The 57,671-nt window shown below is 54.8% G+C and carries 44 protein-coding genes (2 of these 44 running past the window's edge); 32 read left to right on the forward strand and 12 right to left on the reverse strand.

Going from position 1 to position 57,671, the window contains the following annotated elements:
- The 3 genes from cydC to trxB form a co-directional block, all read right to left on the reverse strand.
- Positions 1-366, reverse strand: the beginning of a protein-coding gene (gene cydC / locus O1724_RS08125) for a heme ABC transporter ATP-binding protein/permease CydC (protein ID WP_463726350.1). Its footprint begins 1,356 nt before the window's first position; the window shows 366 of its 1,722 coding nt (coding positions 1-366); its start codon is at positions 364-366; its stop codon lies off the left edge, out of view.
- Positions 366-2,132 carry a heme ABC transporter permease/ATP-binding protein CydD gene (cydD, locus tag O1724_RS08130; protein WP_047654009.1) on the reverse strand — a complete coding sequence of 589 codons (1,767 nt, stop codon included), beginning with the start codon at positions 2,130-2,132 and terminating at the stop codon, positions 366-368. The genes cydC and cydD overlap by 1 nt, the downstream gene beginning before the upstream one ends.
- A 114-nt stretch (positions 2,133-2,246) precedes the next feature.
- Entirely contained in the window at positions 2,247-3,215 is a 969-nt protein-coding gene (gene trxB, locus O1724_RS08135) for a thioredoxin-disulfide reductase (protein ID WP_003858303.1), read from the reverse strand.
- 543 nt (positions 3,216-3,758) lie between these two features.
- Here trxB and lrp point away from each other — a divergent pair.
- The 11 genes from lrp to O1724_RS08190 all read left to right on the forward strand — a co-directional run bounded on the left by lrp (position 3,759) and on the right by O1724_RS08190 (position 18,477).
- Complete coding sequence (gene lrp / locus O1724_RS08140) at positions 3,759-4,253, forward strand: leucine-responsive transcriptional regulator Lrp (protein ID WP_000228469.1); 495 nt, start codon at positions 3,759-3,761, stop codon at positions 4,251-4,253.
- Positions 4,254-4,388: 135 nt separating this feature from the next.
- A complete protein-coding gene (locus O1724_RS08145; protein WP_463726351.1) occupies positions 4,389-8,057 on the forward strand; it encodes a DNA translocase FtsK 4TM domain-containing protein in 3,669 nt (1,222 codons plus the stop codon).
- Positions 8,058-8,184: 127 nt separating this feature from the next.
- Entirely contained in the window at positions 8,185-8,799 is a 615-nt protein-coding gene (gene lolA / locus O1724_RS08150; RefSeq protein ID WP_003858270.1) for an outer membrane lipoprotein periplasmic chaperone LolA, read from the forward strand.
- Positions 8,800-8,808: 9 nt separating this feature from the next.
- The gene (rarA, locus tag O1724_RS08155) at positions 8,809-10,152 is read left to right on the forward strand and encodes a replication-associated recombination protein RarA (RefSeq protein WP_126297322.1); all 1,344 of its coding nucleotides are present in this window, start codon (positions 8,809-8,811) and stop codon (positions 10,150-10,152) included.
- Between the two features lie 92 nt (positions 10,153-10,244).
- The gene (gene serS, locus O1724_RS08160; RefSeq protein WP_003858266.1) at positions 10,245-11,537 is read left to right on the forward strand and encodes a serine--tRNA ligase; all 1,293 of its coding nucleotides are present in this window, start codon (positions 10,245-10,247) and stop codon (positions 11,535-11,537) included.
- Positions 11,538-11,748: 211 nt separating this feature from the next.
- Entirely contained in the window at positions 11,749-14,193 is a 2,445-nt protein-coding gene (dmsA, locus tag O1724_RS08165) for a dimethylsulfoxide reductase subunit A (RefSeq protein ID WP_479983956.1), read from the forward strand.
- Positions 14,194-14,203: 10 nt separating this feature from the next.
- Complete coding sequence (locus O1724_RS08170; RefSeq protein WP_003858259.1) at positions 14,204-14,821, forward strand: DMSO/selenate family reductase complex B subunit; 618 nt, start codon at positions 14,204-14,206, stop codon at positions 14,819-14,821.
- Between the two features lies 1 nt (position 14,822).
- Positions 14,823-15,686: a dimethyl sulfoxide reductase anchor subunit family protein gene (locus O1724_RS08175; RefSeq protein ID WP_047654007.1), complete on the forward strand. Its 864-nt coding sequence runs from the start codon at positions 14,823-14,825 to the stop codon at positions 15,684-15,686.
- Positions 15,687-15,960: 274 nt separating this feature from the next.
- Complete coding sequence (locus O1724_RS08180; protein WP_003858254.1) at positions 15,961-17,109, forward strand: MFS transporter; 1,149 nt, start codon at positions 15,961-15,963, stop codon at positions 17,107-17,109.
- 123 nt (positions 17,110-17,232) lie between these two features.
- Positions 17,233-17,751 carry an anti-virulence regulator CigR family protein gene (locus tag O1724_RS08185; RefSeq protein WP_479983957.1) on the forward strand — a complete coding sequence of 173 codons (519 nt, stop codon included), beginning with the start codon at positions 17,233-17,235 and terminating at the stop codon, positions 17,749-17,751.
- A gap of 28 nt (positions 17,752-17,779) precedes the next feature.
- Positions 17,780-18,477, forward strand: a protein-coding gene (locus O1724_RS08190; RefSeq protein ID WP_223433957.1) for an IS1 family transposase whose coding sequence is annotated in 2 segments (ribosomal slippage) — positions 17,780-18,029 and positions 18,029-18,477 — 699 coding nt in all. Because the reading frame shifts where the segments join, the coding sequence is not laid out codon by codon here.
- 89 nt (positions 18,478-18,566) lie between these two features.
- Here the strand turns inward: O1724_RS08190 and pflA are convergent.
- The 4 genes from pflA to ycaO all read right to left on the reverse strand — a co-directional run bounded on the left by pflA (position 18,567) and on the right by ycaO (position 24,868).
- Complete coding sequence (gene pflA / locus O1724_RS08195; protein WP_003858250.1) at positions 18,567-19,307, reverse strand: pyruvate formate lyase 1-activating protein; 741 nt, start codon at positions 19,305-19,307, stop codon at positions 18,567-18,569.
- Between the two features lie 203 nt (positions 19,308-19,510).
- Positions 19,511-21,793 (reverse strand): formate C-acetyltransferase, encoded by a 2,283-nt coding sequence (pflB, locus tag O1724_RS08200; RefSeq protein WP_003858247.1) that lies wholly within the window; start codon positions 21,791-21,793, stop codon positions 19,511-19,513.
- Positions 21,794-21,844: 51 nt separating this feature from the next.
- A complete protein-coding gene (focA, locus tag O1724_RS08205) occupies positions 21,845-22,702 on the reverse strand; it encodes a formate transporter FocA (protein ID WP_017384832.1) in 858 nt (285 codons plus the stop codon).
- Between the two features lie 405 nt (positions 22,703-23,107).
- The gene (gene ycaO / locus O1724_RS08210) at positions 23,108-24,868 is read right to left on the reverse strand and encodes a 30S ribosomal protein S12 methylthiotransferase accessory factor YcaO (protein WP_414539061.1); all 1,761 of its coding nucleotides are present in this window, start codon (positions 24,866-24,868) and stop codon (positions 23,108-23,110) included.
- A gap of 127 nt (positions 24,869-24,995) precedes the next feature.
- On the opposite strand from ycaO, the gene O1724_RS08215 reads away from it, so the two are divergent.
- The 13 genes from O1724_RS08215 to O1724_RS08275 all read left to right on the forward strand — a co-directional run bounded on the left by O1724_RS08215 (position 24,996) and on the right by O1724_RS08275 (position 39,919).
- On the forward strand, positions 24,996-25,688 hold the full coding sequence (locus O1724_RS08215) for a DUF421 domain-containing protein (RefSeq protein WP_126296717.1): 693 nt from the start codon (positions 24,996-24,998) through the stop codon (positions 25,686-25,688).
- Positions 25,689-25,850: 162 nt separating this feature from the next.
- On the forward strand, positions 25,851-26,939 hold the full coding sequence (gene serC, locus O1724_RS08220; RefSeq protein ID WP_023324406.1) for a 3-phosphoserine/phosphohydroxythreonine transaminase: 1,089 nt from the start codon (positions 25,851-25,853) through the stop codon (positions 26,937-26,939).
- A 68-nt stretch (positions 26,940-27,007) separates the two neighbouring features.
- Positions 27,008-28,291 carry a 3-phosphoshikimate 1-carboxyvinyltransferase gene (gene aroA / locus O1724_RS08225; protein WP_126296716.1) on the forward strand — a complete coding sequence of 428 codons (1,284 nt, stop codon included), beginning with the start codon at positions 27,008-27,010 and terminating at the stop codon, positions 28,289-28,291.
- Positions 28,292-28,476: 185 nt separating this feature from the next.
- Complete coding sequence (cmk, locus tag O1724_RS08230; RefSeq protein WP_003858236.1) at positions 28,477-29,160, forward strand: (d)CMP kinase; 684 nt, start codon at positions 28,477-28,479, stop codon at positions 29,158-29,160.
- Positions 29,161-29,271: 111 nt separating this feature from the next.
- Complete coding sequence (gene rpsA / locus O1724_RS08235; protein ID WP_003858235.1) at positions 29,272-30,945, forward strand: 30S ribosomal protein S1; 1,674 nt, start codon at positions 29,272-29,274, stop codon at positions 30,943-30,945.
- A 170-nt stretch (positions 30,946-31,115) separates the two neighbouring features.
- Complete coding sequence (ihfB, locus tag O1724_RS08240; RefSeq protein WP_003858233.1) at positions 31,116-31,403, forward strand: integration host factor subunit beta; 288 nt, start codon at positions 31,116-31,118, stop codon at positions 31,401-31,403.
- A 212-nt stretch (positions 31,404-31,615) separates the two neighbouring features.
- Positions 31,616-33,880, forward strand: a complete 2,265-nt coding sequence (locus tag O1724_RS08245) for a ComEC family protein (protein WP_126296715.1) — start codon at positions 31,616-31,618, stop codon at positions 33,878-33,880.
- Between the two features lie 36 nt (positions 33,881-33,916).
- Positions 33,917-35,665, forward strand: a complete 1,749-nt coding sequence (gene msbA, locus O1724_RS08250; RefSeq protein ID WP_003858227.1) for a lipid A ABC transporter ATP-binding protein/permease MsbA — start codon at positions 33,917-33,919, stop codon at positions 35,663-35,665.
- Positions 35,662-36,639, forward strand: a complete 978-nt coding sequence (gene lpxK / locus O1724_RS08255; RefSeq protein ID WP_126296714.1) for a tetraacyldisaccharide 4'-kinase — start codon at positions 35,662-35,664, stop codon at positions 36,637-36,639. The genes msbA and lpxK overlap by 4 nt, the downstream gene beginning before the upstream one ends.
- A 43-nt stretch (positions 36,640-36,682) precedes the next feature.
- Positions 36,683-37,912, forward strand: a complete 1,230-nt coding sequence (locus O1724_RS08260) for a winged helix-turn-helix domain-containing protein (RefSeq protein WP_063401718.1) — start codon at positions 36,683-36,685, stop codon at positions 37,910-37,912.
- Positions 37,913-37,957: 45 nt separating this feature from the next.
- Complete coding sequence (gene ycaR, locus O1724_RS08265; protein ID WP_126296712.1) at positions 37,958-38,140, forward strand: protein YcaR; 183 nt, start codon at positions 37,958-37,960, stop codon at positions 38,138-38,140.
- Complete coding sequence (kdsB, locus tag O1724_RS08270) at positions 38,137-38,883, forward strand: 3-deoxy-manno-octulosonate cytidylyltransferase (RefSeq protein WP_003858218.1); 747 nt, start codon at positions 38,137-38,139, stop codon at positions 38,881-38,883. The genes ycaR and kdsB overlap by 4 nt, the downstream gene beginning before the upstream one ends.
- A gap of 142 nt (positions 38,884-39,025) precedes the next feature.
- Positions 39,026-39,919, forward strand: coding sequence for a YcbJ family phosphotransferase (locus O1724_RS08275; RefSeq protein ID WP_003858216.1), 894 nt, complete (start codon positions 39,026-39,028; stop codon positions 39,917-39,919).
- Here the strand turns inward: O1724_RS08275 and elyC are convergent.
- Positions 39,896-40,675: an envelope biogenesis factor ElyC gene (gene elyC / locus O1724_RS08280; RefSeq protein WP_003858214.1), complete on the reverse strand. Its 780-nt coding sequence runs from the start codon at positions 40,673-40,675 to the stop codon at positions 39,896-39,898. The genes O1724_RS08275 and elyC overlap by 24 nt on opposite strands.
- A gap of 120 nt (positions 40,676-40,795) precedes the next feature.
- Here elyC and cmoM point away from each other — a divergent pair, with 120 nt between their 5' ends.
- The 7 genes from cmoM to O1724_RS08315 all read left to right on the forward strand — a co-directional run bounded on the left by cmoM (position 40,796) and on the right by O1724_RS08315 (position 51,432).
- Complete coding sequence (cmoM, locus tag O1724_RS08285) at positions 40,796-41,575, forward strand: tRNA uridine 5-oxyacetic acid(34) methyltransferase CmoM (RefSeq protein WP_003858212.1); 780 nt, start codon at positions 40,796-40,798, stop codon at positions 41,573-41,575.
- A gap of 3 nt (positions 41,576-41,578) precedes the next feature.
- Positions 41,579-42,901 carry a chromosome partition protein MukF gene (mukF, locus tag O1724_RS08290; protein WP_015570962.1) on the forward strand — a complete coding sequence of 441 codons (1,323 nt, stop codon included), beginning with the start codon at positions 41,579-41,581 and terminating at the stop codon, positions 42,899-42,901.
- Entirely contained in the window at positions 42,882-43,586 is a 705-nt protein-coding gene (gene mukE / locus O1724_RS08295; RefSeq protein WP_003858208.1) for a chromosome partition protein MukE, read from the forward strand. Before mukF ends, mukE begins: the two co-directional genes overlap by 20 nt.
- A complete protein-coding gene (mukB, locus tag O1724_RS08300) occupies positions 43,586-48,034 on the forward strand; it encodes a chromosome partition protein MukB (RefSeq protein ID WP_214595491.1) in 4,449 nt (1,482 codons plus the stop codon). The genes mukE and mukB overlap by 1 nt, the downstream gene beginning before the upstream one ends.
- Before the next feature lie 179 nt (positions 48,035-48,213).
- Positions 48,214-50,037 (forward strand): L,D-transpeptidase, encoded by a 1,824-nt coding sequence (ldtD, locus tag O1724_RS08305; RefSeq protein ID WP_003858203.1) that lies wholly within the window; start codon positions 48,214-48,216, stop codon positions 50,035-50,037.
- 175 nt (positions 50,038-50,212) lie between these two features.
- The gene (gene mepK / locus O1724_RS08310; protein WP_003858202.1) at positions 50,213-50,764 is read left to right on the forward strand and encodes a peptidoglycan L,D-endopeptidase MepK; all 552 of its coding nucleotides are present in this window, start codon (positions 50,213-50,215) and stop codon (positions 50,762-50,764) included.
- 20 nt (positions 50,765-50,784) lie between these two features.
- Entirely contained in the window at positions 50,785-51,432 is a 648-nt protein-coding gene (locus O1724_RS08315) for an MBL fold metallo-hydrolase (protein WP_022650729.1), read from the forward strand.
- A gap of 54 nt (positions 51,433-51,486) precedes the next feature.
- Here O1724_RS08315 and O1724_RS08320 read toward each other — a convergent pair whose 3' ends face one another.
- From O1724_RS08320 to pncB, 4 genes are all read right to left on the reverse strand, one after another.
- A complete protein-coding gene (locus O1724_RS08320; RefSeq protein WP_003858198.1) occupies positions 51,487-52,677 on the reverse strand; it encodes an amino acid aminotransferase in 1,191 nt (396 codons plus the stop codon).
- 184 nt (positions 52,678-52,861) lie between these two features.
- Complete coding sequence (ompF, locus tag O1724_RS08325) at positions 52,862-53,920, reverse strand: porin OmpF (protein ID WP_022650730.1); 1,059 nt, start codon at positions 53,918-53,920, stop codon at positions 52,862-52,864.
- A 606-nt stretch (positions 53,921-54,526) separates the two neighbouring features.
- Positions 54,527-55,927 (reverse strand): asparagine--tRNA ligase, encoded by a 1,401-nt coding sequence (asnS, locus tag O1724_RS08330; protein ID WP_126296710.1) that lies wholly within the window; start codon positions 55,925-55,927, stop codon positions 54,527-54,529.
- 168 nt (positions 55,928-56,095) lie between these two features.
- A complete protein-coding gene (gene pncB / locus O1724_RS08335) occupies positions 56,096-57,298 on the reverse strand; it encodes a nicotinate phosphoribosyltransferase (RefSeq protein ID WP_126296709.1) in 1,203 nt (400 codons plus the stop codon).
- 254 nt (positions 57,299-57,552) lie between these two features.
- Between pncB and pepN the strand changes: the two genes are divergently transcribed.
- A protein-coding gene (gene pepN / locus O1724_RS08340) for an aminopeptidase N (protein ID WP_022650731.1) crosses the window boundary here: on the forward strand, positions 57,553-57,671 show its beginning. Its footprint extends 2,494 nt past the window's final position; 119 of the gene's 2,613 nt are visible here — the first part of the coding sequence; it begins with the start codon at positions 57,553-57,555; its stop codon lies off the right edge, out of view.

The following is a 57,671-nucleotide window of genomic DNA, read 5'->3' on the forward strand; positions in this document are numbered from 1 at the left end:
GCGGTTGAGTAATTCGCCCTGTCGAAAACGTGCCAGCCCGGCAGGGGAGAGGGGCAGCAGTTTGCTGAACGTATAAATACGCAGGTGTTGCAGCACGCGGAAGGTCGCGTCGTGGCTGACCAGACGCTCGAAGTAGCGCCCGGCAGTTCGCGTAATCGCCGTGCCGCGCACCCCGGCGGCAGGCAGCATGTAGTTAAAGCTGTACAGTCCGGCAAAGCCTGCGGCCGCAGACGCGGAGAGGAACCAGCCGGAAAGCGTAAGCAGGCCGATGCTGGCGAGCAGCGTGACGATCGCCAGCACGATCCCGAGCGTCAGCATCCATTTGTGGCGTTTATACAGTGCAAGATACGGAAGCAGGGCGCGCATCAGATATCCTCCTGACGGTTCGCCAGCAGGGTCGCAAACGGCCCCTGCGCGGCAACAAGCGCGGCGTAATCGCCTTGCTCAACAATGTGTCCGTTTTCCATCACCCAGATCTGATCCCAGTCGGCAATACCTTCCAGCTGGTGAGTCACCATCAGGGTGGTTTGCTGGCGTGAGGCTGCGTTAAGCGCATCCATCACGCGCTGCTCGCTATGAGCGTCCAGGCTGGCGGCGGGTTCGTCCAGCAGCATTAGCGAAGAGGGGTTCAGCAGCGCACGGGCAACCGCGACGCGCTGTGCCTGGCCTACTGACAGCCCGGCAGACTGATCGCCAATGACGGTATCGATACCCTGCGCAAGCAGCGGCAGAAACTCGCTGACCCAGGCGCGGTCGAGGACCGATTGCAGCTCATCGTCACGCGCATCCGGGCGTGCCAGCAGCACATTCTCGCGAAGCGTCGGAGCTGGCAGCTGCGGGTTTTGCCCCACCCAGCTTAGCTGTTTACGCCAGGCATCAGGATCGAGCTCGCGCAGCTCCGTTTTGTTGATACGCAGCGATCCGGTGTACGCCATAAAACCTGAAAGCGCATTCAACAATGAGCTTTTACCTGAGCCGCTGGTACCCACCAGCACCACACGTTGCCCGGCAGGCAGGGTAAAGTTCAGCGGACCGGCCAGTACTTTGCCTTCAGGCGACAGAACAGAAAAATCCTGTGCTTCAATGGTCACCGGATCGTTCGTATTCAGCGTTACCTCACCACGCTCCGGATGCGCCAGCGGCGTTTCCATGAAGGTTTTCAGGCTGTCGGCAGCACCCACCGCCTGCGCTTTGGCATGGTAAAAGGTGCCGAGATCGCGAAGCGGCTGGAAAAATTCCGGGGCCAGGATCAGCGCCAGGAACCCAGCGGAAAGCGTAACCGCCGTACCGTAGTGACCAAAGTCCAGCGCGCCGAGGTAGGAGAAACCAAAGTAAACCGCCACCAGCGCAATCGACAGGGAGGTGAAAAATTCAAGTACGCCAGAAGAGAGAAAGGCCATGCGCAACACTTCCATGGTGCGCTGACGAAAATCCTGCGACGCCAGGCGAATGTTTTCGGTTTCCGCTTCACCACGACCAAAGATCCGCAGGGTTTCCATGCCGCGCAGCCGGTCCAGGAAATGGCCGCTTAACCGACCCAGCGCCAGGAAGTTGCGGCGGTTAGCATCAGCCGCGCCCATGCCGACCATCGCCATAAACAGCGGGATCAGCGGGGCGGTCCCCAGCAGGATCAGCGCCGCCACCCAGTTAACCGGGAAGATGGCGATAACAATCATCAGAGGCACAAACACCGCCAGCGCCATCTGCGGAAGATAACGCGCGTAGTAATCGTGCATATCGTCGATTTGCTCAAGGATCAGCGTCGCCCAGCTACCGGCCGGCTTGCCCTGGATCCACGCAGGCCCGGCTTCTGAAAGCCGATCGAGCACCTTGCGGCGGATCTCATAGCGGATGTGCTGCCCCGCATGGAACCCAACCCGCTCGCGCAGCCAGACCACCCACGCACGCAGAACGAAAACCAGCACCAGAACGATAAACGGCAACAGCAGCGCTTCGCGCGGGATGTTCTCCATGATCATATGGTTGAGAATGCGGGCCAGCAGCCATGCCTGGGCAACAATCAACAGACCGCTGATAAATCCCAGAACGCGGGAAATCATAAGCCAGCGGCGGGACAGAACGCTTTGCTGTTTCAGCCAGCGGGTTAACTCTTGTTGACGGGTTTTTTCCATTGCGTACTTTGCAGGTGACGTTATAAGAAATTAGACATCTGCATGTTACACGTGAGCAAAAATAAAGGCGACCAGTGGCCGCCTTTATTTACGTTTGTTACTGACTTGTAAAGATTATTTACCTTGTTCAGCCAGCCCGTCCAGGTAGCGTTCTGCGTCCAGCGCGGCCATACAACCGGTGCCCGCAGAGGTGATCGCCTGACGATAAATATGGTCCATCACGTCACCAGCTGCGAAGACACCCGGAACGCTGGTCTGGGTGGCGTTGCCGTGAATGCCAGACTGCACTTTAATGTAGCCGTTCTCCAGCTCCAGCTGACCTTCAAAGATAGCCGTGTTCGGGCTGTGACCGATTGCCACAAACAGGCCTGCCACTTCCAGCGTTTCGACGTTATCGGTGTTCTGGGTATCACGGATACGCAGTCCCGCCACGCCCATCTGATCGCCAGTTACTTCTTCCAGCGTACGGTTGGTATGCAGCACAATGTTACCGCTCGCCACTTTGTCCATCAGGCGTTTGATCAGGATCTTCTCCGCGCGGAAGGTGTCGCGACGGTGGATCAGGTGTACTTCTGAGGCAATATTTGCCAGATACAGCGCTTCTTCGACCGCAGTATTACCACCGCCGATCACCGCAACTTTCTGGTTGCGATAGAAGAAACCGTCGCAGGTCGCGCAGGCTGACACGCCGCGGCCTTTGAACGCTTCTTCAGACGGCAGACCGAGATAGCGGGCAGAGGCGCCGGTGGCGATGATCAGCGCATCGCAGGTGTATTCGCCGCTGTCACCCGTCAGGCGGAACGGACGGTTCTGCAAATCCACTTTATTGATGTGGTCGAACAGGATTTCGGTTTCGAATTTGGCGGCATGCTCGTGCATGCGCTCCATCAGCAGCGGCCCGGTCAGGTCGTTCGGGTCGCCCGGCCAGTTTTCCACTTCCGTGGTGGTGGTCAACTGACCGCCTTTTTCCATCCCGGTGATCAGTACCGGTTGCAGGTTAGCGCGTGCAGCATAGACCGCTGCGGTATAACCCGCAGGTCCAGATCCAAGGATTAGCAGCTTACTGTGTTTGGTCGTGCCCATGAGATCCCCATTGTTGTTGGCAGGCAATGGGCTGGATTGTAGGGAATTTGTTGCCGTAAAAAAAGAGCACGGCAGTTTTGCTTCCGATATATGCAATAGACGCGCCCTATGGGTCAGAGGCGGTCACATCACGTCTGCTACTGAAAACAGCGCGTTTATAAGGCAATAAAATGAGGATTAATACCCCTCTGTAATGAATATCCGGCATCTTGTACTAAAAATCGATGTTTTGCTTTGACAATCCCCTGCGCTTTTGCGAAAACATTCAAGGAAGAAAAAAAGACGCACGAACTGCATGCCGCATAGACATGCACGGAAATGCCATTTTTACCGGGTCAGTGAAATCTACGCATGGTGTGGACAGACGCCATACGTGATGTCTGTGACTGCTTTCGGGCAACGGTCTTCTTACCGCAGAACCCGAGTCCACATCGCGTCTAATACATAACCAGGCGATGTGATGAATAACGGGTACAGGCTCTGAACAGTGATGTGCACAGGGTCCAGGCAGGAGTAGGGAAGGAATACAGAGAGACAATAATAATGGTAGATAGCAAGAAGCGCCCTGGCAAAGATCTCGACCGTATCGATCGTAACATTCTTAATGAATTGCAAAAGGATGGGCGTATTTCCAACGTCGAGCTTTCAAAACGTGTGGGACTTTCCCCGACGCCGTGCCTTGAGCGTGTGCGTCGACTGGAAAGACAGGGTTTTATTCAGGGCTATACGGCTCTGCTGAACCCGCATTATCTGGATGCCTCACTTCTGGTATTTGTTGAGATTACTCTGAATCGTGGTGCACCAGATGTGTTTGAGCAATTTAACGCCGCTGTACAAAAACTTGAAGAAATTCAAGAGTGTCATCTGGTTTCCGGTGATTTTGACTACCTGTTAAAAACCCGTGTGCCTGATATGTCCGCCTACCGTAAGCTGCTGGGGGAAACCCTGCTGCGTCTGCCAGGCGTGAACGACACCCGTACTTATGTGGTGATGGAAGAGGTCAAACAGAGCAATCGTCTGGTTATTAAGACGCGCTAACACGGAACAGGTGCAAAATCAGTGTAGTTTGATTACACTCCTGTTAATCCATACAGCAACAGTGCCGGGGAGTCCCGGCGCTGTTGTCCGTTTTAGCACACAGGCAGGACATGCCTGATACCTGGAGAGCCTTTCTTGAGCCAGGAATACACTGAAGACAAAGAAGTCACATTATCTAAGCTAAGCAGCGGACGTCGTCTCCTTGAGGCGTTACTGATTGTTATTGCCCTTTTTGCCGTCTGGCTGATGGCTGCCTTACTCAGTTTCAACCCCTCAGATCCCAGCTGGTCGCAAACCGCATGGCATGAGCCTATCCATAATTTGGGTGGCGTTCCCGGCGCCTGGCTTGCGGACACGCTCTTCTTCATTTTCGGTGTGATGGCCTATACCCTTCCTGTCATCATTATTGGCGGATGCTGGTTTGCCTGGCGTCATCGACAGAACGACGACTACATCGATTATTTTGCCGTTTCGCTGCGCCTGATTGGCGCCCTGGCGCTGATCCTCACCTCCTGCGGACTGGCGGCGATCAATGCCGATGACATCTGGTATTTCGCCTCCGGCGGTGTGATTGGCAGCCTGTTGAGCTCCGCGCTGCAACCGATGCTTCACAGCAGCGGCGGCACGCTGGCGCTGCTCTGCATCTGGGCGGCGGGCCTGACGCTGGTTACCGGCTGGTCCTGGGTGAGCATTGCCGAAAAAATCGGCAGCTTTATTCTGACTCTGCTGACGTTTGCCAGCAATCGTACCCGTCGTGATGATACGTGGGTCGATGAAGACGAATATGAAGATGAATACGAAGAGGAATACGAGGCACCTGTGCAGCGTCGTGAATCCCGCCGTGCCCGTATTCTGCGCGGTGCTCTGGCACGCCGCCAGCGCGTTGCTGAAAAATTCGCTAACCCGTTAGGCCGTAAAACGGATGCCGCGCTTTTCTCCGGCAAACGTATGGATGAAGACGAGCAGATTGAGTATCGCGGTGCGGCCGTCGATCCTGATGATGTGTTGTTCTCTGGTCATCGAGCTACGCCGGGTGAGTATGACGAATACGATCCGCTGTTGCATGGTCATTCCGTGACTGAACCGGTAGCCGCTGCTGCCGCCGCAACGACGGCTGCGCAGGCCCATGTTGCGCCTGTTGAAGCCGTGATGCCGTCGTCGCCTGTTCCGGCACCGGAGTCCGCGATCCAGCAACCGCAGGTGGACTGGCAGACTGCGCCAGGCGTCCATACGCCTGAACCGACCATTGCGCCGGAGCCTGAAAGCTATATTCCTGTGCAGCAGGAACAGTGTCAGCAATCGTATCATCCGTCTGAGCCTGCCAGCGAGCCGCAACAGCCGTATCAGGCTTATACGCCCGAACCCGCTGTGCCTGAACAGCCATATGTTGCGCCGGTGTCTGAACCCGAAGTGGTGGAGGAAGCGAAGCCATCCCGTCCGCCATTGTACTATTTTGAAGAAGTGGAAGAGCGCCGTGCCCGTGAGCGCGAGCAGCTTGCCGCCTGGTATCAGCCCGTGCCTGAGCCGGTGCAGGAGCCTGTTGTAAAAGCGCCTTCTGCGAGCGTTGCACCTGTAGACCCAGCGCCAGCCGTTGCGTCAGGAGCAGAAACCGTGAAGCAGGCAACGGCAGCCGCTGCCGCGTCCGCTCCGCTATTCAGCCCGGCAACCGACGGTGCGCCGCGTCCTCAGGTGAAAGAGGGCATTGGTCCACAATTGCCGCGCCCTAATCGCGTGCGCGTACCTACGCGCCGGGAGCTGGCCTCTTATGGCATTAAACTGCCTTCCCAGCGTATGGCGGAAGAGAAAGCCCGTGAATCCGACTACGAAGATGATGCCGACGAACTGCATCAGGATGAGCTGGCGCGTCAGTTTGCTGCCCAACAGACTCAACGCTACGGGAATGAGTACCAACACGATGTTCATTCTCAGCAGGATGAAGATGATGCTGCCGAAGCGGAATTAGCGCGTCAGTTTGCCGCCACGCAACAGCAACGTTATTCCGGTGAGCAGCCTTCGGGGTCAAATCCGTTCTCGCTCTCGGACTTTGAATTTTCACCGATGAAAGATCTGGTGGATGACGGTCCGAGCGAACCACTGTTCACGCCGAGCGTGATGCCGGAAGCGGAACCGGTGCGTCAGGCGCCAGCGCCACAGGTTAATGCGCAGCCACCACAGCCAGCGTCGCAGGCTTATGCGCAGCCGCATACACCACCGGCCCAACCGCCGCAGCCGCAGTTCCAGCAGCCAGCACCACAGCCGCAGGAAAGCCTGATTCACCCGCTGCTGATGCGTAACGGAGACAGCCGTCCGCTGCAACGACCAAGTACGCCGCTGCCGTCGCTGGATCTGTTAACGCCGCCGCCAGCGGAAGTCGAGCCGGTGGATACCTTTGCCCTTGAACAGATGGCCCGTCTGGTGGAAGCGCGTCTGGCTGACTTCCGTATTAAAGCGGACGTGGTGAACTACTCACCTGGCCCGGTAATCACCCGTTTCGAACTGAATCTGGCGCCAGGCGTAAAAGCGGCACGTATTTCTAACCTGTCCCGTGACCTGGCGCGTTCTCTGTCGACCGTGGCGGTACGCGTGGTGGAGGTGATCCCAGGTAAGCCTTACGTTGGCCTTGAGCTGCCAAACAAGAAACGCCAGACCGTTTATCTGCGTGAAGTTCTGGATAACACCAAATTCCGCGACAACCCGTCCCCGCTGACCGTGGTGCTGGGTAAAGATATCGCCGGCGATCCGGTGGTTGCCGATCTCGCGAAGATGCCGCATCTGCTGGTTGCGGGTACCACCGGCTCCGGTAAATCAGTCGGGGTGAACGCCATGATCCTCAGTATGCTCTACAAAGCGCAGCCTGAAGATGTGCGTTTCATCATGATCGACCCGAAAATGCTTGAACTGTCCGTCTACGAAGGCATTCCGCACCTGTTAACGGAAGTGGTGACCGACATGAAGGACGCCGCCAACGCATTGCGCTGGAGCGTCAATGAAATGGAGCGTCGCTACAAGCTGATGTCGGCGCTGGGCGTGCGTAATCTGGCCGGTTATAACGAGAAAATCGCCGAGGCGGCGCGTATGGGCCGTCCGATTCCGGACCCATACTGGAAGCCGGGTGACAGCATGGATGCCCAGCATCCGGTGCTGGAAAAACTGCCTTACATCGTGGTGCTGGTGGATGAATTTGCCGACCTGATGATGACCGTTGGTAAGAAAGTGGAAGAGCTGATTGCGCGTCTGGCACAGAAAGCGCGTGCGGCGGGCATCCACCTGGTACTGGCAACGCAGCGTCCGTCCGTAGACGTTATCACCGGTCTTATTAAGGCAAACATCCCGACCCGTATCGCGTTTACCGTGTCGAGTAAAATTGACTCGCGTACTATCCTTGACCAGGGCGGTGCAGAGTCGCTGCTGGGAATGGGTGATATGCTCTATTCCGGCCCGAACTCCACCTCGCCGGTGCGTGTCCACGGTGCGTTTGTTCGCGACCAGGAAGTGCATGCGGTGGTACAGGACTGGAAAGCGCGCGGGCGGCCGCAATACGTTGACGGCATCACCTCCGACAGTGAAAGCGAAGGTGGCGGCGGTGGTTTTGACGGCGGCGAAGAACTGGATCCGTTATTTGACCAGGCGGTTAATTTCGTCACCGAAAAACGTAAGGCGTCCATCTCCGGCGTCCAGCGCCAGTTCCGTATCGGCTACAACCGCGCGGCGCGTATTATCGAGCAGATGGAAGCCCAGGGTATTGTGAGCGAACAGGGGCATAACGGTAACCGAGAGGTGCTGGCACCACCGCCTTTTGATTAACCTTCAGCGATTGCAAAGAAGGGTAAATCAGCAAAAATTAAGCATATTCTTCTGTCGCCTGCCTTCGGGCAGGTCCAGAATAGAAACGGAACCCCCATATCGGGAAGACGTATTTTAAGGAATAACAATGAAAAAAATCGCCATCGCCTGTGCATTACTCTCCAGTTTTGTTGCCAGCAGCGTCTGGGCTGATGCAGCCAGCGACCTTAAAAGCCGACTGGATAAAGTGAGCAGCTTCCACGCCAGCTTCACGCAAAAAGTGACTGACGGCAGCGGCAACGCGGTGCAGGAAGGTCAGGGGGATTTGTGGGTGAAACGCCCGAATCTCTTCAACTGGCACATGACCCAGCCTGATGAAAGCGTGCTGGTGTCCGACGGGAAAACCTTGTGGTTCTACAACCCGTTTGTTGAGCAGGCGACCGCCACCTGGCTGAAAGACGCGACCAGCAATACGCCGTTTATGCTCATTGCCCGTAACCAGTCCAGCGACTGGCAGCAGTACAACATCAAACAAAACGGTGATGAGTTCGTCCTGACGCCAAAAGGCAGCAACGGTAATCTGAAGCAGTTCACGATTAACGTGAGCAGCAACGGTACCATCAATCAGTTCGGCGCGGTTGAGCAGGACGATCAGCGCAGTAGCTATCAGCTTAAGTCTCAGCAAAACGGCGCTGTAGATGCTTCGAAATTCACCTTTACCCCGCCGCAGGGCGTAACGGTGGATGACCAACGTAATAAGTAAGAGGCATGAGTGAGCAACCTGTCGCTCGATTTTTCAGATAATGCGTTTCAACCTCTGGCCGCCCGTATGCGGCCAGAAAATTTAGCGCAGTACATCGGCCAGCAACACCTGCTGGCTGCGGGGAAACCCTTGCCTCGCGCTATTGAGGCGGGGCATCTGCACTCCATGATCCTCTGGGGGCCACCCGGCACCGGCAAAACCACCCTCGCTGAAGTGATCGCCCGCTATGCTAACGCGGACGTTGAGCGCATCTCGGCGGTTACCTCCGGCGTGAAGGAGATCCGCGAGGCGATCGAGCGCGCACGGCAAAACCGTAATGCCGGGCGCCGCACCATTCTGTTTGTTGATGAAGTCCACCGCTTCAACAAGAGCCAGCAGGATGCGTTTCTGCCGCACATTGAAGACGGCACGATTTTCTTCATCGGCGCAACCACGGAAAACCCGTCGTTTGAACTCAACTCCGCGCTGCTTTCCCGCGCCCGCGTTTACCTGCTTAAATCCCTGACCACAGAGGATATCGAAAAGGTTCTGACTCAGGCGATGGAGGACAAAGCGCGGGGTTACGGCGGACAGGATATCGTTCTGCCGGACGAGACGCGTCGTGCGATCGCTGAACTGGTCAACGGCGATGCGCGTCGGGCACTGAATACGCTGGAAATGATGGCCGATATGGCCGAAGTGGACGATGCGGGCAAGCGCGTATTGAAGCCTGAACTGCTCACCGAAATTGCCGGTGAACGCAGTGCGCGCTTCGATAATAAAGGCGACCGTTTCTACGACCTTATCTCTGCGTTACATAAATCCGTGCGCGGCAGCGCGCCGGATGCGGCACTCTACTGGTATGCGCGTATCATTACCGCCGGTGGCGATCCGTTATATGTCGCGCGTCGCTGCCTGGCCATTGCGTCAGAAGATGTCGGTAATGCCGATCCACGCGCCATGCAGGTCGCTATTTCCGCCTGGGACTGCTTTACCCGCGTCGGACCCGTGGAAGGTGAGCGTGCCATTGCGCAGGCAATTGTCTATCTGGCCTGCGCGCCGAAAAGTAACGCGGTGTATACCGCCTTCAAAGCGGCGATGTCGGATGCACGTGAACGTCCGGATTACGACGTTCCGGTACACCTTCGCAATGCCCCTACAAAGCTGATGAAAGAAATGGGTCACGGGCAGGAGTATCGCTACGCCCATGATGAACCCAATGCCTACGCCGCCGGGGAGGAGTATTTCCCGCAGGAGATGGCACAAACCCGCTATTATCACCCTACAAACAGAGGTCTTGAGGGTAAGATTGGCGAAAAGCTCGCCTGGCTTGCCGGACAGGATCAAAATAGCCCTATAAAACGCTACCGTTAGTTCAATCGTTGCGGTAATGTTGGCAATATATCTCTGTGGCCGCAGGCTGTGGTCACTTTTTCCTTTTTTAATTCGATAAGCACAGGATAAGCATGCTCGATCCCAATCTGCTGCGTAATGAGCCAGACGCAGTCGCTGAAAAACTGGCACGCCGGGGCTTTAAGCTGGATGTAGATAAGCTGCGCGCTCTTGAAGAGCGTCGTAAAGTTTTGCAGGTACAAACTGAAAATCTGCAAGCAGAGCGTAATTCTCGATCGAAATCCATTGGCCAGGCGAAAGCGCGCGGGGAAGATATTGAGCCATTACGCCTGGAAGTGAACAAACTGGGTGAAGAGCTGGATCAGGCGAAAGCTGAACTGGACGTTCTTCAGGCTGAAATTCGCGATATTGCTCTGGCGATCCCGAACATTCCTGACGACAGCGTGCCTGTCGGCAAAGACGAAAACGACAACGTTGAAGTGAAACGCTGGGGTACGCCTCGCGAGTTTGACTTCGAAGTGCGCGATCACGTGACGCTGGGCGAAATGCACGCGGGCCTGGACTTTGCGGCAGCGGTTAAGCTGACCGGTTCTCGCTTCGTGGTAATGAAAGGGCAAATTGCTCACCTGCACCGCGCGCTGGCGCAGTTCATGCTGGATCTGCACACCGAGCAGCACGGCTACAGCGAAACCTACGTTCCGTATCTGGTTAACCACGATACGCTGTACGGTACAGGCCAGCTGCCGAAATTTGCCGGCGATCTGTTCCATACCCGTCCGCTGGACGAGGAAGCTGACAGCAGCAACTACGCGCTGATCCCAACTGCGGAAGTGCCGCTGACCAACCTCGTGCGTGATGAGATCATCGACGAAGACGATCTGCCAATCAAACTGACTGCGCACTCTCCATGTTTCCGTTCTGAAGCCGGTTCTTACGGTCGCGATACGCGCGGTCTGATCCGTATGCACCAGTTCGATAAAGTTGAGATGGTGCAGATCGTTCGTCCGGAAGAGTCTATGGACGCGCTGGAAGAGATGACCGGCCACGCGGAAAAAGTGCTGGAGCTGCTGGGGCTGCCTTACCGTCGTATGGCGCTGTGCACCGGCGACATGGGCTTCGGTGCCTGCAAAACCTTCGACCTTGAAGTCTGGGTGCCTGCGCAGAACACCTACCGTGAAATCTCCTCCTGCTCCAACGTCTGGGATTTCCAGGCGCGTCGTATGCAGGCGCGTTGCCGCAGCAAATCTGACAAGAAAACCCGTCTGGTTCATACCCTGAACGGTTCTGGTCTGGCAGTAGGCCGTACGCTGGTTGCTGTGCTGGAAAACTACCAGCAGGCTGACGGGCGCATTGAGATCCCTGAAGTGCTGCGCCCTTACATGAAAGGCCAGCAGTTCATCGGATAATTATTTGCTCTAAGACAAAAAAGCGCCTCAGGGCGCTTTTTTTATGCCTCTGATTTGATACGAAGCAATAACCCCTCCCTCTAAAGTAGTAATACTCCTCCGAACGAAAGTCAGCATAAAACACCAATAACGTTGTAATTCGTTATAAATAAAACTACATAGCGGTTTGCGCCGCCTCTCTTTTCTTTGTGAGCAACCAAAGTGAGTCTTTATGAAAATCAAAGCGCCTGAAGCGTTAATGGCTGCCGAGGTCACTCGCCGTGGGTTGATGAAAACCACGGCAATAGGTGGTCTGGCGGTTGCCAGCAGCGCCTTTACGCTCCCCTTTACCCGACTGGCGTCGGCGGCGGAGGCTCTGTCTCCCGCTTCAGCCCCGGAAAAAGTGGTGTGGAGTGCCTGTACCGTTAACTGCGGTAGCCGCTGCCCACTGCGTATGCATGTGGTGGACGGTGAAATCAAATATGTCGAAACCGACAATACCGGCGATGATAACTACGAAGGGTTACATCAGGTTCGTGCCTGTCTGCGTGGTCGCTCAATGCGCCGTCGCGTATATAACCCGGATCGTCTGAAATACCCAATGAAGCGCGTCGGTAAGCGTGGGGAAGGGAAGTTCGAGCGCATTAGCTGGGACGAAGCCTACGATATTATCGCGACCAACATGCAGCGCCTGATCAAAGAGTACGGCAACGAATCTATCTACCTCAACTACGGCACCGGGACGCTTGGCGGCACCATGACCCGTTCCTGGCCGCCGGGTAAAACGCTGGTGGCGCGCCTGATGAACTGCTGCGGCGGCTATCTCAATCATTACGGCGACTACTCTTCCGCACAGATTGCCGCAGGCCTGAACTATACCTACGGCGGCTGGGCAGACGGCAACAGCCCGTCGGATATCGAGAACAGTAAACTGGTGGTGTTGTTCGGCAACAACCCAGGCGAAACGCGCATGAGCGGCGGCGGGGTAACCTATTACCTTGAGCAGGCGCGCGCCAAATCCAACGCACGAATGATCATCGTCGATCCGCGCTACACCGATACCGGCGCAGGGCGTGAAGACGAGTGGATCCCCATCCGCCCTGGTACCGACGCGGCGCTGGTCAATGCGCTGGCGTATGTGATGATTACTGAAAACCTCGTCGACCAGCCGTTCCTGGATAAATACTGCGTCGGTTACGACGAGAAGACGCTGCCAGCCAGCGCACCGGCTAACGGGCACTATAAAGCCTATATTCTTGGCCTGGGCAGCGACGGCGTGGCGAAAACCCCGGAGTGGGCATCCACTATCACCGGCATTCCTGTCGAACGTATTGTTCAGCTGGCACGTGAAATTGGTTCAACCAAACCGGCTTATATCAGCCAGGGCTGGGGACCTCAGCGCCACGCGAATGGCGAAATTGCCACCCGCGCTATTTCTATGCTCTCGATTCTGACTGGCAACGTCGGTATTCACGGCGGTAATAGCGGGGCGCGTGAAGGCTCGTATGAAGTACCGTTTGAACGTATGCCAACGCTGGATAACCCGGTTCAGACCAGCATCTCCATGTTTATGTGGACAGACGCGATCGAGCGCGGCCCGGAAATGACCGCGCTGCGCGACGGTGTTCGGGGCAAAGATAAGCTGGACGTGCCGATCAAAATGATCTGGAACTATGCCGGTAACTGCCTGATCAACCAGCACTCAGAGATCAACCGCACCCATGAAATTTTGCAGGACGATAAGAAGTGCGAAATGATTGTGGTGATCGACTGCCACATGACCTCATCGGCAAAGTATGCCGATATTCTGCTCCCAGACTGCACCGCGTCTGAGCAGATGGATTTCGCGCTGGATGCCTCCTGCGGCAACATGTCCTATGTGATCTTCACTGACCAGGCCATCAAACCGCGCTTCGAGTGCAAAACCATCTATGAGATGACTTCCGAGCTGGCGAAACGTCTTGGCGTTGAGCAGCAGTTCACTGAAGGACGTACTCAGGAAGGGTGGATGCGCCATCTGCACGAGCTTTCCCGCAAAGCCATTCCTGACCTGCCGGACTTCGATACCTTCCGCAAGCAGGGCATGTACAAGCAGCGCGATCCGGAAGGGCATCATGTGGCGTATAAAGCCTTCCGCGACGATCCGCAGGCCAATCCGCTGACCACGCCGTCGGGCAAAATCGAGATCTACTCCGAAGAGCTGGCAAAAATTGCCGCAACGTGGGAATTGCCGGAAGGGGACGTTATCGATCCGCTGCCGATTTATACGCCAGGCTTCGAAAACTACAACGATCCGCTGACGGAGAAATTCCCGCTTCAGTTGACCGGTTTCCACTACAAAGCGCGTGTTCACTCCACCTACGGCAACGTTGACGTACTGAAAGCGGCCTGCCGACAGGAGATGTGGATCAACCCGATGGATGCGAAAGCCCGCGGCATCAGTAATGGCGATCGCGTACGTATCTTCAACGGACGTGGCGAAGTGCATATCGAAGCTAAAGTGACTCCGCGTATGATGCCTGGCGTTGTCGCGCTGGGGGAAGGGGCCTGGTATAACCCGGATGCGAACCGTATCGATCAGGCGGGCTGCATCAACGTTCTCACTACGCAGCGTCCATCGCCGCTGGCGAAGGGCAACCCATCCCACACAAACCTCGTTCAGGTTGAAAAGGCGTAAGGAGTAACCGATGACAACCCAGTATGGATTTTTTATTGATTCCAGCCGCTGCACCGGGTGCAAAACCTGCGAGCTGGCCTGCAAGGATTACAAAGACCTGACCCCGGAGGTCAGCTTCCGGCGTATTTATGAATACGCGGGCGGCGACTGGCAGGAGGATAACGGCGTCTGGCATCAGAATGTCTTCGCCTATTACCTGTCGATTGCCTGCAACCACTGCGAAGATCCGGCCTGCACCAAGGTCTGCCCGAGCGGGGCAATGCACAAGCGCGACGACGGTTTTGTGGTGGTGGACGAGGATGTCTGCATCGGCTGTCGCTACTGCCACATGGCCTGCCCGTACGGCGCGCCGCAGTACAATGCCGCCAAAGGCCACATGACCAAGTGCGACGGCTGCCATAGCCGGGTGGCGGACGGCAAAAAGCCCATCTGCGTCGAATCCTGCCCGCTGCGCGCGCTGGACTTTGGCCCGATTGAGGAGCTGCGCAAAAAACACGGCCAGCTTGCTGCCGTCGCGCCGCTGCCGTCTGCGCACTTCACAAAGCCGAGTATTGTGATTAAACCTAACGCCAATAGCCGTCCGACGGGGGACACCACCGGCTACCTGGCAAACCCGAAGGAGGTGTGAGATGGGAAGTGGATGGCATGAATGGCCGCTGATGATCTTCACGGTCTTTGGGCAGTGCGTGGCGGGCGGGTTTATCGTTCTTGCGCTGGCGCTGTTAAAAGGGAACCTCAATACTGAACAGCAGCAGCGTTTAGTGTTAAGCATGTTTGGCCTGTGGGTGTTGATGGGCATTGGGTTTATCGCCTCTACGCTGCACCTGGGCTCACCGATGCGCGCGTTTAACTCCCTGAACCGCGTAGGTGCCTCTTCGCTGAGTAACGAGATTGCCAGCGGCGCAATCTTCTTTGCCGTTGGCGGGCTGGGGTGGTTACTGGCAGCGGTGAAAAAGCTGCCGTCAGGGTTACGCGCGTTGTGGCTCATCGTCACCATGGTACTGGGCGTTGTCTTCGTCTGGATGATGGTCAGGGTGTACAACACCATTGATACGGTTACAACCTGGTACAGCGTCTGGACGCCGATGAGCTTCTTCCTGACCATGTTTATTGGCGGGCCCCTGCTGGGTTATCTGCTGCTGCGCGTGGCTGGCATTAATGGTTGGGCGATGCGCCTGCTGCCCGCGGTCTCGCTGCTGGCGCTGGTAATCAGTACCGTTGTCGCGCTCATGCAGGGAGCGGAGCTGGCGACCATTCACAGCTCTATCCAGCAGGCTTCGGCGCTGGTGCCGGATTACGGTTCGCTGATGGCCTGGCGTGTGGTGCTGCTGACGGCTGCGCTGGTGTGCTGGATTGCCCCTCAGCTTAAAGGTTACTCGCCTGCGCTGCCGTTACTGTCCCTGGCCTTTGTACTGGTGCTGGCAGGGGAGTTAATTGGTCGCGGCGTATTTTATGGTCTGCATATGACGGTCGGTCTGGCTATCGCCAGCTAATTTTAGATTTTGTTATAAAAAGCCGGGACATAGCGCCCGGCTTTTCTTTTTTCATTCATGAAATTTTTCGACTGATGTTTCGTTGTAAAAATTCCCAGAAATAAATAAAAACAAATAGATAATTAATATCAGTAGCAGGCTTTGCATTAGCAGGATGAGTTTTTTAAATCGACAAGGCGCATAACGTGCGTGACGCCTGAATCGGTGGATTGACTTTGTTTTTGCCAGTGGCATGATGCGCACGAAATCTGAACTTCCTCACGGTTTTTAATCCATGACCACCTATACCCGCCCGGTGCTTTTGTTGCTCTGTGGCCTGCTTTTGCTGACCCTGGCGATCGCGGTGTTAAACACACTCGTCCCGCTATGGCTCGCCCATGAAAACTTACCGACCTGGCAGGTGGGTATGGTTAGCTCGTCCTTTTTTACGGGCAATCTGCTGGGCACCTTATTAACGGGCAGCCTTATTAAGCGCTTTGGTTTTAACCGCAGTTATTATCTGGCGTCGCTGATCTTTGCCGTCGGCTGCGCCGGTTTAGGCCTTATGGTCGGCTTCTGGAGCTGGATGGTCTGGCGCTTTATTGCGGGCGTCGGCTGCGCCATGATCTGGGTGGTGGTTGAAAGTGCGCTGATGTGCAGCGGCACGTCCCGTAATCGCGGGCGTCTGCTGGCGGCCTATATGATGGTTTACTACGTCGGTACCGTTCTGGGACAGCTGATGGTCAGCAAACTGCCAACCGACCTGATGAGCGTGCTGCCGTGGGTGACGGGCATGGTGCTGGCGGCGATCCTGCCGCTGCTCTTTACCCGTATTGTGAATCAAAACAGCGAACATCAGGAAGCCACCCACGTCTGGCCGATGCTGAGACTGCGCCAGGCGCGTCTGGGGGTTAACGGCTGCATTATTTCCGGGATTGTGCTGGGCTCGCTCTATGGCCTGATGCCGCTCTATCTTAACCATCAGGGCGTCAGTGATTCCGGGATCGGTTTCTGGATGGCGGTGATGGTCAGCGCGGGGATTGTCGGCCAGTGGCCGATTGGCCGCCTGGCGGACCGCTTTGGTCGTCTGCTGGTGCTGCGCGTTCAGGTCTTCGTGGTCATCATGGGCTGTCTCGCCATGCTCAGCAACGCCGCGATGGCGCCCGCGCTGTTCATTCTGGGGGCTGCGGGCTTTACGCTCTATCCGGTCGCGATGGCGTGGGCCTGTGAGAAAGTTGAGCATCACCAGCTGGTGGCGATGAACCAGGCTTTATTGCTGAGTTACACTATCGGCAGTTTACTGGGGCCGACTTTTACCGCTATGCTCATGCAAAATTATTCTGATAATCTGCTGTTTATTATGATCGCCAGCGTGTCGTTTATTTATCTGCTAATGCTGCTGCGCAAAGTGGGCGAACATCCAACGCCAGTGGCCCATGCCTGATTTATTAAAAGCCTGTCGATGACAGGCTTTTTTGTCCCTGTCACATATAAGACTTTTACTGATTGTGAGTTTTTACTGCCTGGCGATAATTCCAATGAGTTCTCCCACTAAAAGGCAGCCATCATGTCTACTCGTCGTTTTTCCACTACCGCACTTGCCGTAGTGTTGGCTTTAACGTTTGCAACGGCTCCGGCCATGGCTAATCCTGGTAACGGGAATGGCGGTGGTCACGGAAACGGTGGCGGACAAGGTAATAGCGGCAATCATGGTAACGGGAACTCTGGTAACCATGGTAATAAGCACAATAACGGTCAGGATAACCCTGGGAAATCGGATAAGAGCTTTAAAAACAGCAAAGATGTCGGTAATGATGTGGATGCTCGCGTAAGCTTCGATCATGCCCGCCATCTGGCCCTGAATTACGGCTTAACGGGCTACGACTCTCTGCCTCCGGGTATTGCGAAAAACCTGGCGCGCGGTAAGCCACTGCCTCCGGGCATTGCGAAGAAAACCGTGCCAGCCGATATGCTGGGTCAGCTTCCTTCCTATCCGGGCTATGAATGGCGCGTGGTAGGTGACGACCTGGTCTTAATTGCGCTGAGTACAGCGATTGTGGGTAATGGTGCCAACTTACTGATTTAGTGTATGATGGTGTTTTTGAGGTGCTCCAGTGGCTTCTGTTTCTATCAGCTGTCCCTCCTGTTCAGCTACTGAAGGCGTGGTGCGTAACGGTAAAAGTACTGCCGGACATCAGCGCTATCTCTGCTCTCACTGCCGTAAAACATGGCAGCTACAGTTCACTTACACCGCTTCTCAACCCGGTACGCATCAGAAAATCATTGATATGGCCATGAATGGCGTCGGATGTCGCGCCAGTGCACGCATTATGGGCGTTGGCCTCAACACGATTTTACGTCACTTAAAAAACTCAGACCGCAGTCGGTAACCTCACGCATACAACCGGGCAGTGACGTCATTGTTTGCGCGGAAATGGACGAACAGTGGGGTTATGTCGGCGCTAAATCACGCCAGCGCTGGTTGTTTTACGCGTATGACAGGATACGGAGGACGGTTGTGGCGCACGTATTCGGTGAACGCACGTTGTCCACGCTGGAGCGTCTTCTGGGCCTGCTGTCGGCCTTTGAGGTCGTGGTATGGATGACGGATGGCTGGCCGCTTTATGAATCACGCCTGAAGGGAGAACTGCACGTTATCAGCAAGCGATATACGCAGCGCATTGAGCGGCATAACCTGAATCTGAGGCAACATCTGGCAAGGCTGGGCAGGAAGTCACTGTCGTTCTCAAAATCGGTGGAGCTGCATGACAAAGTCATCGGGCATTATCTGAACATAAAACACTATCAGTAAGTTGGAGTCATTACCCGATTGTGACTTCCGTTATTAACGGCGTCTTTAAATAGAATATAAAAAGGCCCGGTTTTCACCGGGCCTTTTCGTTAATACATGACCTTGTGGCCATACTGCTCAAGAATACCTTTGACGCGCTCCATCGTCTCTTTTTTCGGCGGCTTCACGCCATCGAGCTTGTACTCTTCACCCATCGCCACCCATTTATGTTTACCCAGCTCGTGATAGGGCAGGAGTTCGATTTTCTCCACGTTACCCATATCCCGGGTAAATTCACCCAGACGATGTGCAGAGTCATCATCATCTGACCAGCCCGGCACCACCACGTAGCGGATCCAGGTCTTGACGCCTTTGTTGGCAATGTATTTGGCAAATTCCAGGGTACGGTGGTTCGAGACGCCAACCAGATTCTGGTGGATCTCATCGTTCATCTGCTTGAGATCGAGCATGACCAGATCGGTCACTTCAAGCAGTTCATCAATAACTGGATCGTAACGGCGCACAAAGCCGTTGGTGTCGAGGCAGGTATGAATGCCTTCTTTGTGGCAGGCGCGGAACCAGTCGCGCACAAATTCAGCCTGAAGAATGGCTTCACCGCCGGATGCCGTCACGCCACCGCCGGACGCGTTCATAAAGTGGCGATAGGTCACCACCTCTTTCATCAGATCTTCTACGGTGACTTCTTTACCTCCATGGGTGTCCCAGGTGTCACGGTTATGGCAGTACAGGCAGCGCATCAGGCAGCCCTGGAAGAAAGTGATAAAGCGGATCCCCGGGCCATCGACGGTGCCACAGGATTCAAAGGAGTGAATACGACCAATAATTGACATTGCGGTGATATCTCCGAATTTGGCCCATCCGGGGGCCTATGTAGATGCACAGCTCAAAGGCTATGTCGAGTCTGTTTTGGCTGTTATCCATTAAGTATAGATAGCGGACAAAAGAGACTGATGAAGCGAGGGTGTTAAAAAGGCCCCACTTGCGTGGAGCCTTTATTGTACGCTTTTTAACGCGTGATTTCAGTCAATTCCACTTACATGGACTGAGTGAAAGTACGGGTAATAACGTCCTGCTGCTGTTCTTTCGTCAGGGAGTTAAAACGTACTGCGTAGCCAGATACGCGGATGGTCAGCTGAGGATATTTCTCAGGGTGTTCCATCGCATCGAGCAGCATTTCACGGTTCATCACGTTCACGTTCAGGTGCTGACCACCTTCGATGGACGCTTCGTGGTGGAAGTAACCATCCATCAGACCCGCGAGGTTAGTTTTACGCACTTCGTCGTCTTTACCCAGCGCGTTTGGCACGATAGAGAAGGTGTAAGAGATACCATCTTTCGCGTAAGCAAACGGCAGTTTAGCAACGGAGGTCAGAGAGGCAACCGCACCTTTCTGGTCACGACCGTGCATTGGGTTAGCACCTGGGCCGAATGGCGCGCCAGCACGACGACCGTCTGGGGTGTTACCGGTTTTCTTACCATACACAACGTTAGAGGTGATGGTCAGAACAGACTGAGTCGGGATAGCGTTACGATAGGTAGTGAGTTTCTGAATTTTCTTCATGAAACGTTCTACCAGGTCAACCGCCATGTCATCAACGCGAGCGTCGTTGTTACCAAACTGCGGATATTCGCCTTCGATTTCGAAGTCGATAGCCAGACCATCTTCGTCACGAATTGGTTTAACTTTCGCATATTTGATTGCAGACAGGGAGTCAGCCGCAACGGACAGACCTGCGATACCACATGCCATGGTGCGAACGACGTCACGGTCATGCAGCGCCATCAGAGAGGCTTCGTAGCTGTACTTGTCGTGCATGTAGTGGATAACATTCAGCGCGGTCACGTACTGTTTAGCCAGCCAGTCCATGAAGTGATCCATGCGGTCCATGACTTCGTCATAGTTCAGCACGTCGCCTTTGATCGGTTCAGACTTAGGACCAACCTGCATTTTCAGTTTTTCATCAACGCCGCCGTTGATTGCGTACAGCATGGTTTTCGCCAGGTTTGCACGCGCACCGAAGAACTGCATTTGCTTACCAACAACCATTGGACTTACGCAGCAAGCGATAGCGTAGTCATCGTTGTTGAAGTCAGGACGCATCAGGTCATCGTTCTCATATTGCAGAGAAGAGGTGTCGATGGACACTTTAGCGGCGAATTTCTTGAAGTTCAGAGGCAGTTTTTCAGACCACAGAACGGTGATGTTCGGCTCCGGAGAAGGACCCATGGTGTACAGGGTGTTCAGGAAGCGGAAGCTGTTTTTGGTTACCAGAGTACGGCCATCTACGCCCATACCGCCGATAGATTCGGTTGCCCAGATTGGGTCACCAGAGAACAGCTCATCATATTCTGGGGTACGCAGGAAGCGAACCATACGCAGTTTCATGACCAGGTGGTCAATCATTTCCTGAGCGTCTTGTTCGGTGATTTTGCCTGCTTTCAGGTCACGTTCGATGTACGCATCCAGGAAGGTGGATACGCGGCCGAAGGACATTGCTGCACCGTTCTGAGACTTAACTGCGGCCAGGTAGCCGAAGTAGGTCCACTGGATAGCTTCCTGAGCGTTGGTAGCAGGACCAGAGATATCGCAGCCGTATTTAGCCGCCATCTCTTTGATCTGACCCAGCGCACGGTGCTGTTCAGCGATCTCTTCACGCAGACGGATAGTCGCTTCCAGGTTTACGCCGTTTTCCAGGTCAGACTGGAGAGAGACGAACTGCGCGTATTTGTCTTTCATCAGGAAGTCGATACCGTACAGCGCAACGCGACGGTAGTCACCGATGATACGGCCACGGCCATAGGCATCTGGCAGACCGGTCAGAACGCCAGATTTACGGCAGTTCAGAATGTCTTTGGTGTAAACATCGAATACGCCCTGGTTATGGGTTTTGCGGTATTCGGTGAAGATTTTTTTCAGCATTGGGTCCAGCTCGCGATTATACGCTTTGCAGGAACCTTCAACCATTTTGATACCACCGAACGGGATGATTGCGCGTTTCAGTGGTGCTTCAGTTTGCAGACCAACAATTTTCTCAAGGGCTTTATTGATGTAGCCAGCATCGTGAGAAGTGATGGTAGAAGCAACGGAGGTGTCAAAATCAACTGGCGCGTGAGTGCGGTTTTCCAGTTTAACGCCTTCCATTACGCTGTCCCACAGCTTGGTGGTTGCGTCAGTCGCACCAGCCAGGAAGGATTCGTCACCTTCATACGGGGTATAGTTTTTCTGAATAAAGTCACGGACGTTGACTTCATTCTGCCAGTCACCTTTCGTAAAACCTTCCCAGGCTGTGGCTAACTTTTCATTAAGCTCGGACATGTAACACCTACCTTCTTAAGTGGATTTTTTATTTACTGCCTGAGACAACCATTAATGATGATCGCCGCCACGCAGGTAAATGACCCAGTATGTCAACCCAACTAACAGACCCCCACCGATAATGTTCCCGATAGTGACGGGGATCAGGTTATCAGTAATGAAGTTCATAATCGTCAGGTGTGAAAAACTTTCCGGGGTTGAACCTACAGCAGTCCAGAACTCCGGGCTTGCAAAGTTGCGGATAACAATCCCCATCGGGATCATGAACATATTCGCAATACTGTGCTCAAAGCCGCTGGCAACAAACATAGCAACCGGCAGAACCATAATCATGGCTTTATCCATCAGGCTACGACCAGAGTAGCTCATCCAGACCGCCAGGCAGACCATCAGGTTTGCGAGGATGCCGAGAGCAACGGCTTCGATAAATGTATGGTGCATTTTGTGGTCGGCGGTTTGCAGGACGTTAAGCCCCCAGCCGCCGTTGGCGGTCATATACTCGCCAGAGAGCCACATCAACAGAACAAAGAGCAGACAGCCAATCAGGTTGCCAACGTAAACGTTGAGCCAGTTGCGACCCAGTTGACCCCAGGTAATTCTTCCGCTGGCTTTTGCCACAACAATCAGCACCGTTGAGGTGAAGAGGTCGGCGCCGCAGATGACGCAGAGAATCAGGCCCAGTGAGAAGCAAATACCACCAATCAGTTTCGCTATGCCGAAAGGCATCCCGGCCGTGCCGGTGGTGGCTGTGATATAGAAGACGAAAGCGATGGAGATGAACACCCCAGCCGTAATGGCCAGAAAGAACGTCGTCATCGGATGTTTCGTGGCTTTGTAGACACCCGCTTCTTCGGCAACTTTCGCCATCGCAGCGGGGAGTAATAGATCAAAAGGGTTGTCAGCTTTCACACTAACTCTCTCTTTATTAAGTCGGCGACGAGATACTAACAAAGCATTATAGAAGAGAAATTGATATAGATCATATCTCGCCTGGCTTATAGGCCCGCAGTGTGTATGGTTTTACAGCAAAAGCGGAGTAAGTATTTGATTATCCGTATAAAAATAAATTTTAAAAGTTATGAAAAGAGTTGAATTTTTTCCTTCAGCCTCCCATGGAACAGTTAATTAAAATGGAGTATTTATTATAATTAGTAACAGTAAAGCTCAGGTAAGCGTTTTTATATTTACCCGTGGTTAACTTAATTATTACAATTAAAAGTCATTGCGGAAAAATAAAAAAAAGGGGCAATGAAATTGCCCCGTAATATAGCTCAGGCGATTGAATACGCCTACAGCCATTAATGTTATATGCGCTTATTTTGACCAGTAAGCGGCTTTTGCCTTCTGCAATTTTTCATACGCATTCAGCAGTGACTGATGCGCCGGGAAGGCTTGCAGATCGCTGTCAACCGCTTGCAGGCCGTAGAATGGTTCTTCACCGCTCAGCGCCGCGCTGGCAGCTTCAACGGCATCCGCACCGTACATACGCACAAAGGCGTTCAGATACTGCAATGGCTCGCGGTCGTCTTCCTGAGAAAGCAGGAGCAGCGTTTGCAGGCAACGGTAATAATTAGTGCGCTCGGCGGAGAAGACGGACTGGTTAAACTCCATCGTCCACTCGGTCCAGGCCAAAGCCTGATCCAGATCGCCGCCCGCCAGCGCCAGCATCGCTTTCAGCTCGCCGATGCGCAGGGTGTACCAGCCGTTATCTTTTCCGGTCGCCAGACCCAGCAGTTCGCGTACGCGGGTGAAATCATCGTGTCCTTCTTCGTCCAGCTGGGCGATCAGGTTCAGATAATCTTCTTTATCCCACTCGCTGCCTGGCAGGGCCAGCAGGGTTTCACGCAGATGCGCGCCCATGCTGTTGTTTGCCAGCCACAGATCTTCTGCCGGATAAATGTCCGACATACCTGGCACAATAATACGGCACGCGTAAACGCCGAGATGTTCATAGTCGGCAATGTAGACTTCCTGATCTTCCGCGTGGAAGATCGCCATCAGGGTGGCGAACTCTTCTTCCGTCGTACCGGCAAAGCTCCAGTCCACGAACGGATAGTCCGCGTCCTGTTTGAACATATCCCAGGAGATCAAACCGCTGGAGTCGATGAAGTGCGTTTCGAGGTTGGTGTGCTCGGCGACCTCTTCGTCATCAAAGGTCGGCGGCGTAAACACGTCGAGATCTTTCAGGCTACGACCTTGCAGCAGTTCGGTCACGGTACGCTCCAGCGCCACGCCGAAGTCAGGGTGCGCGCCGAAGGAGGCGAAGCAGGTGCCGTTGGCCGGGTTGAACAGCACTACGCAGATAACCGGATATTTGCCGCCCAGAGAGCCGTCATAAGCAAAGATTGGGAAACCTTCTGCTTCCAGTTTGGCGATGGATTCCACCACGCCCGGGTAGCGCGCCAGCACGTCAGCCGGGATCTCCGGCAGGCTGATGGATTCAGCAATAATGCGGTTTTTGATGTGACGCTCGAAAACTTCAGACAACCCCTGCACGCGCGCTTCGTTGCGGGTATTACCGGCAGACATGCCGTTGGACACATACAGGTTGCCGACGATGTTCATCGGGATATAAACGGTCTGCTCGTCAGACTGACGGATGAACGGCAGGGTGCAGATCCCACGATCCTCATTGCCGGATTGCAGGTCGATCAGCATGCTGCCGGTCAGCTCGTTTTCCGGATCGTAGAACGCGCGCAGGCGGGCATCGAGAATGCCTTCCGCCAGTTCATCGTTTTCGGTCAGCGGGAACCATTTTTCGTTCGGGTAGTGAACGAACGGACCGTTGGCGATAGTTTCGCCCAGCCAGAAGTCGGCGAAGAAGTAGTTGGTGGACAGACGCTCAAAATACTCACCCAGCGCAGAGGCCAGCGCCGCTTTTTTGGTCGCGCCTTTACCGTTGGTAAAGCACAGCGCACAGTCTTTGTCGCGAATATGCACGGACCAGACGTGAGGCACCGGATTCAGCCAGGAGGCTTCTTCGATATTAAAGCCTAGGTCGGTCAGTTTCTGCTGGAAGCGAGCGATGGAATCTTCCAGAGCGGCGTCTTTGCCGGGGATAAACGTTTGAGTCATGGCGTTCACTTTTATCGTACGTAAAGCGCGCAATGATACGGGTTTTGCGTGACGGGTGCTATCTCCGGCGAAAATAAATGGCTGGGCTATGCTTATAAGCAGTAACCTACTGTTAAGGCATAGAAAAATGAAAGCATTTGATCTCCAGCGGATGGCGTTTGATAAAGTCCCGCCTGAGTTTATAGGCGAAGTGGCGTTGCGTAGCCTTTACACCTTTGTACTCGTCTTCCTGTTTCTGAAAATCACCGGACGTCGCGGCGTGCGGCAGATGTCGCTGTTTGAAGTACTGATTATCCTGACGCTGGGGTCGGCGGCAGGGGACGTTGCCTTTTATGACGATGTGCCGATGGTGCCGGTCTTTATCGTCTTTGTGACGCTTGCACTGCTGTACCGGCTGGTCATGTGGCTGATGTCGAAAAGTGAGAAACTTGAAGATCTGCTCGAAGGGAAGCCGGTGGTGATTGTCGAAGATGGTCAACTGGCCTGGGAGAATGTGCAAAGCGCCAATATGACGGAGTTTGAGTTCTTTATGGAACTCCGTCTGAGCAGTGTTGAGCAACTGGGGCAGGTGCGTCTGGCGATTATGGAAACGAATGGTCAAATCAGCGTTTATTACTATCCCGACGATGAGGTGAAGCCCGGTCTGTGCATCCTGCCGGATATGCTCATCGAGCGATACAAAACTGTACCTGAAGCGGGGGAGTATGCCTGCATAAAATGTAGTCATGTGGTGGTCATGCAGGCGGGCGATCATCAATTATGCCCCCGCTGTACGAATCCAGAATGGACGAAGGTTAGCCGGGCTAAACGCATCACCTGACAGCGATTTTGTCGGTTTTGTGACAACGGTACGGCAGATTGTATTGTGTGACGAGTGACACATTTCTTCGGCCATCAGTTTTAGACATTGCGGCGCGTGTCACTGAATGATAAAACCGATATCCACAGTTATAACTTATGGCTTTTAGCGTGGTGAGGGGAAATGGCTCAAGTCTTTAATTTCAGTTCAGGTCCGGCAATGTTACCGACAGATGTGCTCAAACAGGCTCAACAGGAGCTGTGTGACTGGAACGGTCTGGGTACGTCGGTGATGGAAGTCAGCCACCGGGGTAAAGCGTTTATTAAGGTGGCGGAAGAGGCAGAAAAGGATTTTCGCGATCTGCTGAACATTCCCTCGAACTACAAAGTATTGTTCTGTCACGGCGGTGGACGCGGCCAGTTTGCGGGTATCCCGCTCAATCTGCTGGGCGACAAAACCACCGCTGATTACGTTGATGCGGGCTACTGGGCGGCCAGTGCGGTAAAAGAAGCGCATAAATATTGCACGCCGAATGTCATCGATGCCAAAGTGACCGTTGACGGTCTGCGCGCCGTGAAGCCGATGAGTGAGTGGCAGCTTTCTGACAACGCCGCGTATCTTCACTACTGCCCGAACGAAACCATCGACGGTATTGCCATTCACGAAGAGCCAGACTTTGGCGAAAATGTCATTGTGACGGCGGACCTCTCTTCAACCATTCTGTCCACCCCGCTGGATGTCAGCCGCTACGGCGTCATCTACGCGGGTGCCCAGAAAAACATCGGTCCTGCGGGCCTGACAATCGTTATCGTGCGTGAAGACCTGCTGGGGAAAGCCCATAAGTCTTGCCCGTCAATTCTGGATTACACCGTCCTGAACGACAACGATTCCATGTTCAACACCCCACCAACGTTTGCCTGGTATCTCTCCGGCCTGGTCTTCAAATGGCTGAAGCAAAAAGGCGGTGTGGCGCAGATGGATAAGATCAATCAGCAAAAGGCTGAACTGCTGTACGGCGTGATCGACAAGAGCGATTTCTACCGTAACGATGTCGCCAAAACTAACCGTTCGCGCATGAACGTGCCGTTCCAGCTGGCGGACAGCAACCTGGATAACGTGTTCCTGGAAGAGTCCTTCGCGGCGGGTCTGCATGCGCTGAAAGGCCACCGTGTGGTAGGCGGGATGCGCGCCTCTATCTATAACGCCATGCCGCTGGAAGGCGTTAAAGCCCTGACTGATTTCATGATCGACTTCGAACGTCGTCACGGTTAATTGGCTGTTTTTCACCCCCGCAGCGTTCCTGCGGGGTTTTTATTATGTTGAGTTGAGAGTTGAGTTTCATGGAATCCCTGACGTTACAACCTATCGCGCGGGTAGATGGCACCATTAATCTGCCTGGTTCAAAAAGTGTCTCGAACCGCGCTCTGCTGCTGGCAGCTCTGGCAAACGGCACCACCGTCCTCACTAATCTGCTGGACAGCGATGACGTGCGCCATATGCTCAATGCACTGAAAGCGTTGGGCGTTCAGTACGCGCTGTCTGACGATCGTACCCGTTGTGAAGTCACTGGTAACGGCGGCACGTTACATTCTGCTGAAGCGCTGGAGCTTTTCCTGGGTAACGCCGGTACCGCGATGCGTCCTCTGGCCGCTGCGCTGTGTCTGGGGAGTAACGATATTGTGCTGACCGGTGAGCCGCGAATGAAAGAGCGTCCGATCGGCCATCTGGTGGATGCCCTGCGCCAGGGCGGCGCGCAGATTGATTATCTTGAGCAGGAAAATTACCCGCCCCTGCGTCTGCGCGGGGGATTCACTGGCGGCAATGTTGAGGTTGACGGTAGCGTTTCCAGTCAGTTCCTGACTGCGCTGCTGATGACCGCACCGCTGGCACCACAGGACACCGTTATCAGCATTAAAGGCGACCTGGTTTCTAAGCCGTACATTGATATCACCCTGCACCTGATGAACACCTTTGGTGTTGAGGTGGAAAACCAGTCTTATCAGCGCTTCGTGGTGCGCGGAGCGCAGCAGTATCAGTCCCCGGGCCACTACCTGGTTGAAGGCGATGCTTCCTCCGCCTCCTATTTCCTTGCCGCAGGTGCGATTAAAGGCGGTACGGTAAAAGTGACGGGCATTGGCCGCAACAGCGTGCAGGGCGATATCCGTTTTGCTGACGTACTGGAAAAAATGGGCGCGGTGGTGACCTGGGGCGATGACTTCATCTCCTGTACCCACGGTGAGCTGAACGCCATTGATATGGATATGAACCATATTCCGGATGCGGCGATGACCATTGCTACCGCTGCGCTGTTTGCGAAAGGCACCACCACGCTGCGAAACATTTACAACTGGCGTGTGAAAGAGACGGACCGCCTGTTCGCGATGGCAACCGAGCTGCGTAAAGTGGGGGCCGAGGTAGAAGAGGGCGAAGACTACATTCGCGTCACGCCGCCGGCAAAACTGCAATTTGCAGAAATTGGCACCTACAACGATCACCGCATGGCGATGTGTTTCTCGCTGGTGGCGTTGTCAGATACGCCAGTCACTATCCTTGATCCGAAGTGTACGGCAAAAACGTTCCCGGACTACTTCGAACAGCTGACGCGCATTAGCACCCTGGCCTGATGATCGTATGCCGCATCACCTGATGCGGCATTTCCTTACGCTTTCTGACACTCATCCTCTTTCATTTCTTCTACACTCTGCTTCAATCATTCCGTAATTTGCACGCAAAGGTAACAGTTGCGCACGTTGGCGCGTATAATGCGCGGCGTTCATGTAAACGGTATGCCTTAATTAAGGAGAAAAAGATGACGGCAATTGCCCCGGTAATCACCATTGATGGGCCAAGTGGCGCAGGGAAAGGTACTCTGTGCAAAGCGATGGCGGAAGCATTGCAATGGCATCTTTTAGATTCGGGAGCAATCTATCGCGTGCTGGCGCTGGCTGCGCTGCATCATCATGTGGATGTTGCGTCTGAAGAAGCGCTGGTACCGCTGGCTGCGCATCTGGATGTGCGCTTTGTCTCGACCGATGGCAACCTTGAAGTGATCCTGGAAGGGGAAGATGTCAGCGGTGAAATCCGTACCCAGGAAGTGGCCAATGCGGCCTCTCAGGTGGCGGCTTTCCCACGCGTTCGTGAAGCGCTGTTACGTCGCCAGCGCGGTTTCCGTGAAGCGCCGGGGCTGATCGCCGACGGCCGCGACATGGGAACCGTGGTATTCCCTGATGCGCCAGTGAAAATTTTCCTTGACGCCTCTTCAGAAGAACGTGCCCATCGCCGCATGCTTCAGTTGCAGGAAAAGGGGTTTAGTGTTAACTTTGATCGCCTTTTATCCGAGATAAAAGAGCGCGATGACCGCGATCGTAACCGCGCCGTCGCACCACTTGTTCCCGCGCAAGACGCATTAGTGCTGGATTCAACCAGTTTAACTATTGAGCAAGTGATTGAAAAAGCGCTACAATATGCGCGCCAAAAACTGGCACTCGCGTAATCGCGACCGATTTAGCAGTACCCCCGCTGCAATGGATTGACGGCGGGTATGTGAAACAACCCCATCCGGCACGGAGCCAGGTGGACGTTAATATTAACCTGAAGATTAAACATGACTGAATCTTTTGCTCAACTGTTTGAAGAATCCTTAAAAGAAATCGAAACCCGTCCGGGTTCCATCGTTCGTGGCGTTGTTGTTGCTATCGACAAAGACGTTGTACTGGTTGACGCCGGTCTGAAATCTGAGTCTGCCATCCCGGCTGAGCAGTTCAAAAACGCCCAGGGCGAGCTGGAAATCCAGGTAGGTGACGAAGTTGACGTTGCTCTGGACGCAGTAGAAGACGGCTTCGGCGAAACCCTGCTGTCTCGTGAGAAAGCTAAACGTCACGAAGCATGGATCACGCTGGAAAAAGCTTACGAAGAAGCTGAAACTGTGGTCGGTGTTATCAACGGCAAAGTTAAAGGTGGCTTCACTGTTGAGCTGAATGGTATTCGTGCGTTCCTGCCAGGTTCTCTGGTAGACGTTCGTCCAGTCCGTGACACCCTGCACCTCGAAGGCAAAGAGCTTGAGTTCAAAGTAATCAAGCTGGACCAGAAGCGTAACAACGTTGTTGTTTCCCGTCGTGCCGTTATCGAATCCGAAAACAGCGCAGAACGCGATCAGCTGCTGGAAAACCTGCAGGAAGGCATGGAAGTCAAAGGTATCGTTAAGAACCTCACTGACTACGGCGCATTCGTTGACCTGGGCGGCGTTGATGGCCTGCTGCACATCACCGACATGGCGTGGAAACGCGTTAAGCACCCAAGCGAAATCGTGAACGTGGGCGACGAAATCACTGTTAAAGTGCTGAAGTTCGACCGCGAGCGTACTCGTGTATCCCTCGGCCTGAAACAGCTGGGCGAAGATCCATGGGTAGCTATCGCTAAGCGTTACCCAGAAGGTACTAAACTGACTGGTCGCGTAACCAACCTGACTGACTACGGCTGCTTCGTTGAAATCGAAGAAGGCGTTGAAGGTCTGGTGCACGTTTCCGAAATGGACTGGACCAACAAAAACATCCACCCATCCAAAGTTGTTAACGTTGGTGATGTAGTGGAAGTGATGGTTCTGGATATCGACGAAGAACGTCGTCGTATCTCCCTGGGCCTGAAGCAGTGCAAAAACAACCCATGGCAGCAGTTCGCGGAAACCCACAACAAGGGTGACCGTGTTGAAGGTAAAATCAAGTCTATCACTGACTTCGGTATCTTCATCGGCCTGGACGGCGGCATCGATGGCCTGGTTCACCTGTCTGACATCTCCTGGAACGTTGCAGGCGAAGAAGCAGTTCGTGAATACAAAAAAGGCGACGAAATCGCAGCAGTTGTTCTGCAAGTTGACGCAGAGCGTGAGCGTATCTCCCTGGGCGTTAAACAGCTTGCAGAAGATCCGTTCAACAACTGGGTTGCACTGAACAAGAAAGGCGCAATCGTAAACGGTAAAGTGACTGCTGTTGACGCTAAAGGCGCAACCGTAGAACTGGCTGACGGCGTTGAAGGTTACCTGCGCGCTTCCGAAGCTTCACGTGACCGCGTTGAAGATGCAACTCTGGTTCTGAGCGTTGGTGACGACGTTGAAGCTAAGTTCACCGGTGTTGACCGTAAGAACCGTGCAATCAGCCTGTCTGTTCGTGCTAAAGACGAAGCTGATGAGAAAGATGCAATCGCAACTGTGAACAAACAGGAAGATGCAAACTTCTCTAACAACGCAATGGCTGAAGCTTTCAAAGCAGCTAAAGGCGAGTAAGTTCAGGTTCGCACCATCATTTGAGCTGTAACGCATTTACAGCGCGAAGGATGGAGAGCAGACTTGACAGATTGCAGGATTCGTCCTGTAATCAATAACAAAGGGCGGCTACGGCCGCCCTTGTTTAATAAGCTGTTCAGCTAATGGGTTTGAAAGGAACCGGAGGAATCATGACCAAGTCAGAATTGATTGAAAGACTTGCCAGTCAGCAACCGCATATCCCTGCCAAGGCTGTGGAAGATGCCGTTAAAGAGATGCTGGAGCATATGGCTACCACTCTTGCCCAGGGCGAGCGCATTGAAATCCGCGGTTTCGGTAGTTTTTCCCTGCACTATCGTGCACCACGTACCGGGCGTAACCCGAAGACTGGCGATAAAGTGGAGCTGGAAGGAAAGTATGTTCCGCACTTTAAGCCGGGTAAAGAACTGCGCGATCGCGCCAATATTTACGGTAACTGAGTTTAATCATCAGGGTTAAACTGAGTTTAAAGAAAGCACCTTAGGGTGCTTTTTTTGTATCCCGCCCCTGCATTTCTGAATACGCGCCGCATTTAAATTTTCTCTTTACTGTAAACGCTAAAAAACGTTGCAGCGTCCGCTGTAAATCACGCCTTTTCTGTCTGACGACGCATCAGTCCCGCCGCATAATCGCCTGAAACATGGAGGTGAAGATGGGGATCCACGTTATCAGTATGTGCGCCATTCTGGCCATAATCCCGCTCTATTGGTTACCCGTTTTGCCAGATTTGCATATTGTCTGGTTGCTGATTGCCGCAGGAATTGCGTTATCAGTACAGCAGAGAAAATGGCTCAGGTTTTCAGGCCTCGCATTGCTTTTTATGTGCTGGGGGATCCTGGCCGCTCAGGAAAGCGTGTGGCCGATGAACCATTTAACGAAAGTTCCGCAGCAGGCCGAGGTGGTCATTACCGCAACGGACGGCGCAACGATGCATCAGGGAAGGATTGTCAGCCTCAATGGAGAACGTGTGTGGGCTGCCATGGGCGTGGCGCTGTATGGCAACTATCTGCCGCAAAACGTCTGCGTGGGTCAACGCTGGGCAATGACCCTGCGGCTCAGGGCGGTACACGGAGAACTCAACGATGGCGGCTATGATTCACAGAAAAATGCCTTTGCCCGACATCAGACGCTGAGTGGACGGTTTACCCATGCGGCGCTCGTTGACGAAGGCTGTAGCCTGCGTGCGCAGTACCTGACATCACTACAGAGTACGCTTTCAGCATATCAGTGGGGACCCGTGATACTGGGGCTGGGAATGGGGGAGCGGCTGTCGGTCTCGCGGGAGATAAAAAACCTGATGCGTGAGACCGGAACGATGCATCTGATGGCAATCTCGGGATTGCATATTGCGCTGGCCGCTTCTGTCATCTGGTTTCTGGCGCGAGGCATCCAGTTCTTCCTGCCGGGCCGCTGGATTATCTGGCAAATCCCCTTGCTGGCAGGGCTGATTTTTGCCGCGTTTTACGCATGGCTAACAGGCTTACAGCCGCCTGCGCTGCGCACGGTTATCGCGCTTGTGGTACTGGCGGTGTTAAAAATGAGCGGTCGCCAGTGGTCGCCCTGGCAGGTATGGCTTACCTGCGTGGCGGCGATCTTGGTTTTCGATCCACTGGCGGTCCTGTCACAAAGCCTGGCGCTATCAGCGTTTGCGGTCGCCGCGCTTATTTTTTGGTATCAGTGGTTGCCTCTCCCGCTCTGGCAACGTGGCCGGTGCCTGCGACCGCTGGTTACGCTGTTGTATTTGCAGGTCGGTATGCTGCTGCTTCTGTTGCCGCTTCAGGTGCTGATTTTCCATGGTTTCACTCTCTCCTCGCTGGCGGCGAATCTGTTTGCCGTTCCTCTGGTCACGTTTATCTCAGTTCCGCTGATCCTGCTCGGCATGTTTCTGCATCTGTTTCCGATGGCGACGCTGGAAAGTATCGTCTGGCTGGCTGCCGATAAATCTCTGGCAGGGCTTTTCTGGCTATTGATGCGTTTACCGAATGGCTGGCAGGACGTTGATGAACGCTGGCAATACCTGACGTTACTGCCATGGCTGCTGATCATTGGCTGGCGATTCAGGGCCTTCAGCGCAGTACCCGCAGTCTGTCTGGCAGGCAGCGTGGTGCTGGCATTTCCCCTCTGGCACAGGGCCAAAACAGACAGCTGGTCCCTGCATATGCTGGATGTAGGGCAGGGGCTGGCGATGGTCATTGAGCGTCACGGGAAGGCCATTCTGTATGACACTGGGTTGGCATGGCCCGGTGGGGACAGCGGGCAGCAGCTGATTATCCCCTGGCTACGCTGGCATCATCTGAGGCCGGAAGGGGTGATTCTGAGCCATGAACATCTCGACCACGCGGGGGGACTGGCATCGCTAAAAGCTGCCTGGCCCGCAATGTGGATCAGAAGCCCCTTATCCTGGGCCGGGCATCTTCCTTGCTTTCGTGGAGAGCGATGGCAGTGGCAGGGTTTAACGTTCTCCGTGCACTGGCCACCCGAAAATACCTCGGCAAAAGGTAACAACCGCTCCTGCGTGGTAAAAATCGATGACGGCGAACAAAGCGTTTTACTGACCGGAGATATTGAAGGGCAGGCAGAACTGGCAATGCTGAGCCACCGCTGGCGTCAACTAGCGTCTACACTGATTCAGGTGCCGCATCATGGAAGTAACACGTCATCTTCAACACCGCTGCTACAGCGCGTGGAGGGACAGGTTTCGCTGGCCTCGATGGCCCGCTATAACGCGTGGCGTTTCCCTTCCATCAAAGTAGTCAGGCGCTATCGAACTGAGGGATATCTCTGGCTTGATACTCCGCAGTCCGGACAGATATCTGTGACGTTTTCGCACCAAAGTCGGCAAATTCGCCGCTTACGTGAACACTATTTACCGCGTTGGTATCATCAGTGGTTTGGCGCGCCCGTAGATAACGGGTAGAATATGCGGCTATTTCAACAAATGCTGGTTTTTTGAATGCATAACGACAAAGATCTCTCCACGTGGCAAACGTTCCGCCGGCTCTGGCCGATGATTGCTCCTTTCAAAGCAGGCTTGATCGTGGCGGGCGTAGCGTTAATCCTCAACGCAGCCAGCGATACGTTTATGTTATCGCTTCTCAAACCGTTACTGGATGACGGTTTCGGTAAAACGGATCGTTCAGTGCTGCTATGGATGCCGCTGGTGGTTATTGGGCTGATGATCTTACGCGGAATCTCCAGCTATGTATCCAGCTACTGCATCTCCTGGGTATCCGGTAAAGTGGTGATGACCATGCGCCGTCGGTTATTCAGCCATATGATGGGGATGCCGGTCTCATTCTTTGACAAGCAGTCAACCGGTACCCTGCTGTCGCGTATTACCTACGATTCAGAGCAGGTTGCGTCGTCCTCTTCCAGCGCACTGATTACCGTTGTGCGTGAAGGCGCATCCATCATCGGCCTGTTCGCGATGATGTTCTATTACAGCTGGCAACTGTCGCTGATCCTTATTGTGCTGGCGCCGATTGTCTCCATCGCGATCCGCGTGGTATCAAAGCGTTTTCGCAACATCAGTAAAAATATGCAGAATACGATGGGGCAGGTGACTACCAGCGCCGAGCAGATGCTGAAAGGCCATAAGGAAGTGTTGATCTTCGGCGGTCAGGAAGTCGAAACCAAACGCTTTGACAAGGTCAGCAACAGAATGCGTCTGCAAGGGATGAAAATGGTATCGGCCTCGTCGATTTCCGATCCGATCATTCAGCTGATTGCCTCTCTGGCCCTGGCCTTCGTCCTGTATGCCGCAAGCTTCCCGAGCGTCATGGAAACCCTGACTGCGGGTACCATTACCGTGGTGTTCTCATCCATGATCGCGCTGATGCGTCCGCTGAAATCGCTGACTAACGTCAACGCCCAGTTCCAGCGCGGGATGGCAGCCTGTCAGACGCTGTTCAGCATCCTCGATTCCGAACAGGAAAAGGATGAAGGTACACGCGTGATCGAGCGCGCTAAAGGCGACCTGGAATTCCGTAACGTGACCTTTACCTATCCAGGCCGTGAAGTGCCGGCGCTGCGTGATATCAGCCTGTCCATCCCGGCGGGTAAAACCGTCGCGCTGGTTGGTCGTTCCGGTTCGGGCAAGTCGACCATAGCCAGCCTGATTACCCGTTTCTACGATATCGACCAGGGCGAGATCCTGCTTGATGGTCACGACCTGCGGGAATATACCCTCCAGTCGCTGCGTAACCAGGTTGCGCTGGTCTCGCAGAACGTGCATCTGTTCAACGATACGGTGGCGAACAACATTGCGTATGCCCGTACCGAAGAGTACAGCCGTGAAGAGATTGAGAATGCGGCGCGTATGGCCTATGCGATGGACTTCATTAACAAAATGGATAACGGTCTGGATACGATCATTGGCGAAAACGGGGTGCTGCTCTCTGGTGGTCAGCGTCAGCGTATCGCGATTGCCCGTGCGCTGCTGCGCAACAGCCCGATTCTGATCCTCGATGAAGCAACGTCCGCACTGGATACGGAATCTGAACGCGCTATCCAGTCTGCTCTGGATGAATTACAGAAAAACCGTACCTCGCTGGTTATCGCGCACCGTCTGTCGACCATCGAACAGGCTGACGAAATCGTGGTGGTGGAAGATGGCGTGATCGTTGAACGCGGCAGCCATGCGGACCTGCTGGAACAGCGTGGTGTTTACGCGCAGCTTCATAAAATGCAGTTCGGTCAATGATTGCACGCATCTGGTCGGGTGAATCCCCTCTGTGGGTGCTGCTTCTCCCGCTCTCCTGGCTGTATGGCCTGGTGAGCGGTGCTATTCGTCTGCTTTACCGCCTCGGGATCAAGCGCGCCTGGCGCGCACCGGTACCGGTGGTGGTGGTCGGCAACCTGACGGCGGGTGGAAACGGCAAAACCCCGGTGGTGATCTGGCTGGCAGAGCAGCTCCAGAGGCGCGGTATCCGCCCGGGAGTTGTCTCACGCGGTTACGGTGGTAAAGCGGCGCAGTATCCACTGGTGCTGAGCCCAGCTACGACAACCGCTGAAGCCGGCGATGAGCCGGTACTGATTTACCAGCGTACAGGCGCGCCGGTTGCGGTATCGCCGGTGCGCAGTGATGCCGTGAAGGCACTGCTTGCGGAGCATGATGTACAAATCATCATTACCGATGATGGTTTGCAGCATTACGCGCTGGCGCGTGATAAAGAGATCGTGGTCATTGACGGCGTTCGGCGTTTTGGCAACGGCTGGTGGCTTCCAGCCGGTCCAATGCGCGAGCGTGCGTCGCGCCTGAAAACCGTCGATGCCGTGATTGTGAACGGTGGTGAAGCCAGAGCGGGCGAAATCCCGATGCTTCTTCGTCCCGGACAGGCCGTAAATATGCTGACCGGCGAGCGTAAAGACGTCGCGCAACTGGAACATCTGGTTGCGATGGCCGGTATAGGTCATCCGCCGCGTTTCTTCGCAACGCTGGAGCAGTGCGGCGCGCGGCTGGAAAAACGGTTGCCGCTGGCCGATCACCAGGCGTTAGTTGCCGAAGAGGTTGAAAGGCTGGCAGCGCCGGGCCAGACGCTGATCATGACGGAAAAAGACGCGGTAAAATGCGGGGCCTTTGCGAAAGAAAACTGGTGGTATCTGCCGGTTGACGCTGAACTCAGCGGCGAACAGCCGGAACATTTGCTCAAGGAACTGCTCGCGTTAGTGCAGTAACTTCTACGCGGTTCCGGTGGTGCTTTGACTGACAGGAAAACGCATGTCTCTACCGCAACTCTCACTTGCAGCCGCACGAAACCTGCATCTTGCCGCCCAGGGGCTTCTGAAAAAGCCCCGCCGCCGCGCGCAGCCAGCTGATATCCTCTCTACCGTGCAACGCATGTCGTTGCTGCAAATCGACACCATTAACATCGTGGCGCGTAGCCCGTATCTGGTCCTGTTTAGCCGCCTGGGAAACTATCCTCCGCAGTGGCTGGATAATGCGCTGAGTCAGGGCGAACTGATGGAATACTGGGCGCATGAAGCCTGTTTTCTCCCGCGCAGCGATTTTGCACTGGTGCGTCACCGCATGCTCGCCCCGGACAAAATGGGCTGGAAATACCGCCAGGAGTGGATGGTGGAACACGCGGATGAAATAGAACAACTGATTGCCCATATTCAGGAAAACGGTCCGGTACGCTCCGCGGATTTTGAACACCCGCGAAAAGGCGCCAGCGGATGGTGGGAGTGGAAACCGCACAAACGCCATCTTGAAGGGCTGTTTACGTCGGGCAAAGTGATGGTGGTCGAGCGCCGCAACTTTCAGCGTGTCTATGACCTCACGCACCGCGTTATGCCTCACTGGGACGATACGCGTGACCTGCTGTCTCAGGACGTAGCCGAAGCCATCATGCTCGGGAACAGCGCCCGCAGCCTTGGCATCTTCCGCCCGCAGTGGCTGGCGGATTATTATCGTCTGCGTCAGCCGCAGCTAAAACCACTGCTCGAAACGTGGCAGCGCGAACAGCGCGTCATGCCGGTCTCGGTAGAGTCGTTAGGTGAAATGTGGCTGCATGCGGATTTGTTCCCTCTGCTGGCGCAGGCGCAGGAGGGCAAACTCCAGGCGACCCACAGTGCCGTGCTGTCGCCGTTCGACCCCGTTGTCTGGGACAGAAAGCGGGCCGAACAGCTGTTTGATTTCAGCTACCGTCTGGAATGCTACACCCCGGCGCCCAGGCGTCAGTATGGTTATTTTGTTTTGCCGCTGCTGCACAAAGGACAGCTTGTCGGGCGCATGGACGCTAAAATGCACCGTAAAACCGGCATGCTTGAAATTATCGCGCTCTGGCTGGAAGAGGGCATAAAGGTGACGGCTGGCCTGGAAAAAGGGTTAACGACTGCGCTCAGTGAATTTGCGCGCTGGCAGGGGGCGCATGAAATTGTACTCGGTCGCGTGCCTGTGGAGCTGTTTGCGACCTGTCGAGATGGCTGGGAAACAGACACTCCCTGAAAAGGGAATATGATAAGCTTTAGGGATTACCCATACGGAGGAACTATGGATCACCGTTTACTAGAAATTATTGCCTGCCCGGTGTGCAACGGCAAACTGTATTACAGCCAGGATAAACAAGAGCTGATTTGCAAACTGGACAGCCTGGCGTTCCCGCTGCGTGACGGTATTCCGGTCCTGCTGGGAAATGAAGCCCGTTCACTGGTGGCAGAAGAGATCAAACCATGAGTTTTGTTGTCATTATCCCTGCGCGTTATGCTTCAACGCGCCTGCCAGGTAAACCGCTGGTGGATATCAATGGCAAACCGATGATTGTGCATGTCCTTGAACGGGCACGCGAATCGGGCGCCGGACGTGTCATCGTCGCCACCGATCACCCGGATGTCGCGCGAGCGGTTGAGGCCGCGGGTGGGGAAGTGTGCATGACCCGTGCCGATCATCAGTCAGGCACCGAGCGCCTGGCGGAAGTCGTCGAAAAATGCGGTTTCAGCGACGAGACGGTGATTGTGAACGTGCAGGGCGATGAGCCGATGATCCCGGCGGCGATTATCCGTCAGGTGGCCGACAACCTGGCTCGGCGTCAGGTCGGGATGGCAACCCTCGCGGTGCCGATTCACCACGCTGAAGAGGCGTTCAATCCGAATGCGGTGAAAGTGGTCATGGACGCAGAGGGCTACGCGCTCTATTTCTCCCGCGCCACCATTCCGTGGGATCGCGATCGTTTCGCGCAATCGAAAGAGACAATCGGCGAAACCTTCCTGCGCCACATCGGTATTTACGGCTACCGCGCCGGCTTTATTCGTCGCTACGTCGCCTGGGCACCAAGCCCGCTGGAGCATATTGAAATGCTCGAACAGCTTCGCGTGCTGTGGTACGGCGAGAAAATTCACGTTGCGGTTGCCCAGGAAATCCCAGGCACCGGCGTGGATACCCCTGAAGATCTCGAGCGCGTACGCGTCGAAATGCGTTAATTCGCTGGCATCCCCTCGTCTGGGGGGATGCTCTCCCGCCAGGCGATTTTCCTTTTCTTTTTCATTATTGATCTCTACCGGGTGACATCCGGGTTTCGCGCGCTCATTATAAAAGCAGTAGTCTTAATGGGGGTAATCTCATATGGAACAGCTGCGTGCTGAACTCAGCCATCTCCTTGGCGAAAAGCTAAGCCGGGTGGAATGCGTGAATGAAAAGGCCGATACCGCACTCTGGTCGTTGTATGACAGTCAGGGAAACCCCATGCCGCTGATGGCCAGAAGTTTTACCTCGCCGGGCGTCGCCAGACAGCTGGCCTGGAAAATGTCGATGCTGGCGCGGGAAGGGACTGTCCGTATGCCGACGGTCTACGGCGTGATGACCCATGAGGAGCATCCCGGCCCGGATGTTCTGCTTATCGAGCGTTTACGCGGGGTTTCTGTTGAAGCCCCGACGCGTACACCGGAGCGCTGGGAACAGCTGAAAGATCAGATTGTCGAGGCTCTGCTTGCCTGGCATCGGCAGGACAGCCGGGGTCTTGTTGGCGCGGTAGACAGCACCCAGGAAAACCTGTGGCCGCTGTGGTATCGCCAGCGTGTCGAAGTGCTGTGGGGCACGCTGAACCAGTTCAACAACACCGGCTTAACGATGCAGGACAAACGTATTCTGTTCCGCACCCGGGAATGTCTGCCGACGCTGTTTGAGGGTTTTAACGACAACTGCGTGCTGGTTCACGGCAACTTCACGCTACGCAGTATGCTTAAAGACTCGCGCAGCGACCAACTGCTGGCGATGGTCGGGCCGGGGATCATGCTCTGGGCGCCGCGCGAGTACGAACTGTTCAGGCTGAGCGAGGGCGGGGCGGCGGAAGATTTGCTCTGGCACTATCTTCAGCGCGCCCCCGTTGCGGAGGCCTTTCTCTGGCGACGCTGGCTCTATCTTCTCTGGGATGAGGTGGCGCAACTGGTCAACACCGGGCGCTTTAATCGCGCCAGTTTCGATCTGGCCGCAAAATCACTCCTGCCCTGGCTTGCCTGACGAACCTTTAAGCCACTGCCACAAGCGGCCAAGCGTCTCGTAGCCGACGCGGTCGCTGTGCATCAGCCATACCGGGGACGGGATTATCCGTTCCCACGGATTGAGCGGGGCGTCAATAGCCATCTGGTTTGCCGGAGCAGGAAGTGGATGCAGGCCCTGCTTCTCAAAGAAAATCATTGCGCGCGGCAGGTGTGAAGCAGAGGTCACCAGCAGGAACGGTACATCACCGATGGCCTGTTTCACCGCCGCCGCCTCTTCTTCGGTATCTTTTGGGCTATCCAGCGTGATGATGGCGGAACGCGGTACGCCAAGTGATTCAGCCACTCTTGCTCCTGCTTCAGCGGTACTGACCGGGTTGGTTTTTGCCGCAGCGCCCGTGAAGATCATCTTCGATCCAGGATTGGCCAGCCACAGGCGGATCCCCTCGTTCAGGCGCGGCAGGCTGTTGTTGATCAGGTTCGAGCTGGGCGCCCAGTTCGGATCCCAGGTATACCCGCCGCCCAGCACCACGATATAGCCCACCTTCTGATTTCCCTGCCACGTCGGGTAGGTGTTTTCAATCGGACGTAATAAACCGTCAGCGACCGGTTGCAGGCTGAGTAACAGCAGCGCCAGCCAGCCCACGGTAACGAGGGATTTACCGCTTTTCTGAAAGCGGCTAAACCATATCATTGCCAGCCCCAGCGCGATGAGAAGCAACAGCAGGGGAAGGGGAAGCATCATGCCTCCGATATATTTTTTTAGGGTAAAAAGCATCCTTTTTGGTTCCTTTTTTAACCATACAGCAGGCGATTGTCGGTGATATTACACCAGAGTGGTTCATTCTCCGCGCGGGTGTGACAAAATAGCGGTTTTGCAGTGAGTGGAACCCTCCCAATGCGGGATCGCAATTTTGATGACATCGCGGAAAAGTTTTCGCGCAACATTTATGGCACCACCAAAGGTCAGCTTCGTCAGACGATCCTCTGGCAGGATCTGGACAAGCTGCTGGCTGAATTCGGTGACCGACCGTTGCGCGTGCTGGATGCCGGCGGTGGGGAAGGTCAGACTGCAATTCTGATGGCGCAGCGGGGACATCACGTCACGCTTTGCGATCTTTCTGCCGAGATGGTTGCGCGCGCCGGGCGAGCGGCAGAAGAGAAAGGTGTGAGCGACAACATGCATTTTATACATTGCGCCGCTCAGGACATTCCGCAGCATTTGGAAACGCAGGTTGATCTGATATTGTTTCATGCTGTGCTCGAATGGATCGCCGAACCCCAGGCGATGTTAAAAACGCTGTGGTCGATGTTGCGCCCGGGCGGTGCGTTATCGCTGATGTTTTACAATGCCAACGGCCTGCTAATGCGAAACGTGCTGGTCGGCAATTTTGGCTACGTACAGCAGGGCATGTATAAAAAGAAACGACGCACGCTTTCACCGGATTTCCCCCGTGAACCGCAGCAGGTTTATGGCTGGCTGGAGGAGATCGGTTGGGAAATTACCGGCAAAACCGGCGTGAGGGTGTTTCATGATTATCTGCGTGATAAACAAAAACAGGATGACTGTTTAGACGCCTTAACAGAAATAGAGACGCGGTACTGCCGCCAGGAGCCTTATCTGAGCCTTGGCCGCTATATACACGTCACCGCGCGCAAGCCGCAGATGCAAGGATAATCTATGAGTGAATTTTCCCAGACAGTCCCCGAACTGGTTGCCTGGGCCAGGAAAAACGATTTCTCCATCTCGCTGCCGGTAGACAGACTCTCATTCCTGCTGGCGGTTGCGACGCTAAACGGCGAACGCCTGGATGGCGAAATGAGTGAAGGCGAACTGGTGGATGCGTTCCGCCACGTCAGTGATGCGTTTGAGCAAACCAGCGAAACCATTAGCGTGCGTGCCAACAACGCAATCAATGATATGGTGCGTCAACGTCTGCTGAACCGCTTTACCAGCGAGCAGGCGGAAGGAAACGCCATCTATCGTCTTACGCCATTGGGCATTGGCATTACCGACTATTACATCCGCCAGCGCGAATTTTCCACGCTGCGTCTCTCCATGCAGCTCTCTATTGTTGCAGGTGAGCTGAAGCGTGCCGCCGACGCGGCTGATGAAAACGGTGACGAATTCCACTGGCATCGCAACGTTTACGCGCCGCTGAAATACTCGGTCGCCGAGATTTTCGACAGTATCGATCTGACTCAACGTCTGATGGACGAACAGCAGCAGCAGGTGAAAGACGATATCGCTCAACTGCTTAATAAAGACTGGCGTGCGGCCATCTCCAGCTGTGAACTCTTGCTGTCAGAAACGTCCGGTACGCTGCGTGAATTGCAGGATACGCTGGAGGCGGCGGGGGATAAGCTACAGGCCAATCTGCTGCGCATCCAGGACGCGACAATGGCGCACGACGATCTGCATTTTATCGACCGTCTGGTGTTTGATTTGCAGAGCAAGCTTGACCGCATTATCAGCTGGGGCCAGCAGTCAATCGACCTGTGGATCGGTTACGACCGCCACGTGCATAAATTTATCCGTACCGCCATCGATATGGATAAGAATCGCGTCTTTGCTCAACGTCTGCGCCAGTCGGTTCAGACCTATTTCGATGCGCCGTGGGCGCTGACCTACGCCAACGCCGATCGTCTGCTGGATATGCGCGACGAAGAGATGGCGCTGCGCGATGAAGAGGTCACCGGTGAACTGCCGCCGGATCTGGAATACGAAGAATTTAACGAAATTCGCGAGCAGCTTGCGGCGATGATCGAAGAACAGCTTGCTGTCTACAAAACCAGACAAGCACCGCTGGATCTTGGCCTCGTGGTACGCGACTATCTGGCGCAGTATCCGCGCGCGCGCCACTTCGATGTTGCCCGCATTGTTGTAGACCAGGCGGTGCGCCTGGGCATCGCACAAGCCGATTTCACCGGACTGCCGCCGAAGTGGCAGCCGATTAACGATTACGGAGCCAAGGTACAGGCGCATGTCATTGACAAATATTGAACAAGTGATGCCAGTTAAGCTGGCACAGGCGCTGGCGAATCCGTTGTTTCCGGCGCTGGACAGCCAGCTGCGTGCCGGTCGTCACATTGGCCTTGACGAGCTGGATAATCACGCCTTTTTGATGGACTTTCAGGAGTACCTGGAAGAGTTTTACGCTCGCTATAACGTTGAGCTGATCCGCGCGCCGGAAGGGTTTTTCTACCTGCGTCCGCGCTCTACCACGCTTATTCCGCGCTCGGTGCTTTCCGAACTGGATATGATGGTCGGCAAAATTCTCTGCTACCTCTATCTCAGCCCGGAACGTCTGGCGAATGAAGGGATCTTCACCCAGCAGGAGCTTTACGATGAGCTGCTGTCGCTGGCGGATGAAAGCAAGCTGCTCAAGCTGGTGAATAACCGCTCAACGGGGTCCGATCTGGACCGTCAGAAATTACAGGAAAAAGTTCGCTCATCCCTTAACCGTCTACGCCGTCTGGGAATGGTCTGGTTCATGGGTCACGACAGCAGCAAGTTCCGCATCACCGAATCGGTCTTCCGTTTTGGCGCCGACGTGCGTGCGGGTGATGATGCGCGTGAAGCGCAGCTGCGCATGATACGTGACGGTGAAGCGATGCCGGTGGAAAACCATTTGCAGCTCAATGACGAGCACGAAGAGAATCAGCCGGATAGCGGGGAGGAAGAGTAATGATTGAACGCGGTAAATTTCGCTCACTGACGCTGATTAACTGGAACGGCTTCTTTGCCCGAACCTTCGATCTGGATGAGCTGGTGACAACGCTCTCCGGCGGTAACGGGGCGGGTAAATCCACCACCATGGCGGCCTTCGTGACGGCGCTGATACCTGACCTGACCCTGCTGCACTTCCGTAACACCACTGAAGCGGGCGCCACGAGCGGCTCTCGTGATAAAGGTCTACACGGTAAGCTGAAAGCGGGCGTTTGTTATTCAGTGCTGGACGTGATCAACTCCCGCCATCAGCGCGTGGTTGTAGGCGTGCGTCTGCAACAGGTTGCCGGCCGCGACCGTAAAGTAGATATCAAACCGTTTGCGATCCAGGGGCTGCCTACCTCCGTACAGCCAACCGCGCTGCTGACGGAAACCCTGAATGAACGTCAGGCGCGCGTCCTGACGCTCCAGGAGCTGAAAGACAAGCTGGAAGCTATCGAAGGCGTACAGTTTAAGCAGTTTAATTCCATTACCGACTACCACTCTCTGATGTTCGATCTCGGCGTGGTAGCCCGTCGTCTGCGCAGCGCGTCAGATCGTAGTAAATACTACCGTCTGATTGAAGCCTCCCTGTACGGCGGTATCTCCAGCGCCATTACCCGCTCCCTGCGCGACTACCTGTTGCCGGAAAACAGCGGCGTGCGTAAGGCCTTCCAGGATATGGAAGCCGCGCTGCGTGAAAACCGCATGACGCTGGAAGCGATTCGCGTTACGCAGTCTGACCGGGACCTGTTTAAGCACCTGATCAGCGAAGCCACCAACTACGTGGCGGCGGACTATATGCGCCACGCCAACGAGCGCCGTATTCATCTCGATCAGGCGCTGGAGTATCGCCGCGAGCTGTTTACCTCCCGCAGACAGCTGGTGGCCGAGCAGTATAAGCATGTCGAAATGGCGCGCGAACTGGGCGAGCACAATGGTGCGGAAGGGGATCTGGAAGCCGATTACCAGGCGGCCAGCGATCATCTGAATCTGGTGCAGACCGCGCTGCGTCAGCAGGAAAAAATCGAGCGCTACGAAGCCGATCTTGATGAGCTGCAAATTCGTCTTGAAGAGCAAAATGAAGTGGTGGCCGAAGCTGCCGAATTGCAGGAAGAGAACGAAGCCCGCGCGGAAGCCGCCGAGCTGGAAGTGGATGAGCTGAAAAGCCAGCTCGCTGACTACCAACAGGCGCTGGACGTGCAGCAGACGCGTGCGATTCAGTACAACCAGGCGTTGCAGGCGTTGCAGCGTGCCAAAGAGCTGTGCCATCTGCCGGACCTGACCCCGGAAAGCGCTGACGAATGGCTGGATACCTTCCAGGCCAAAGAGCAGGAAGCCACTGAGAAACTGCTTTCTCTCGATCAGAAAATGAGCGTGGCGCAAACGGCGCATAGCCAGTTTGAGCAGGCGTACCAACTGGTGGTGGCGATTAACGGTCCGCTGGCGCGTAACGAAGCGTGGGACGTTGCCCGTGAGCTGCTGCGCGACGGCGTTAATCAGCGCCATCTGGCCGAGCAGGTGCAGCCGCTGCGCATGCGCCTGAACGAGCTGGAACAGCGTCTGCGTGAACAGCAGGAAGCCGAGCGTCTGCTGGCGGAATTCTGCAAGCGTCAGGGTAAAAATTACGATTTCGACGAGCTTGAGGCCCTGCATCAGGAACTGGAAGCGCGTATTGCGGCCCTGTCCGATACCGTATCGAATGCCAGCGAACAGCGCATGACGCTGCGCCAGGAGCTGGAACAGCTTCAGTCCCGTTCGAAGACGCTCTTGCAGCGTGCGCCGATCTGGCTGGCCGCACAAAGCAGCCTGAACCAGCTCAGCGAGCAGTGTGGCCAGGAGTTTGCGTCCAGCCAGGACGTCACCGAATACATGCAACAGCTGCTGGAGCGCGAGCGCGAAGCGATTGTTGAGCGTGACGAAGTGGGCGCGCGCAAGCGTGACGTCGATGAGGAGATCGAGCGTTTAAGCCAGCCAGGCGGCTCAGAAGATCCGCGTCTGAATGCCTTAGCCGAGCGTTTCGGCGGCGTCCTGTTGTCTGAAATTTACGACGATGTTGGTCTGGACGATGCGCCGTACTTCTCCGCGCTGTACGGTCCATCCCGTAACGCGATTGTGGTGCCGGATCTGTCGCTGATTTCTGACCAGCTTGCAGGGCTGGAAGACTGCCCGGAAGATCTCTACCTCATCGAAGGAGATCCGCAGTCGTTTGATGACAGCGTATTCAGCGTTGACGAGCTGGAAAAAGCGGTGGTGGTGAAAATCGCCGATCGCCAGTGGCGCTATTCGCGCTTCCCGGAACTGCCGCTGTTTGGCCGCGCCGCGCGTGAAAGCCGCATTGAAAGCCTGCATGCCGAGCGCGAAACGCTTTCTGAACGTTTTGCGACCCTGTCGTTTGATGTACAAAAAACGCAGCGTCTGCATCAGGCGTTCAGCCGCTTTATCGGCAGCCATCTGGGCGTGGCCTTTGAGCCCGATCCGGAAGCCGAAATTCGCAAGCTCAACACCCGCCGCGGTGAGCTGGAGCGTGCGCTGGCTAGCCATGAAAATGACAACCAGCAGAGCCGCGTCCAGTTCGAGCAGGCGAAAGAGGGCGTTGCGGCGCTTAACCGCATTCTGCCGCGCCTGAACCTGCTGGCGGACGATACGCTCGCCGACCGCGTGGATGAAATTCAGGAACGACTGGACGAGGCGCAGGAAGCCGCGCGCTTTGTGCAGCAGCACGGCAATCAGCTGGCGAAGCTGGAGCCGATGGTTTCCGTTCTCCAGAGCGACCCGGAACAGTTTGAACAGTTAAAAGAGGATTACGCCTGGTCACAGCAGGTGCAGCGCGAAGCGCGTCAGCAGGCGTTTGCCCTGACGGAAGTGGTGCAACGTCGCGCGCACTTCGGCTACTCCGATTCAGCAGAAATGCTGAGCGGGAACAGCGATCTTAATGAAAAGCTGCGCCAGCGCCTTGAGCAGGCGGAAGCGGAACGTACGCGCGCGCGCGAAGCGATGCGTACTCACGCCGCACAGCTGAGCCAGTACAGTCAGGTGATGGCGTCGTTGAAAAGCTCCTTCGACACCAAGAAAGAGCTGTTAAACGACCTGCATAAAGAGTTGCAGGACATTGGCGTGCGCGCCGACAGCGGTGCAGAAGAGCGGGCACGTATTCGCCGCGATGAGCTGCATGCTCAGCTCAGCAACAACCGTGCGCGTCGTAATCAGCTGGAAAAAGCGCTGACCTTCTGTGAAGCGGAGATGGACAACCTGACGCGTCGCCTGCGCAAGCTGGAACGTGACTATCACGAGATGCGCGAGCAGGTTGTGACCGCGAAGGCGGGCTGGTGCGCGGTGATGCGCATGGTGAAAGACAACAACGTGGAGCGTCGTCTGCACCGCCGCGAGCTGGCGTATCTGTCGGCCGATGAACTGCGTTCTATGTCGGATAAGGCGCTGGGCGCGCTGCGTCTGGCGGTGGCGGATAACGAACACCTGCGCGACGTGCTGCGCATGTCCGAAGATCCGAAGCGTCCTGAGCGCAAAATCCAGTTCTTCGTGGCGGTGTATCAGCACTTGCGCGAGCGTATCCGTCAGGACATCATCCGTACCGACGATCCGGTTGAAGCGATCGAACAGATGGAGATCGAGCTGGGCCGTCTGACGGAAGAGCTGACCTCCCGCGAGCAAAAGCTGGCAATCAGCTCCCGCAGCGTGGCGAATATTATTCGTAAAACCATTCAGCGCGAGCAGAACCGTATCCGTCAGCTGAACCAGGGCCTGCAAAGCGTGTCGTTTGGCCAGGTCAACAGCGTGAGGCTGAACGTGAACGTGCGTGAGGCGCACTCCACGCTGCTGGACGTGTTGTCTGAACAGCATGAGCAGCACCAGGATCTGTTCAATAGTAACCGCCTGACCTTCTCCGAAGCGCTGGCGAAGCTGTATCAGCGTCTGAATCCGCAGATTGACATGGGCCAGCGTACGCCGCAAACCATCGGCGAGGAGCTGCTGGACTACCGCAACTATCTGGAAATGGAAGTTGAGGTTAACCGTGGCTCAGACGGCTGGCTGCGCGCGGAATCCGGTGCGCTCTCTACCGGTGAAGCCATCGGTACCGGTATGTCGATTCTGGTCATGGTGGTGCAGAGCTGGGAAGATGAAGCGCGTCGTCTGCGCGGCAAAGACATCTCTCCATGTCGTCTGCTGTTCCTCGATGAAGCCGCGCGTCTCGACGCCCGCTCCATCGCCACGCTGTTTGAGCTTTGCGAGCGACTCGATATGCAGCTCATCATCGCGGCGCCGGAAAACATCAGTCCGGAAAAAGGGACAACCTATAAGCTGGTGCGTAAGGTGTTCCAGAACAGTGAACACGTGCACGTCGTGGGCCTGCGTGGTTTCGCCCCGCAGCCACCGGAGTCATTACCGGGCACGGCTGACGCCTCTTAACCTGGGGTGCGACAAATAGCGGCGCTCATGCGCCGCTTTTTTTATTCACTTAACTTGTGTTCAGGGCTGCGTTATCTTTAAACTTCTTTACATAAGGCAAGGCAGCAGCGTGTATGCCTTTCTATACTGAAGGAAAGCTCCAGAATACTGGGCATGTCGTGAAAAACAGGGGGCAAGGGATGTTGCTTAAGAAAAATCGTGGTCGTCAGCTGTCTGCGCTGAGTTTGTGCCTGACAGTGATGTTTGCTCCACTGTTTACCGCTCAGGCCGATGAGCCTGAAATTGTACCGACTGACAGCTCCGCGACGATGGGCGCGCAGCCGACGTCACTGTCACAACCGCTGGATCAGTCTCCGGCGACGGCCATCATGGCCGGCATTAAACCGCTGCCGGAAGGCATCGATACTGGATCATTACGTCAGCAGCTTATGACCGGGCTGCCCTCGGGCTATACTCCCGCTTATATTAACCAGCTCACGCTGCTTTACGCTGCGCGCGATATGAAACCGATGTGGGAAAATCGCGAGGCGGTACGTGCCTTCCAGCAGCAGCTGGCTGAAGTGGCGATTGCAGGTTTTCAGCCGCAGTTCACGACCTGGGTTGAACTCCTGACCGATCCTGCCGTGACCGGACAAGCGCGTGACGTGGTGCTGTCTGATGCCATGATGGGCTACTTACAATTTGTTGCGGGGATTTCGGTGAACGGCAACCGCTGGTTATACAGCAGTAAGCCGTACAAGCTGGCGACGCCTGCGCTGTCCGTCATTAACCAGTGGCAGCTGTCGCTGGATAACGGCGAACTGCCGCGCTTTATCGCAAGCCTTGCGCCTGCCCATCCGCAGTATGCCACGATGCATCAGTCGCTTCTTGAGCTGGTTGCGGATTCCCGCCCGTGGCCTCAGCTGCGCGGCACCACAACGCTGCGTCCGGGGCAGTGGAGCAGCGATGTGCCTGCGATCCGCGAAATTATGAAACGCTCCGGCATTCTCGACAGCGGCCCTAAAATTGCGCTGCCCGGTGACGAGACGCAAAATGCGGTCGTCAGCCCGTCGGCGCCGGTAAAAGAGAAAACCGCCGTTGCGTTGAGCAATAAGCCCGCCGCTTACGATCGCGAGCTGGTCGCCGCAGTGAAGCAGTTCCAGGCCGCGCAGGGGCTGGGCGCTGACGGCGTGATTGGTCCATCTACTCGCGACTGGCTGAACGTCTCTCCGGCCCAGCGGGCTGGAGTGCTGGCGTTGAATATCCAGCGCTTGCGCTTGCTGCCGGGCACGTTATCCACCGGCATTATGGTCAACATTCCGGCGTACTCCCTGGTCTACTATCAGGACGGTAGTGAAGTGCTGGCGTCCCGCGTGATTGTCGGCCGACCTGACCGTAAAACGCCAATGATGAGCAGCGCGCTGAATAACGTGGTGGTTAACCCGCCGTGGAACGTGCCGCCGACGCTGGCGCGCAAAGATATTCTGCCTAAGGTCTGGAATGACCCGGGTTATCTGGAGCGACATAACTATACGGTGATGCGTGGCTGGAACAGCAAAGAAGCGATTGACCCCTGGATGGTGGACTGGTCAACGATTACGCCTTCGAACCTGCCGTTCCGTTTCCAGCAGGCACCGGGCGCACATAACTCGCTGGGACGTTACAAATTCAATATGCCAAGTTCGGACGCAATCTATCTGCATGATACCCCGAACCATAATTTGTTCCAGAAAGACGCACGCGCGCTCAGCTCGGGCTGTGTCCGCGTGAACAAGGCCTCTGAGCTGGCGAATATGCTGTTGCAGGATGCAGGCTGGAACGATACACGGATATCAGATGCGCTGAAGCAGGGAGATACGCGTTATGTCAATATCCGCCACAATATTCCGGTCAATCTTTACTATCTGACGGCGTTTGTAGGGGCAGACGGACGTACCCAGTATCGTACAGATATTTACAATTATGATCTGACAGCGCGATCCGGCGCACAAATTTTGCCAAAAGCGGAACAATTAATCAGGTAAATGAAGTAGTTCGGTAAAAATGATTGTCGTAAGTTATGGTGAATATGAGGCGATCTGTCTGCAAGCCGCGTATTCACTGGGGTTGGGCGCCTTGACGTAGCAGGCTTTGCCAGTTATGGTGCCCTTCGTGCGCTAAGCATATTGACAATTTCTTTTACCTGTAGACCTGATTATCATGGACAAATTTGACGCTAATCGCCGCAAATTGCTGGCGTTAGGTGGCGTTGCGCTGGGCGCAGCAGCCATCCTTCCGACGCCAGCATTTGCCACCCTCTCGACACCTCGTCCGCGTATTTTAACGCTCAACAATCTGCATACTGGTGAGACGCTTAAAGCGGAATTTTTCGATGGCAGAGGCTATATTCAGGATGAATTAGCAAGACTCAACCATTTTTTCCGTGATTTCCGCGCGAATAAAATCAAAGCCATCGACCCTGGATTATTCGATCAGCTTTACCGCTTGCAGGGACTGCTGGGAACCAAAAGGCCGGTGCAGCTCATCTCTGGCTATCGCTCTCTGGATACCAACAATGAACTGCGTGCCCACAGCCGTGGGGTAGCGAAAAAAAGCTATCACACCAAAGGGCAGGCGATGGATTTCCATATTGAGGGCGTTTCGTTAGCCAATATTCGCAAAGCGGCGTTATCTATGCGCGCAGGTGGTGTAGGATACTACCCACGTAGCAACTTTGTGCATATTGATACCGGGCCGGTTCGGCACTGGTAATAACGAAACACAGGAGCAGTATGAACTATCGTATTATTCCGGTTACCGCGTTCTCACAGAACTGTTCATTGATCTGGTGTGAACAAACTAAACTGGCCGCGCTTGTTGATCCCGGTGGCGACGCTGAGACAATCAAGCAGGAAGTCGCTGCCAGCGGTGTAACGCTGATGCAGATTTTACTCACCCATGGCCATCTCGACCATGTGGGTGCAGCGGCTGAACTGGCTGAATACTACGGTGTGCCGATTATCGGCCCGGAAAAAGAAGATGAGTTCTGGCTACAGGGATTACCTGCTCAAAGCCGTATGTTTGGCCTGGAAGACTGTCAGCCACTGACACCGGACCGCTGGCTGAACGAAGACGATCGCGTTAACGTAGGGAATGTAACTTTACAGGTGTTGCATTGCCCCGGACATACGCCCGGCCATATTGTCTTCTTTGATGACGTGTCGCGTCTGCTGATTTCCGGTGACGTGATTTTCAAAGGGGGCGTAGGACGCAGTGATTTCCCACGCGGCGATCACGGTCAGCTGATTCAGTCGATTAAGCAGAAGTTATTACCGTTAGGTGATGATGTGACGTTTATCCCTGGACACGGACCAATGTCAACGCTGGGGGATGAGCGGTTGCATAACCCGTTCCTTCAGGATGAAATGCCTGTCTGGTAAACCCGGTAAAATAAAAAAGCCTGCACGATGCAGGCTTTTTTTTAGGGATGCAGGTTACAGCACCGCGACAATGGCTTCGCACAGCGGCGCCATGTTGTCAGGCGTCATACCTGCAACGTTCACGCGGCCAGATGCAACGGCATACACGCCAAACTCTTCACGCAGGCGCAGCACCTGCTCTTTGGTCAGGCCGCTGAAGGAGAACATGCCGTTCTGCTTGATGATGAAGCTGAAGTCACGGTCAGCGCCTTTCTCAGCCAGCGTGTTCACAAACAGCAGACGCATGCGCTGAATGCGCTGACGCATATCGTTCAGCTCTTGCTCCCAGATGGCGCGCAGCGCATCGTTGCTCAGGATCGTCGCGACCACAGACGCACCGTGTGCCGGTGGGTTGGAGTAGTTAGCGCGGATCACGGACTTCATCTGGCTGAATGCGCGATCGACGGTTGCTTCGTCAGCAGCCACCAGCGTACAGGCGCCGACACGCTCGTTATACAGACCAAAGTTCTTGGAATAGGAGCTTGCGACTATCAACTCCTGATGCACGGCGGCGAATGCACGCAGACCTTCTGCATCTTCTTCCAGACCACGGGCAAAGCCCTGGTAAGCGAAGTCAAACAGCGGCAGCCAGCCTTTTTCAACGGACAGCTTAGCCAGCTGTTCCCACTGCTCAAGCGTAGGATCGATACCGGTTGGGTTATGGCAGCAGCCGTGGAACAGCACCACATCGCCCGCCTGGGCTTCGCTCAGGCTGGCCAGCAGGCCGTCGAAATCCAGCGCGTGGCTGGCTGCGTCGTAGTAGGCGTATTCACGCACTTCCAGACCCGCAGAATTAAACACGCTCTTATGGTTCGGCCAGCTTGGATTGCTTACCCACACACGCTTCACAGAAGTGTTTTTCGCCAGGAAATCTGCCGCCACGCGCAGTGCGCCGGTACCGCCTGGGGTCTGCGCCGTGCGGGCGCGTTTTTCGCTCACAATGGTGCTGCCTTTGCCGAACAGCAGCTCCTGGGTGCAGCGACCAAATTCAGGGATACCATCAATACCGAGGTAGTTTTTGGTGGTTTCGTTTTCCAGCAGATACTGCTCAGCTTTTTTGACGCTGGTCAGTACCGGAGTTTTGCCGGTTTCATCTTTATATACACCAATACCCAGGTTGATTTTTCCAGGGCGGTCGTCGGCGCGAAACAGATCGGCCAGGCCCAGAATTGGGTCGGCAGGAGCGGCAGTAATGTTCTCAAACATGACGAAGTTCCATTGTGATTACAGAAGTGAAATCCGCTATCAGGTTAACGGTAGATTTACAAAATGCCAACCGTTTGCGACGAAAAGCGTGCGGCTTTTCAAAAGTCGCTATTATTTTCTCTCAGGAATAAAAAAACAGGGCCGAAGCCCTGTTCATTAAGCATATAACAACGAGGTGTGCTGATTAGAACTGGTAAACCAGACCCAGAGCCACGATGTCGTCGTTGTTGATGCCCAGCTTGTTGTCGTCTTTCAGCTGGTTGATCTGATAGTCAACATAGGTAGACATGTTTTTGTTGAAGTAGTATGTCGCACCAACGTCGATGTAGTTGATGTAGTCTTCGTCACCGATACCTTCTACGTCTTTCGCTTTAGATTTGTAGTAAGCGATGGACGGACGCAGGCCGAAGTCGAACTGGTACTGAGCGACGACAGAGAAGTCCTGAGACTTGTTAGCGAAACCACGGCTGCCCAGACGCGCTGCGTTACGCATTTCGCCATAAATAGCTGCCAGGTAGATGTTGTTCGCGTCATATTTCAGGCCGGTTGCCCACTGTTCAGCTTTGTCGCCTTTACCCCATTCCAGCGTCTGCTGGTTGTTGGTACGGTCAGCGGCGCCATAAGCACCCACAATGCCGAAGCCTTCGAAATCATAGCTCAGTGAGGTTGCCCAGCCGTCGCCGTTGGAACGTACTGCATCAGTACGCTCGTTTTTGCCCAGGTACTGAACACCAAAGTTCAGACCGTCAACCAGGCCGAAGAAGTTGCTGTTACGGTACGTCGCCAGGCCACCGGTACGGCCAGAGAAGAAGTTATCGCTCGCGCCGGTGTCGCCACCGAACTCAGGGAGCATATCGGTGATGCCGATTGCATCATAGACCAGACCGTAGTTACGACCGTAGTCGAAGGAGCCTGCGTCACCGAATTTCAGACCTGCGAATGCCAGACGGGTTTTGTTGCCGTTCTGTGCATCGCCACCTTCAGAGTTGTTACCCTGGAAGTTGTATTCCCACTGACCGTAGCCAGTCAGCTGATCGTTGATCTGAGTTTCGCCTTTGAAGCCCAGACGTGCGTAAGTGTTGTCGCCATCGTTGCTGTCATTATCGGAGAAGTAATGCAGGCCGACTGCTTTCCCGTAAAGATCTAATTTGTTGCCGTCTTTGTTATAGATTTCAGCAGCGTTTGCTGCACCGGCTACCAGCAGGGCAGGGACTACCACTGCCAGGATATTGCGCTTCATCATTATTTATTACCCTCATTGGTTTTTTTATGACACTCGCCACTGCCGTCAATAAATTCTGTCAATAAATATTTCCGGAACTATTGATGAGAGTTAGGTGTCTTTATGTGTCTGACAGGCATCTTTCCATTCATAGAACCGTTTCGCTACACTGAAAGTGCTACAATCTTCAAGATTCAGTTACCAAAAGAAAATATATGTAACTAAATATGTATTTTTGGGAACTTTGTGAAGCACCTCAAACTTCAGCGCTATCTGGTGAATTAAACCTCCGCTTTATTCTTATATATATGATTTCCTTATGTTTAATTTAGCTAAAGGCCTTTCGTATAAACAGAAGTTAAACGGCTCATTTTTTCTTATAATCGGCAAAAGCCATCCAGATGGCTGTGAAAGTGGTTGTTTTTTGTGCTATTGCGTAAGGATTGTATTAAGCGCCATAAAAATGGGGTTAATTTTTTATCTCAGGATATTTCGTGGAAACAAAACGTAACAGGTAGAGGTAATCGCGGGGTTGTGGTTTAAAGACGCTTACTTTTGACTGACGAAAACTGACATTGCAGGATAAAATAATGGCCAGCATTTGCTGGCCATTAAGGATTTGGTCGGTTAGAAACTTGCGTTACGCGGTGTGCGTGGGAACGGAATCACATCACGTACGTTCTGAACACCTGTTACGTAAGCAATCAGACGTTCAAAGCCAAGGCCAAAGCCGGAGTGCGGGACGGTGCCGTAGCGACGGAGATCGCGATACCAGCTGTAGTCCGCCGGGTTCAGACCCATCTCCAGCATACGCGCGTCCAGCACATCCAGTCGCTCTTCACGCTGGGAGCCACCGATAATCTCACCGATGCCCGGCGCCAGCACGTCCATCGCGGCAACGGTTTTACCGTCTTCGTTAAGGCGCATATAGAACGCCTTAATGTCTTTCGGATAATTTTTCACCACAACCGGTGCTTTGAAGTGCTTCTCTGCCAGATAACGTTCGTGCTCGGAGGAGAGATCCACGCCCCAGTAAACCGGGTTTTCGAATTTCTCACCGCATTTTTCCAGGATAGCGACCGCGTCGGTGTAATCCACCTGCGCGAAGTCTGCGGAGACGAAGCGCTCAAGACGGGCGATGGCGTCGTTATCGACACGCTCAGCGAAGAATTTCATGTCGTCTGCGCGCTCTTCGAGAACCGCTTTGAACACGTATTTCAGCATCGCTTCTGCCAGGCCTGCCACGTCATTCAGATCGGCAAAGGCCACTTCCGGCTCCAGCATCCAGAATTCCGCCAGGTGACGGCTGGTGTTGGAGTTTTCCGCACGGAAGGTTGGGCCGAAGGTATAGATCTTAGACAGCGCACAGGCGTAGGTTTCGCCGTTCAGCTGGCCAGAAACCGTCAGGAAGGCTTCTTTACCAAAGAAGTCTTTGTCGTAATCCACTTTACCTTCCGGCGTACGCGGCAGGTTTTCCATATCCAGCGTTGAAACGCGGAACATTTCACCTGCGCCTTCGGTATCGGATGCCGTGATCAGCGGAGTAGAAACCCAGAAGTAACCCTGCTCGTCAAAGAAGCGATGCAGCGCCTGCGCCAGCGTATGACGCACGCGGGCAACCGCACCAATCAGGTTGGTGCGCGGACGCAGGTGCGCAACTTCACGCAGATATTCGATGCTGTGACGCTTTGCAGCCATCGGATAGGTGTCCGGATCTTCAACCCAGCCGGTCACTTCCACCGAGGTCGCCTGAATTTCGTAGCTCTGACCCTGGCCCGGAGAGGCCACCACAACACCGGTGACGATCACGGAACAGCCGGTTGTCAGGTGCAGAACGTCATCATTGTAATTGGGCAGAGAATTATTAATGACGGCCTGTACAGGATCAAAGCAGGAACCGTCATAGACGGCGAGGAAGGAGATGCCAGCTTTAGAATCTCGGCGAGTACGCACCCATCCGCGCACGGTGACCTCCTGGTCAACGGCGACACGGCCCTGGAGTACGTCGGCTACAGGCACAACGCTCATAATATTCTCTCTGTTAATAGTCGGAAAAAATAAACACTTGTCCGCCCTTATAGGGGGGATATCTATGTTACCTGCCATCCGCTATCAGACAAGTAAATTTCACCGTCTTGAGAGAAGAAATAAGAAATAAATAAGAGAAGGGGAGCCATGAAGGCTCCCCCGAAGCCGTTAACTGGCTTTTTTAACCTGAGGCAGATCGAAGGCTTTACGTAATGCGCGGACAAACGCTTTGTCATGGCAGATGGTTTTGCCAGGGCTGTCGGAGAGCTTCGCGACCGGCTTACCGTTACATTCCACCAGTTTTATGACGATGTTCAGCGGTTTCACCTGAGGGATATCACAGGTTAACCGCGTACCAATCCCGAAACTCAGGTTCACCCGCGATGAGAAATGGCGATAAAGGTCGACGGCTTTTGCCAGATCAAGGTTATCGGAGAAGACCAGCACCTTACTCATTGGGTCGATACCCAGCTTTTCGTAATGGGCGATGGCTTTCTCACCCCATTCAACCGGGTCCCCGGAATCATGGCGTAACCCCTGGTAGCGTTCGGCAAACTCAGGGCCAAAGTCGCGCAGGAACGCGTCCATGGTAATGCAGTCGGTAAGGGCAATACCCAGCCGATCCGGGTATTCCTCTAGCCACGCGGCGAGGGCGGCGCGCTGGCTGTTGGCAAGGTCAGGGCTGATCTGCTGGTGCGCCTGGAACCATTCGTGCGCCTGGGTGCCCATCGGCGTTAAATCAAGGCGACGTGCCAGATCGTAGTTACTGGTGCCAACGAACCACGGCTCCTGTTGCAGACGTCTGACAATGGCTTCCTGAACCTCGCGAGAGAAGCGGCGGCGCGTGCCAAAGTCCATCAGACGGAAGCGGGACATATCCAGCCCTTCGGTCAGTTTGGAAAACTCAACGAGTTTATTCTCCAGAGCGGCGACCGCCTGCGTCACACCGGTTTCAGGGGAGCGATAGCGGTGGGCCAGCTCGCTGATCACGGCCAGAAGCGGCACTTCCCACATGATCACCTCGCGCCACGGGCCGGTCAGACGAATGTCCAGCTTGCCGTTATCATTGGTGACGGTGACCTGTTCCGGCTTATAGCGGAACTCACGCAGCCAGTTCAGATAGTCCGCTTTGAAGAAAGGCAGGCCTGAAAGCCACTGATATTCGTCATCGGTGAGCGCCAGATGCTGCATGGCCTCGACCTGTTCACGAATGGAATCTGCGTAGATACCCAGCAAGTCGTCACCCCGGCAGCGAAATTCCGCCGCAACATGGACATCATGATAGTGGTGAAACACGGCTTGCTGCATATGCAGCTTGTACGCGTCGGTATCCAGCAACGTATGCAGAACCGGAGAAGCGAATTGAGTCATAGGTGCGCTGTAGCATCCTCTCACGGGAGCGTTTAGTACAATAAACAACTCCGGAGTATACCCTGTTTAGTGATTTATTGAACCCCGATCACAACATAAGCACACTTTATGGTCGAGAGCATTTCGTGCCCCGTGTTATAAAAATGTAGCTAAAAAGGGCGTTGTGCCTGAAAAGATGAACATTCTGCATAGCGCGTTTTACACAACAGGAATATATTGAATCGTTACTCGACAAACGATGCATAAGGTTTTCTATGACACAACAGCCACAAGCTAAATACCGCCACGACTACCGTGCGCCGGAATACCTGATAAGCGATATCGATCTGACTTTCGACCTGGATGCCACAAAAACCGTCGTGACGGCGGTAAG

This window comes from Enterobacter cloacae complex sp. HYC074_NIDB (assembly GCF_056673345.1).

What these genes read in the sequence shown, in the direction of transcription:
- mukE (WP_003858208.1), top strand. Translation starts at nt 42,882, where the DNA reads ATGTCATTGACAAATATTGAACAAGTGATGCCAGTTAAGCTGGCACAG.
- msbA (WP_003858227.1), top strand. Translation starts at nt 33,917, where the DNA reads ATGCATAACGACAAAGATCTCTCCACGTGGCAAACGTTCCGCCGGCTC.
- lolA (WP_003858270.1), top strand. Translation starts at nt 8,185, where the DNA reads ATGAAAAAAATCGCCATCGCCTGTGCATTACTCTCCAGTTTTGTTGCC.
- O1724_RS08175 (WP_047654007.1), top strand. Translation starts at nt 14,823, where the DNA reads ATGGGAAGTGGATGGCATGAATGGCCGCTGATGATCTTCACGGTCTTT.
- ompF (WP_022650730.1), bottom strand. Translation starts at nt 53,920, where the DNA reads ATGATGAAGCGCAATATCCTGGCAGTGGTAGTCCCTGCCCTGCTGGTA.
- pflA (WP_003858250.1), bottom strand. Translation starts at nt 19,307, where the DNA reads ATGTCAATTATTGGTCGTATTCACTCCTTTGAATCCTGTGGCACCGTC.
- lpxK (WP_126296714.1), top strand. Translation starts at nt 35,662, where the DNA reads ATGATTGCACGCATCTGGTCGGGTGAATCCCCTCTGTGGGTGCTGCTT.
- serC (WP_023324406.1), top strand. Translation starts at nt 25,851, where the DNA reads ATGGCTCAAGTCTTTAATTTCAGTTCAGGTCCGGCAATGTTACCGACA.
- kdsB (WP_003858218.1), top strand. Translation starts at nt 38,137, where the DNA reads ATGAGTTTTGTTGTCATTATCCCTGCGCGTTATGCTTCAACGCGCCTG.
- serS (WP_003858266.1), top strand. Translation starts at nt 10,245, where the DNA reads ATGCTCGATCCCAATCTGCTGCGTAATGAGCCAGACGCAGTCGCTGAA.
- mukB (WP_214595491.1), top strand. Translation starts at nt 43,586, where the DNA reads ATGATTGAACGCGGTAAATTTCGCTCACTGACGCTGATTAACTGGAAC.
- rpsA (WP_003858235.1), top strand. Translation starts at nt 29,272, where the DNA reads ATGACTGAATCTTTTGCTCAACTGTTTGAAGAATCCTTAAAAGAAATC.
- O1724_RS08170 (WP_003858259.1), top strand. Translation starts at nt 14,204, where the DNA reads ATGACAACCCAGTATGGATTTTTTATTGATTCCAGCCGCTGCACCGGG.
- O1724_RS08185 (WP_479983957.1), top strand. Translation starts at nt 17,233, where the DNA reads ATGTCTACTCGTCGTTTTTCCACTACCGCACTTGCCGTAGTGTTGGCT.
- aroA (WP_126296716.1), top strand. Translation starts at nt 27,008, where the DNA reads ATGGAATCCCTGACGTTACAACCTATCGCGCGGGTAGATGGCACCATT.
- O1724_RS08260 (WP_063401718.1), top strand. Translation starts at nt 36,683, where the DNA reads ATGTCTCTACCGCAACTCTCACTTGCAGCCGCACGAAACCTGCATCTT.
- pncB (WP_126296709.1), bottom strand. Translation starts at nt 57,298, where the DNA reads ATGACTCAATTCGCTTCTCCGGTTCTGCATACGTTGCTGGATACCGAC.
- O1724_RS08215 (WP_126296717.1), top strand. Translation starts at nt 24,996, where the DNA reads ATGAAAGCATTTGATCTCCAGCGGATGGCGTTTGATAAAGTCCCGCCT.
- lrp (WP_000228469.1), top strand. Translation starts at nt 3,759, where the DNA reads ATGGTAGATAGCAAGAAGCGCCCTGGCAAAGATCTCGACCGTATCGAT.
- cmk (WP_003858236.1), top strand. Translation starts at nt 28,477, where the DNA reads ATGACGGCAATTGCCCCGGTAATCACCATTGATGGGCCAAGTGGCGCA.
- ycaO (WP_414539061.1), bottom strand. Translation starts at nt 24,868, where the DNA reads ATGACTCAAACGTTTATCCCCGGCAAAGACGCCGCTCTGGAAGATTCC.
- O1724_RS08315 (WP_022650729.1), top strand. Translation starts at nt 50,785, where the DNA reads ATGAACTATCGTATTATTCCGGTTACCGCGTTCTCACAGAACTGTTCA.
- ihfB (WP_003858233.1), top strand. Translation starts at nt 31,116, where the DNA reads ATGACCAAGTCAGAATTGATTGAAAGACTTGCCAGTCAGCAACCGCAT.
- pflB (WP_003858247.1), bottom strand. Translation starts at nt 21,793, where the DNA reads ATGTCCGAGCTTAATGAAAAGTTAGCCACAGCCTGGGAAGGTTTTACG.
- mukF (WP_015570962.1), top strand. Translation starts at nt 41,579, where the DNA reads ATGAGTGAATTTTCCCAGACAGTCCCCGAACTGGTTGCCTGGGCCAGG.
- trxB (WP_003858303.1), bottom strand. Translation starts at nt 3,215, where the DNA reads ATGGGCACGACCAAACACAGTAAGCTGCTAATCCTTGGATCTGGACCT.
- O1724_RS08320 (WP_003858198.1), bottom strand. Translation starts at nt 52,677, where the DNA reads ATGTTTGAGAACATTACTGCCGCTCCTGCCGACCCAATTCTGGGCCTG.
- cydD (WP_047654009.1), bottom strand. Translation starts at nt 2,132, where the DNA reads ATGGAAAAAACCCGTCAACAAGAGTTAACCCGCTGGCTGAAACAGCAA.
- cmoM (WP_003858212.1), top strand. Translation starts at nt 40,796, where the DNA reads ATGCGGGATCGCAATTTTGATGACATCGCGGAAAAGTTTTCGCGCAAC.
- mepK (WP_003858202.1), top strand. Translation starts at nt 50,213, where the DNA reads ATGGACAAATTTGACGCTAATCGCCGCAAATTGCTGGCGTTAGGTGGC.
- asnS (WP_126296710.1), bottom strand. Translation starts at nt 55,927, where the DNA reads ATGAGCGTTGTGCCTGTAGCCGACGTACTCCAGGGCCGTGTCGCCGTT.
- O1724_RS08180 (WP_003858254.1), top strand. Translation starts at nt 15,961, where the DNA reads ATGACCACCTATACCCGCCCGGTGCTTTTGTTGCTCTGTGGCCTGCTT.
- ldtD (WP_003858203.1), top strand. Translation starts at nt 48,214, where the DNA reads ATGTTGCTTAAGAAAAATCGTGGTCGTCAGCTGTCTGCGCTGAGTTTG.
- elyC (WP_003858214.1), bottom strand. Translation starts at nt 40,675, where the DNA reads ATGCTTTTTACCCTAAAAAAATATATCGGAGGCATGATGCTTCCCCTT.
- O1724_RS08245 (WP_126296715.1), top strand. Translation starts at nt 31,616, where the DNA reads ATGGGGATCCACGTTATCAGTATGTGCGCCATTCTGGCCATAATCCCG.
- O1724_RS08275 (WP_003858216.1), top strand. Translation starts at nt 39,026, where the DNA reads ATGGAACAGCTGCGTGCTGAACTCAGCCATCTCCTTGGCGAAAAGCTA.
- ycaR (WP_126296712.1), top strand. Translation starts at nt 37,958, where the DNA reads ATGGATCACCGTTTACTAGAAATTATTGCCTGCCCGGTGTGCAACGGC.
- dmsA (WP_479983956.1), top strand. Translation starts at nt 11,749, where the DNA reads ATGAAAATCAAAGCGCCTGAAGCGTTAATGGCTGCCGAGGTCACTCGC.